47 protein-coding genes (2 of these 47 only partly in view) are annotated in these 57,671 nt (G+C 67.8%); 12 read left to right on the forward strand and 35 right to left on the reverse strand.

The genetic code is table 11. From position 1 onward, the window contains the following. Window positions 1-884, forward strand: the 3' portion of a protein-coding gene (gene argE, locus KW843_RS21920) for an acetylornithine deacetylase (protein WP_218297279.1). It extends 289 nt beyond the left edge of the window; the window shows 884 of its 1,173 coding nt (coding positions 290-1,173); its start codon lies off the left edge, out of view; it ends in the stop codon at window positions 882-884. A 147-nt stretch (window positions 885-1,031) separates the two neighbouring features. Here the strand turns inward: argE and KW843_RS21925 are convergent, their stop codons facing one another. Next, window positions 1,032-2,180 (reverse strand): ABC transporter substrate-binding protein, encoded by a 1,149-nt coding sequence (locus KW843_RS21925; RefSeq protein ID WP_218297280.1) that lies wholly within the window; start codon window positions 2,178-2,180, stop codon window positions 1,032-1,034. A 152-nt stretch (window positions 2,181-2,332) separates the two neighbouring features. On the opposite strand from KW843_RS21925, the gene KW843_RS21930 reads away from it, so the two are divergent. Then, entirely contained in the window at window positions 2,333-4,435 is a 2,103-nt protein-coding gene (locus tag KW843_RS21930; RefSeq protein WP_218297281.1) for a molybdopterin-dependent oxidoreductase, read from the forward strand. Window positions 4,436-4,530: 95 nt separating this feature from the next. On the opposite strand, the gene KW843_RS21935 is transcribed toward KW843_RS21930, so the two are convergent. The 5 genes from KW843_RS21935 to KW843_RS21955 form a co-directional block, all read right to left on the reverse strand. After that, window positions 4,531-6,216: an MFS transporter gene (locus KW843_RS21935; RefSeq protein ID WP_255594869.1), complete on the reverse strand. Its 1,686-nt coding sequence runs from the start codon at window positions 6,214-6,216 to the stop codon at window positions 4,531-4,533. Next, entirely contained in the window at window positions 6,206-6,616 is a 411-nt protein-coding gene (locus KW843_RS21940) for a DoxX family protein (RefSeq protein ID WP_218297396.1), read from the reverse strand. Before KW843_RS21940 ends, KW843_RS21935 begins: the two co-directional genes overlap by 11 nt. A 2-nt stretch (window positions 6,617-6,618) precedes the next feature. Continuing rightward, window positions 6,619-8,520, reverse strand: a complete 1,902-nt coding sequence (locus tag KW843_RS21945) for an amidohydrolase (RefSeq protein ID WP_218297282.1) — start codon at window positions 8,518-8,520, stop codon at window positions 6,619-6,621. Window positions 8,521-8,682: 162 nt separating this feature from the next. Beyond that, entirely contained in the window at window positions 8,683-9,360 is a 678-nt protein-coding gene (locus tag KW843_RS21950; protein WP_218297283.1) for a hydrolase, read from the reverse strand. Between the two features lie 134 nt (window positions 9,361-9,494). Next, window positions 9,495-10,223 (reverse strand): pirin family protein, encoded by a 729-nt coding sequence (locus KW843_RS21955; protein ID WP_218297284.1) that lies wholly within the window; start codon window positions 10,221-10,223, stop codon window positions 9,495-9,497. Between the two features lie 185 nt (window positions 10,224-10,408). On the opposite strand from KW843_RS21955, the gene KW843_RS21960 reads away from it, so the two are divergent. Then, complete coding sequence (locus KW843_RS21960; protein WP_218297285.1) at window positions 10,409-11,311, forward strand: LysR family transcriptional regulator; 903 nt, start codon at window positions 10,409-10,411, stop codon at window positions 11,309-11,311. A 92-nt stretch (window positions 11,312-11,403) separates the two neighbouring features. Here KW843_RS21960 and KW843_RS21965 read toward each other — a convergent pair whose 3' ends face one another. From KW843_RS21965 to KW843_RS21990, 6 genes are all read right to left on the reverse strand, one after another. Then, window positions 11,404-12,468: an alpha/beta hydrolase family protein gene (locus KW843_RS21965; protein ID WP_370628529.1), complete on the reverse strand. Its 1,065-nt coding sequence runs from the start codon at window positions 12,466-12,468 to the stop codon at window positions 11,404-11,406. 185 nt (window positions 12,469-12,653) lie between these two features. Next, window positions 12,654-13,334 carry a type 1 glutamine amidotransferase domain-containing protein gene (locus tag KW843_RS21970; protein WP_218297286.1) on the reverse strand — a complete coding sequence of 227 codons (681 nt, stop codon included), beginning with the start codon at window positions 13,332-13,334 and terminating at the stop codon, window positions 12,654-12,656. Window positions 13,335-13,435: 101 nt separating this feature from the next. Next, window positions 13,436-14,599: an iron-containing alcohol dehydrogenase gene (locus KW843_RS21975; protein ID WP_218297287.1), complete on the reverse strand. Its 1,164-nt coding sequence runs from the start codon at window positions 14,597-14,599 to the stop codon at window positions 13,436-13,438. Between the two features lie 121 nt (window positions 14,600-14,720). Further along, a complete protein-coding gene (locus KW843_RS21980) occupies window positions 14,721-15,068 on the reverse strand; it encodes a hypothetical protein (RefSeq protein WP_218297288.1) in 348 nt (115 codons plus the stop codon). A gap of 3 nt (window positions 15,069-15,071) precedes the next feature. Continuing rightward, window positions 15,072-15,413: a hypothetical protein gene (locus KW843_RS21985; RefSeq protein WP_218297289.1), complete on the reverse strand. Its 342-nt coding sequence runs from the start codon at window positions 15,411-15,413 to the stop codon at window positions 15,072-15,074. A 136-nt stretch (window positions 15,414-15,549) separates the two neighbouring features. Then, entirely contained in the window at window positions 15,550-16,509 is a 960-nt protein-coding gene (locus KW843_RS21990; protein ID WP_255594870.1) for a LysR family transcriptional regulator, read from the reverse strand. A 137-nt stretch (window positions 16,510-16,646) separates the two neighbouring features. On the opposite strand from KW843_RS21990, the gene KW843_RS21995 reads away from it, so the two are divergent. The 3 genes from KW843_RS21995 to KW843_RS22005 all read left to right on the forward strand — a co-directional run bounded on the left by KW843_RS21995 (window position 16,647) and on the right by KW843_RS22005 (window position 19,390). Then, complete coding sequence (locus KW843_RS21995; protein WP_218297290.1) at window positions 16,647-17,762, forward strand: alkene reductase; 1,116 nt, start codon at window positions 16,647-16,649, stop codon at window positions 17,760-17,762. Between the two features lie 64 nt (window positions 17,763-17,826). After that, complete coding sequence (locus KW843_RS22000) at window positions 17,827-18,846, forward strand: zinc-binding alcohol dehydrogenase family protein (RefSeq protein WP_218297291.1); 1,020 nt, start codon at window positions 17,827-17,829, stop codon at window positions 18,844-18,846. A 130-nt stretch (window positions 18,847-18,976) separates the two neighbouring features. Beyond that, on the forward strand, window positions 18,977-19,390 hold the full coding sequence (locus KW843_RS22005) for a VOC family protein (protein ID WP_218297292.1): 414 nt from the start codon (window positions 18,977-18,979) through the stop codon (window positions 19,388-19,390). 120 nt (window positions 19,391-19,510) lie between these two features. Here KW843_RS22005 and KW843_RS22010 read toward each other — a convergent pair whose 3' ends face one another. Then, a complete protein-coding gene (locus KW843_RS22010) occupies window positions 19,511-20,488 on the reverse strand; it encodes a tripartite tricarboxylate transporter substrate binding protein (protein ID WP_218297293.1) in 978 nt (325 codons plus the stop codon). Window positions 20,489-20,694: 206 nt separating this feature from the next. Beyond that, window positions 20,695-21,702 carry a fumarylacetoacetate hydrolase family protein gene (locus KW843_RS22015; protein ID WP_218297294.1) on the reverse strand — a complete coding sequence of 336 codons (1,008 nt, stop codon included), beginning with the start codon at window positions 21,700-21,702 and terminating at the stop codon, window positions 20,695-20,697. A gap of 103 nt (window positions 21,703-21,805) precedes the next feature. Between KW843_RS22015 and KW843_RS22020 the strand changes: the two genes are divergently transcribed. From KW843_RS22020 to KW843_RS22030, 3 genes are all read left to right on the forward strand, one after another. After that, entirely contained in the window at window positions 21,806-22,588 is a 783-nt protein-coding gene (locus tag KW843_RS22020) for an IclR family transcriptional regulator (RefSeq protein ID WP_218297295.1), read from the forward strand. 27 nt (window positions 22,589-22,615) lie between these two features. Continuing rightward, window positions 22,616-23,776 (forward strand): DUF3108 domain-containing protein, encoded by a 1,161-nt coding sequence (locus tag KW843_RS22025; protein ID WP_218297296.1) that lies wholly within the window; start codon window positions 22,616-22,618, stop codon window positions 23,774-23,776. 332 nt (window positions 23,777-24,108) lie between these two features. Beyond that, window positions 24,109-24,408, forward strand: coding sequence for a DUF3567 domain-containing protein (locus KW843_RS22030; RefSeq protein ID WP_010462989.1), 300 nt, complete (start codon window positions 24,109-24,111; stop codon window positions 24,406-24,408). 45 nt (window positions 24,409-24,453) lie between these two features. Here the strand turns inward: KW843_RS22030 and KW843_RS22035 are convergent, their stop codons facing one another. The 20 genes from KW843_RS22035 to KW843_RS22130 all read right to left on the reverse strand — a co-directional run bounded on the left by KW843_RS22035 (window position 24,454) and on the right by KW843_RS22130 (window position 53,072). Continuing rightward, window positions 24,454-26,883 carry a tetratricopeptide repeat protein gene (locus KW843_RS22035; protein WP_218297297.1) on the reverse strand — a complete coding sequence of 810 codons (2,430 nt, stop codon included), beginning with the start codon at window positions 26,881-26,883 and terminating at the stop codon, window positions 24,454-24,456. Window positions 26,884-27,006: 123 nt separating this feature from the next. Next, window positions 27,007-28,068 (reverse strand): AbrB family transcriptional regulator, encoded by a 1,062-nt coding sequence (locus KW843_RS22040; RefSeq protein ID WP_218297298.1) that lies wholly within the window; start codon window positions 28,066-28,068, stop codon window positions 27,007-27,009. Window positions 28,069-28,235: 167 nt separating this feature from the next. After that, window positions 28,236-29,186 carry a UDP-glucuronic acid decarboxylase family protein gene (locus KW843_RS22045; RefSeq protein WP_218297299.1) on the reverse strand — a complete coding sequence of 317 codons (951 nt, stop codon included), beginning with the start codon at window positions 29,184-29,186 and terminating at the stop codon, window positions 28,236-28,238. Then, complete coding sequence (locus KW843_RS22050; protein ID WP_218297300.1) at window positions 29,183-30,583, reverse strand: UDP-glucose/GDP-mannose dehydrogenase family protein; 1,401 nt, start codon at window positions 30,581-30,583, stop codon at window positions 29,183-29,185. Before KW843_RS22050 ends, KW843_RS22045 begins: the two co-directional genes overlap by 4 nt. Before the next feature lie 97 nt (window positions 30,584-30,680). Continuing rightward, window positions 30,681-32,897 carry a tetratricopeptide repeat protein gene (locus KW843_RS22055; protein WP_255594871.1) on the reverse strand — a complete coding sequence of 739 codons (2,217 nt, stop codon included), beginning with the start codon at window positions 32,895-32,897 and terminating at the stop codon, window positions 30,681-30,683. Window positions 32,898-33,121: 224 nt separating this feature from the next. Continuing rightward, a complete protein-coding gene (locus tag KW843_RS22060; protein ID WP_255591685.1) occupies window positions 33,122-33,679 on the reverse strand; it encodes a hemerythrin domain-containing protein in 558 nt (185 codons plus the stop codon). A 7-nt stretch (window positions 33,680-33,686) separates the two neighbouring features. Next, a complete protein-coding gene (locus KW843_RS22065; RefSeq protein WP_218297301.1) occupies window positions 33,687-34,100 on the reverse strand; it encodes a ribonucleotide reductase subunit alpha in 414 nt (137 codons plus the stop codon). 49 nt (window positions 34,101-34,149) lie between these two features. Continuing rightward, the gene (locus tag KW843_RS22070; RefSeq protein WP_218297302.1) at window positions 34,150-34,845 is read right to left on the reverse strand and encodes a nitroreductase; all 696 of its coding nucleotides are present in this window, start codon (window positions 34,843-34,845) and stop codon (window positions 34,150-34,152) included. Between the two features lie 22 nt (window positions 34,846-34,867). Continuing rightward, window positions 34,868-36,199 (reverse strand): NnrS family protein, encoded by a 1,332-nt coding sequence (locus KW843_RS22075; protein WP_370628530.1) that lies wholly within the window; start codon window positions 36,197-36,199, stop codon window positions 34,868-34,870. Continuing rightward, entirely contained in the window at window positions 36,196-38,628 is a 2,433-nt protein-coding gene (locus KW843_RS22080; protein WP_218297304.1) for an adenosylcobalamin-dependent ribonucleoside-diphosphate reductase, read from the reverse strand. Before KW843_RS22080 ends, KW843_RS22075 begins: the two co-directional genes overlap by 4 nt. 96 nt (window positions 38,629-38,724) lie before the next feature. After that, window positions 38,725-39,405 (reverse strand): carbonic anhydrase, encoded by a 681-nt coding sequence (locus KW843_RS22085; protein ID WP_218297305.1) that lies wholly within the window; start codon window positions 39,403-39,405, stop codon window positions 38,725-38,727. A gap of 30 nt (window positions 39,406-39,435) precedes the next feature. Further along, complete coding sequence (locus KW843_RS22090) at window positions 39,436-40,242, reverse strand: peptidylprolyl isomerase (RefSeq protein WP_255594881.1); 807 nt, start codon at window positions 40,240-40,242, stop codon at window positions 39,436-39,438. A gap of 157 nt (window positions 40,243-40,399) precedes the next feature. Next, entirely contained in the window at window positions 40,400-41,134 is a 735-nt protein-coding gene (gene narI, locus KW843_RS22095) for a respiratory nitrate reductase subunit gamma (protein ID WP_218297307.1), read from the reverse strand. Continuing rightward, on the reverse strand, window positions 41,131-41,832 hold the full coding sequence (gene narJ / locus KW843_RS22100; RefSeq protein ID WP_218297308.1) for a nitrate reductase molybdenum cofactor assembly chaperone: 702 nt from the start codon (window positions 41,830-41,832) through the stop codon (window positions 41,131-41,133). The genes narI and narJ overlap by 4 nt, the downstream gene beginning before the upstream one ends. 21 nt (window positions 41,833-41,853) lie before the next feature. After that, a complete protein-coding gene (gene narH, locus KW843_RS22105; RefSeq protein WP_218297309.1) occupies window positions 41,854-43,377 on the reverse strand; it encodes a nitrate reductase subunit beta in 1,524 nt (507 codons plus the stop codon). A 23-nt stretch (window positions 43,378-43,400) separates the two neighbouring features. Continuing rightward, window positions 43,401-47,204: a nitrate reductase subunit alpha gene (locus KW843_RS22110; RefSeq protein ID WP_218297310.1), complete on the reverse strand. Its 3,804-nt coding sequence runs from the start codon at window positions 47,202-47,204 to the stop codon at window positions 43,401-43,403. A gap of 34 nt (window positions 47,205-47,238) precedes the next feature. Then, window positions 47,239-48,657 carry an MFS transporter gene (locus tag KW843_RS22115; RefSeq protein WP_218297311.1) on the reverse strand — a complete coding sequence of 473 codons (1,419 nt, stop codon included), beginning with the start codon at window positions 48,655-48,657 and terminating at the stop codon, window positions 47,239-47,241. 19 nt (window positions 48,658-48,676) lie between these two features. After that, on the reverse strand, window positions 48,677-49,969 hold the full coding sequence (locus tag KW843_RS22120) for a nitrate/nitrite transporter (RefSeq protein ID WP_218297312.1): 1,293 nt from the start codon (window positions 49,967-49,969) through the stop codon (window positions 48,677-48,679). A gap of 341 nt (window positions 49,970-50,310) precedes the next feature. Continuing rightward, entirely contained in the window at window positions 50,311-51,012 is a 702-nt protein-coding gene (locus tag KW843_RS22125) for a response regulator (protein ID WP_218297400.1), read from the reverse strand. A gap of 59 nt (window positions 51,013-51,071) precedes the next feature. Then, window positions 51,072-53,072: a type IV pili methyl-accepting chemotaxis transducer N-terminal domain-containing protein gene (locus tag KW843_RS22130; RefSeq protein ID WP_255594872.1), complete on the reverse strand. Its 2,001-nt coding sequence runs from the start codon at window positions 53,070-53,072 to the stop codon at window positions 51,072-51,074. A gap of 72 nt (window positions 53,073-53,144) precedes the next feature. Here KW843_RS22130 and KW843_RS22135 point away from each other — a divergent pair, with 72 nt between their 5' ends. Further along, on the forward strand, window positions 53,145-54,041 hold the full coding sequence (locus KW843_RS22135) for a ChaN family lipoprotein (RefSeq protein ID WP_218297313.1): 897 nt from the start codon (window positions 53,145-53,147) through the stop codon (window positions 54,039-54,041). Between the two features lie 56 nt (window positions 54,042-54,097). Here the strand turns inward: KW843_RS22135 and KW843_RS22140 are convergent, their stop codons facing one another. Further along, entirely contained in the window at window positions 54,098-56,404 is a 2,307-nt protein-coding gene (locus KW843_RS22140; RefSeq protein ID WP_218297314.1) for a bifunctional diguanylate cyclase/phosphodiesterase, read from the reverse strand. Between the two features lie 53 nt (window positions 56,405-56,457). On the opposite strand from KW843_RS22140, the gene purU reads away from it, so the two are divergent. Together purU and KW843_RS22150 are read left to right on the forward strand one after the other, a co-directional pair. Next, window positions 56,458-57,309, forward strand: a complete 852-nt coding sequence (gene purU, locus KW843_RS22145) for a formyltetrahydrofolate deformylase (RefSeq protein WP_218297315.1) — start codon at window positions 56,458-56,460, stop codon at window positions 57,307-57,309. Between the two features lie 13 nt (window positions 57,310-57,322). Then, on the forward strand, window positions 57,323-57,671 hold the beginning of the coding sequence (locus KW843_RS22150; protein WP_218297316.1) for a LysR substrate-binding domain-containing protein. It continues 557 nt past the right edge of the window; 349 of the gene's 906 nt are visible here — the first part of the coding sequence; its start codon is at window positions 57,323-57,325; its stop codon lies beyond the right edge, outside the window.

A 57,671-nucleotide genomic window follows, 5' to 3' on the forward strand; every position in this document is an offset into this window, starting at 1 on the left:
CCGAGGGTCCGAGCCTGTATGGCCGGGGCAGCGCCGACATGAAGGCCTTCATCGGCATCGCCGTGTCGCAGGCCGAGCAGTTCCTCCACAGCAACGCGCCCTTCGCCGTGCACCTGGCCTTCAGCTATGAGGAAGAGATCGGCTGCTTCGGCGTCAAGGAACTGATCGCCGACCTGCGCGAAGCGAACATCAAGCCGCTGGCCTGCATCGTGGGCGAACCCACCAGCATGGTGCCCGCCATCGCCCACAAGGGCGTGTACCGCTACAAGTGCTGCGTGCGCGGCAAGGAGGCGCACTCGTCGCTCACGCCCCATTCGGTCAACGCCATCGAGATGGCGGCCCGCGTGGTCGGCCGCCTGCGCGACATGGGCGAGGGTTTCGAGCGCGAGGAGCCCCGCTTCGAGGGCTTCGACGTGCCGTTCTCGACCACCAGCGTGGGCCAGTTCCACGGCGGCATCGCCGACAACGTGGTGCCGCGCGATGCCGAGTTCCGCTATGAATTCCGCGACCTGCCCACGGCCAACGCCGCGCAGATGCAGTCCGAGGTGGTGGCGTATGCGAAATCTCTGGAGCCGCGCATGAAGCAGGTGGCGCCGGCGGCCGGCTTCTCGTTCGAAACCATCTGCGAGATCCCGAGCTTCCTGGGCAGCAAGGACGACCCGGTGACGCGCCTGGCGCAGACCCTGTCGGGCGAGAAGAGCACCACCCTCGTCGCCTTCGGCACCGAGGCCGGCCTGTTCAAGAACGCCGGCATCTCCACCGTGGTCTGCGGCCCCGGCAGCATCCGCCAGGCGCACCAGCCGGACGAGTATGTGAGCCTGGAACAGCTGGCGCGCTGCGAGGCGTTCATGCAGGGGCTGGCGCGCACCACCTCGATCGACTAGCCAAGTCCTGCAAAGCCTCTGGCCAACGCAATCCCCACGCGGGCTGCAACTGGCGCCCCCCAGACCAGTGCCACCGTGGAACTGGCTCCGCCAGGCCACGGGTGGCGTCCCCCTCTGGGGGAAGACGCGAAGCGGCTCAGGGGGATATCAAGTCCTCACGCGTCCGTCCCCCGTCAGCATCGACATCTCGACAAACTTCGACGCCGCGTGGCTGGTGGCGCTGAACGACACCGGAAACCCCGAGATCACCTGGTTGCCGATCGCCTCGGTGCCGGCGATGAAGCTCTCGCGCGTGAGCTTGCCACTGCCTTGCGCCTGCCGCAGGCCCTCGGTGAAGATGCGGGCGGCCAGGTAGCCTTCCATGCTGGAATAGTTGGGCTGCACCTTGTCGCCCCCCTTCTTGATGGCCTCCAGGAATTCGCGCGTGATCTGGCGCGAGGGCTGGTAGGGCGAGGGCACGACCTGCGAGACCACCACGCCCGCGCCGTCCTTGCCCAGCTCGTCGGCCAGGGCCTGCGTGCCCACGAACGACACGTTGTAGAACGTGCCGCCGTACCCCGCCTTGCGCGCCGCGCGCACGAAGGCCGCGCTGCCCGCATAGGCGGCGATCTGCACCACGGCGTCGGGCTGGGCGGACACCAGCTTGTCCACGGCGGCCTTCACATCGGTGGAATTGCGCTCCACCGTGGCCGTGGCCACCGCCGCGAGCTTGAGCTCGGCCAGTGCCCGGTTCACGCCGTCGAGCCCGGCCTTGCCGTAGGCGTCGTTCTGGTAGAACACGGCGATCTTCTTGAGCCCGAGGTTGGTGAGCTGGCGCACGATGAGCGCGGTCTCGTCGTAGTAGGACGCGCGCACATGGAAGATGAGCCGGTTGAATGGCTGGCGCAGCGCCTCGGCCCCGGTGAAGGGGCCGAAGAACGGCACCTTCTCCCGGGTGAACAGGGGCAGCGCGGCCAGGCTGGTGGGGGTGCCGATGTAGCCGAACAGGGCGAACACCTCGTCGGCGATGAGTTTCCTGGTGTTTTCGGCGCAGCGGTCGGGCTCATAGCCATCGTCCATGGTGCGGATCTCCACCATGCGCCGGCCCACGCCGCCCTGGGCGTTGAGCTGGTCGAAAAAGAGCTTGGCCCCCAGGTTGAACTGCACGCCCAGCTGCGCCGCCGGGCCGGTGAAGGCAGCCGACTGGCCCAGCACGATGCGGCCTTCGCCCTGGGCACCCGCCCTCTGGAAGCCCCCCAGCGCGGCCGCACCCAGGCCGATGAAAAACTGTCTGCGCCCCAATGCCATTTGCTTCATGGTGAAATCCCTCTTCCTGTCAACACAACGAGGCTGACCCCTCGATGCTGCCGGTGAGCAGCCTGCTGGGGAAGCGATGCGCAATTTGATAGATGTTGGTTAGATATGCACGCCGTTTCCAACCCTCTGGCAGTTTAACGACCACCCCACATATGTCCACGCCTTCCGCCACCATTTCTCCGCCAGCTGTCCCCGTCCAGGTGCGTGGCGCCTGCCCGCACGATTGCCCCGACACCTGCGCCCTGATCACCACCGTGGACGACAACGGCCTGGCCACCCGCGTGCAGGGCAATCCCGACCACCGCCACACCGACGGCGCGCTGTGCGCCAAGGTGAGCAAGTACACCGAGCGCAGCTACCACCCCGAGCGCGTGCTCACTCCGCTCAAGCGCACGGGCCCCAAGGGCAGCGGCCAGTTCGCGCCTGTCAGCTGGGACGAGGCCCTGGACGACATCGCCCATCGCCTGCAGTCCATCGCCGCGCGCGACCCCGAGGCCGTGCTGCCCTACAGCTACGCCGGCACCATGGGCATGGTGCAGGGCGAGAGCATGGACCGCCGCTTCTTCCACAAGCTCGGTGCATCGCTGCTCGACCGCACCATCTGCGCATCCGCCGGGGCCGAAGCGCTGACGCAGACCCTGGGCGGCAAGGTGGGCATGAAAGTGGAGTTCTTCGCCGAATCGCAGCTCATCCTGATCTGGGGCAGCAACTCCATCGGCAGCAACCTGCATTTCTGGCGCTACGCGCAGCAGGCCAAGAGGAATGGCGCCCGGCTGGTGTGCATCGACCCGCGCAAGAGCGAGACAGCCGACAAATGCCACGAGCACATCGCCCTGCGCCCGGGCACCGATGCCGCGCTGGCCCTGGCGCTGATGCACGAGCTGATCGCCCACGACTGGCTGGACCACGACTACATCGCGCGCCACACGCTGGGCTGGGACCCGCTGCGCGAGCGCGCCCTGCAGTGGCCGCCCGAGCGCGCCGCCGAGATCTGCGGCATTCCGGTCGAGCAGATCCGCCAGCTGGCCCGGGACTACGGCACCACAAAGCCCGCCGCCATCCGCCTGAACTACGGCATGCAGCGCGTGCGCGGCGGCGGCAACGCGGTGCGCGCCGTGGCCTGCCTGCCCGCCCTCACCGGCGCCTGGCGCCACCGCGCGGGCGGCATGCTGCTGTCCAGCTCCGGCCAGTTCCCGGCGCAGCGCGCGGTGCTGCAGCGGCCCGACCTGATGCCCCAGGCGGCCTCAGGGCGCGTGCCCCGCACCATCAACATGACGACCATCGGCGACGACCTGCTGCGCGAGGCATCGCCCGCCTTCGGCCCGAAGGTCGAGGCCGTGGTGGTCTACAACAGCAACCCCGTGGCGGTGGCCCCGGACTCGGGCAAGGTGGTGCGCGGCTTTGCGCGCGAAGACCTGTTCACCGTGGTGCTGGAGCACTTCAAGACCGACACCGCCGACTACGCGGACTACATCCTGCCCGCCACCACGCAGCTCGAACACTGGGATGTGCACCTGTCCTACGGCCACACCGACGTGGTGCTCAACCGCCCCGCCATCCAGCCCTTGGGCGAGGCCCGCAGCAACGCGCAGATCTTCCGCGATCTGGCCGCGCGCATGGGCTTTGCCGAGCCCTGCTTTGCCGACACCGACGAGGCGCTGTGCCGCCAGGCCTTTGGCGACGCGGTGGACTACGCGCTGCTCGAATCCCAGGGCTTTGCCACCTTGGCCATTCCCGACGCGCTGTTTGCCGAGGGCAACTTCCCGTCACCGTCGGGCAAGTGCGAGTTCTACAGCGCCCGCCTGGCCGCCCAGGGCCTGGACGGCCTGCCCGACCACCTGCCCAATTACGAGCTGCAGGGCACCGACGCACGCTACCCCCTGGCGATGATCTCGCCGCCCGCGCGCAACTTTTTGAACTCCACCTTCGTGAACGTGACGAGCCTGCGCAACATCGAAGGCCGCCCGATCCTGGAGATCCACCCCGACGACGCCGAAGCCCGCGGCATCGCCAACGACGCCGTGGTGCGCGTGTTCAACGACCGTGGCAGCTACCAGTGCCACGCCACCGTCTCCCGCCGCGCACGGCCCGGCGTGGTCAACGGCCTGGGCATCTGGTGGCGCAAGCTGGGGCTTGACGGCACCAACGTGAACGAGGTCACCAGCCAGGCCCTCACGGACCTGGGCCGCGCGCCGACGTTTTATGACTGCTTGGTGGAGGTGGAGGCTGTGGAGGCAGCGGCAATAGCAGGCTGACCGCGCTCTGCCAGACACGCAGAATGCTCATGTTTTGATAGCTAATGGCGCTTATTGGACAGGCGCCAGTAGCTATTTTCACTAAAAACCACCTCTCACTGTGCCTGCATGGCATGGGTGCGGCCTGCGTCCCCCGCAGTCAACGCCAGAAAGTGATGCACCACGGGCCGCTCCGCTCCCTGGTGAAACCGCAGCGCCTCCGCCTGCAGGTCCGCGTCCGCCTTGGACACGCGGTGGTGCTGGCGCAGGTGCTCGGCCCAGGATTCGACCAGGAACCATTCGATGACCCGGCCCGGCTCGCCGGTGTGTTCGGCCACGCCCCAGGCGTAGGCACCGTCGCGGCGGCGCTCCTGGGACAAGCGCTGCATGGCCTGCAGGAAGGCGGGCAGGTCGGGCTTGGCGATGCGGTATTCGATCTGCACCATCACCGGGCCCCGGTCGTGCGCCACGGGCTCCGCCAGCAGGGGCTCGGGCCAGTGGTTCGAGGGCTGCAGGTCGGCCTCGCCGGTGGGCAGCTTCACGCGGTGAAAGATGAGCGACGCCACGACCAGCCCGGCCGCGCCCACCAACAGCGTGACCGGCAAACCGGCCTGCCCCGCGATGAGACCCCAGCCCAGGCTGCCGGCGGCCATCGCGCCGTTGAAGACCATGAGGTAGATGGCCAGGCCCCGACCGCGCACCCAGTTGGGCAGCACGGCCTGGGCCACGCCGTTGAGCGTGGTCAGCGCGATGATCCAGCCCAGGCCCAGCACCAGCATCAGCGCCACGGCGGCCCACTGGGGCGGGGCCACGGTCAGCACGCCCATGACGGCGGCGGTGAGCAGCGAGGCCAGCAGCACCAGGCCATCAGTGTCCAGCCGCTGGCGCAAGCGGGGCAGCAGCACGGCGCCCAGGATGGCGCCCGCGCCCACGGCGCCCAGCATCACGCCGTAGAAACCGGCCGTGCCACCCAGCATGCGGCGCGCCACCAGCGGAAGCAGCGCCCAGACGGAGCTGGCGAACAGGAAGAACACGGCCGCGCGCAGCAGCACCACGTGCAGCTCGCGGCTGGCGCGGGCGTAGCGCACGCCGGCACGGAAGGCGCCGAAGAACTGCTCGTTCAGGCCTGAGGCCTCGGCCTTCGGGCGCTTCCACCACAGCAGCGCGGCGATCACGAACACATAGCTCAGCACGTCCAGGCCGTAGGCCATGGCCGCGCCGAAGCTGGCCAGCAGCAGGCCGCCCGCCGCAGGGCCGATGGCGCGCGCGATGTTGATGCCCAGTGAGTTGAGCGCCACGGCGCTCTTGAGCTCGCTGCGCGGCACCAGCTCGGGCACGATGGACTGCCACGTGGGGCCCATGAGCGCGGCACCGATGCCGCCCACGAAGGTCAGCGCCACCAGCCACTCCACCGTCAGCGTGTGGGTGTTGGCCAGGATGAGCAGCGTTCCGCTGACGGCCGCCAGCAGCACCTGCACGCCGATGAGGAAGCGGCGGCGGTCCAGGATGTCCGACAGCACGCCCGCAGGGATGGCGAGCAGAAAGACGGGCAGCGTGGCGGCCGTCTGGATCAGCGCGACAGCGGTGGGGCTGGACGAGAGCTCGGTCACCATCCAGGCGCTGGCCACGTCGCGCATGAAGCTGCCGATGTTGCCCAGCACGGTGGCGGCCCAGAGCACCGCGAAGACGGGGATGGCCAGGGGAGCGAAGCTGCCGGAAGCCGCCGGAGCAGCCGATGCCGGCGCGGACGCTGCAGCAGCAGGGGTGTGGTGGTGGTGATGATCGTGTTGGTTATCCGGCATGGCGGCCTCCGAGGTCGTGCCAGGCGACGAGCAGCATGCCGCCCACCAGGCCCCAGTGTTCAAAAAATGCGTTGGCGCTGCGCTGCCGATCGGCGGGCGGTGCAGCCCAGAAGCGGTCCACCAGCAAAGCGGCGAGCACGGTGAAGCCCGCCAGGGCCAGCGCCCCGAGCCAGCGGTACCAGCCCGACAGGATGAGCGCCGAGGCCGAGAGCTGCAGCACCAGCGTGGCGGCGGCGATGGGCGCGGCGGGTGCCAAGCCGAGCGAGCGCACCTCGGCCGCGGAACCGGCAAAGTTGCGGGCCTTGCCGATGCCGCCCTGCAGGTAGGCGGCGCACAGGCACAGCAGCGCCAGCGTCTGCACCCAGGGAGCGGTGGCGGCGGTGTGCAATGCGTGCTGCACCGTCACACCGCCCAGCAGGCGCAGCCGAGCGCACCCCAGAAGCCCTGCAGGTCGGACACCGGCAGCTTGCTGCTCCAGGCCGTGGCGTGGGCGTGGCCGTGCAGGTTGCAGTTGCTGGCGCAACCGCAGTTCGCGGCAGCGTTGCGCAGCACGGCCTGCAGCGGCGCGCCGTCCGGCCCGCCCTGAGCGCCCCAGGCGCCATAGCCGCCGAAGGTGCGCACGGGCGACCAGTTGGGCATGGCGGGCGGCGGGGCCGCGTCGTCGAAGCGCGCGAAATCGCCCGCGCCATAGACCACCTTGCCGCCCACCACGGTGAGCAGGGCGGTGGTGTCGGCGATGTCGGATTCGGGGCAGGCAAAGAAGTCTCGGTCGGGCACGACGAGGTCGGCCAGCTGGCCCGCTTCGATGCGGCCCTTCTTGCCCTGCTCGTTGCTGAACCAGGTGACGTTCTCGGTCCACATGCGCAGGGCCTGGTCGCGGGTAAGGCAGTTGCGCTGCGGCGTGAGCTGCAGGCCGCCCACCGTCTTGCCGGTGACGAGCCAGGACAGCGACACCCAGGGGTTGTAGCTGGCCACGCGGGTGGCGTCGGTGCCGGCGGACACGTTGACGCCCTTCTCCAGCATGCGCTTGACCGGGGGCGTGGCCTCGGCCGCCGCGGCGCCGTAGCGCTCGACGAAGTACTCGCCCTGGTAGGCCATGCGGTGCTGCACGGCCACGCCGCCGCCCAGGGCGGCGATGCGGTCGATGGACTTTTCCGAAATGGTCTCGGCGTGGTCGAAGAACCAGTTCAGGCCGGCCAGCGGTGTGTCCTGGTTGACCTTTTCGAACACGTTGAGCGCGCGCTCGATGGTCTCGTCGTAGGTGGCGTGCATGCGCCAGGGCCAGCGGTTCTGCGCGAGGATGCGCACCACCTCTTCCAGCTCGCCTTCCATGCCGGGCGCGAGCTCGGGCTGGGGCTGGCGGAAGTCCTCGAAGTCGGCGGCGGAGAACACCAGCATCTCGCCCGCGCCGTTGTGGCGAAAGTAGTCCGTGCCCTGCTTGTACTGCGAGGTGGCCGTCCAGTTCAGGAAGTCTTCTTTCTCGTGCTGGGGCTTTTGCGTGAACAGGTTGTAGGCCAGGCGGATGGTGAGCTGGTCGGCATCGGCCAGCTCCTGGATCACGTCGTAGTCATCCGGATAGTTCTGCATGCCGCCGCCCGCGTCGATGGCGCCGGTCACGCCCAGGCGGTTGAGCTCGCGCATGAAGTGGCGCGTGGAGTTGACCTGGTAGTCGTGCGGCAGCTTGGGGCCCTTGGCCAGCGTGGCATACAGGATGGCCGCGTTGGGCTTGGCCAGCAGCAGGCCCGTGGGGTTGCCCGCGCTGTCGCGCACGATCTCGCCACCGGGTGGTGCGGGCGTGTCCTTGCCGTAGCCCACGGCGCGAAGGGCGGCTCCGTTGAGCAGCGCGCGGTCGTACAGGTGCAGGATGAACACCGGGGTGTCGGGCGCCACGGCGTTCAGCTCGGCCAGCGTGGGCAGGCGCCTTTCCACGAACTGGTGTTCGGTGAAGCCGCCCACCACGCGCACCCACTGCGGCGCGGGCGTCACCGCCACCTGGGCTTGGAGCATGGCCATGGCGTCGGCCAGGCTGCGCACCCCGTCCCACCGCAGCTCCATGTTGAAGTTGAGGCCGCCGCGGATGATGTGCAGGTGGTTGTCGATGAGCCCCGGCAGCACGCTGCGCCCGCCCAGGTCGATGACCCGCGTCTGCGGGCCGGCGAGCGCCATCACCTCGCGGTCGTCACCCACCTTGGTGAAGCGCCCTTGCGCAATGGCGACCGCACTGGCCGTGGGGTTGGCGCGGTCCAGCGTGGTGAAGCGGCCGTTGCGCAGGATGAGGTCGGGGGTGATGGCGGGTTGGGTCATGATGTTCAGGCCTTCAAGAATTTCAGCAATGGCAGAGCGCAAAAAGGGTGCAGTGGCCGTAGCGAGCGGCCCTAGCCTGCATCGAGGACCGCAGCCGTACAAGCGTACGGCGAGAACCGCAGGTGCGGGATCGGGTCGCGCAGTAGGCCAATGCACCCTTTTTTAGCCTTCGTGGGCGTTGAACATGGTCTTGGCGTAGGTGATGCCCAGGCCATAGCCCCCGCCGAACTTCTTGGCGATGCCCGTCGTCATGTCGTACGTCTCGCCCCGCGCCCAGTCGCGCTGCAGCTCCAGCAGGTACTGCAGGGCCGTGATGGGCCGCGCGCCGGCCTGCACCATGCGCTCCATGGCGCGGTTGTGGGCTTCGGCCGAGATGTCACCGCTGGCGTCGGCGATCACATACACCTCGAAGCCCTGGTCCAGCGCCGACAGCGCCGGGCCCACGATGCACACGCTGGTCCACAGGCCGGCCAGCACGATGCGCGGCTTGCCGATGGCGTTGACACGGGCGATCACGGCCTCGTCCTCCCAGGTGTTCATGGAGGTGCGGTCCAGCAGCGCCTGGCCGGGGAACGGTGCGGTCACTTCCTCGAACATGGGGCCGCTGAAGCTCTTTTCGGCCACGGTGGTGAGGATGGTGTCCACGCCAAACCCGGCGGCCGCGCTGGCCACCAGGCCGGCGTTGGAGCGCAGCGTGATCGCATCGATGGAGTGCGTGGCAAAGGCCATCTGCGACTGGAAGTCGATCATGACCAGGGTGTGGTCGTCGGCGTTCAGCAGCGTGGCGCCGGGCTTGGCGTAGGCGGTGGTGCTGGCAGTCGTGGTGTTGACGTGGGTCATGGTGAACTCCCTGGAAATTGAAGATGAAGTCGTCGAGAAGAAGAACAAAAACGAGACAAGGCAATGCGGCGGGCCGGGGCGCAAGGGATGGGCGGCATCGCCCACCCACCCGCGCCTCAGGGCGCGCCATCCGCTCAGTGCGGCATCGAGGGCAGCTCGTTGGGCCGCAGGTCGAACACCAGAACCTCGGCGCCTTCGCCGTGGGCAAAGCGCAGGGCCCCGGCGTCGCGGATGCGGGCGCCGTCGCCTTCGGACAGCCGCTCGCCGTTCACCTCCAGGCTGCCGCGGGCCACGTGCACATACACGTTGCGGCCCGGGCCCACGTCCAGATCGGCCGACTCTTCGCTGCCGTCGAACAAGCCGGCATAGACCCGGGCGTCCTGGTGCACGGCCAGCGATCCGTCGGCCCCTTCGGGCGAGATGATCTGGCGCAGACGGCCGCGCTTGTCGGCCTCGCTGAAGTGCACCTGCTGATAGCGGGGTGCGGCGCCGCGGGCACCGGGCACGATCCAGATCTGCAGGAAGTGCACGGGCTCAACGCCCGAGTGGTTGAACTCGCTGTGGCGCACGCCGGTGCCGGCGCTCATCATCTGCACGTCGCCAGGGCGGATGACCGAGCCGGTGCCCATGGAGTCCTTGTGCTCCAGCGCGCCTTCCAGCACGTACGAGAAGATTTCCATGTCGCGGTGCGGATGGGTGCCGAAGCCCTTGCCGGGAGCCACGCGGTCGTCGTTGATGACCAGCAGGTCGGAAAAACCTTGCTGGTTGGCGTCGTGGTAGTGGCCGAACGAGAAGGTGTGGCGCGAATGGAGCCAGCCGTGGTTGGCGTTGCCGCGGTGTTGGGCTTTGCGGATGTCGAGCATGGTGTCTTCCTTTCGATGTCTGTCGATGAATTTCACACTGGGCGCACGGTTTGAAATCTGCTGGATTTCATGGGGCATCAGTGCTGCGATGGATGAAGTATCCGGCGCGTGGCAGGGCATCAGGTTGAAAGGTTTGGCCATCCATCATCGATAATTTCGATGATTGAAATTCCGGGCCTTTTGCCATGCTGAAACTCTCCCTCGAAGCCATCGAACTGGTGGATGCGATTGCCCGCTACGGCTCGTTCGCGGGCGCCTCGGGGCGGCTGCACAAGGTGCCGTCCACCATCTCCTATGCCGTGGGCAAGCTCGAGGAGCAACTGGGCCTGGCCCTGTTCACCCGCAACGGGCCGCGCGTGGCGCTCACGCCCGCGGGGCACGAGCTGCTCAAGGAGGGCCGCTGGCTGCTGGCCTCGGCGCGGCAGCTCGAATCGCGCCTGCGTCAGATCGCCACCGGGTTCGAGTCCGAGCTGCGGCTGGTGCACGACTCGCTGATACCCACCAGTGCGTTCAGCGACGACATCGCGGCCTTTGAGGGGCTGGACTGCGGCACGCGCCTGCGCATCGGCTGCGAGGCCCTGACCGGCACCTGGGAGGCGCTGCGCGACGGGCGCGCCGACATCATCGTGGCGGCGGGCGAAGGCCCCGCCGGCGGCGGCTACAAGGCCGTGGCGGTGGGCAGCCTGGACTTCGTGTTCTGCGTGACCGCGTCGCACCCGCTGGCGCGCCTGGGCCGGCCGCTCACGCGCAGCGACCTGCTGGAGCACACGGCCGTGGTGGTGGGCGACGGGGCGCGCACGCTGTCGGACCGCACGGTGGGCCTGCTGTCGGGCCAGCGGCGCATCACCGTGCCGTCGATGCAGGCCAAGATCGCCTGCCAGGCCGCCGGGCTGGGCCACGGCTTCGTGCCGCGCGCCTGCGTGCGGGTGGAGCTGGAAAACGGCATCCTGGTGGAGGTGCCGGTGGAAGAGCCCCGCGCCGATGAGACCTTCTGGCTGGCCTGGAAGCCCGAGCACCGGGGCGAGGCACTCAAGTGGTGGTGCGAGCGCCTAGCCCGGCCGCTGCTGCCCGGAATCCTGCCGTACTAGCGGGCCCGGCGGAAGCCGGCACTACACTTTTGATAGCTGTTTGCGCTTGCCAGACAAGCGGTAGGCAGCTTTTTTATCTTGATAATTCAGACTCAGCGCCACTGCTGCGCGAAGAACTGCACCACCTGCGCCTCCAGCACCGCGTGGTAGGCCACGCGGTCGAAGCCCGCCGGGTTGGCGGCGGCGTCGCCCGCGTCGGACGGCAGGCTCTGGCTGGGCTGGGCCATGAAGGCGAAGTGGCCGGCACCCGGCACGGTGTCCGCCCGCGCGGTGGCCAGATTCGCGGCCACCAGCCCGCCGTGGTACTTGCCTGTGAGCACGGCGTCCTGCTCGGCCACGCGCAGCAGCACCGGCACGGTCACGGCTTTGAGGCTCTCGGGGGTGAACACCACGGCCATGGGCGCCAGGGCGACGATGGCGCGGATGCGCGGGTCGGGCACGGAGACCAGGGCGCCGTCGGGCACCACGTTGGCGGGCATGGCCGTGTTGGCAGCGGCGACCGGCTGCAGCGCCTTGGGGCCCTGGGCCAGGCCGCAGAAGCCGGGGTCGTCCTGCACGCTGCGGCAGTGCTGCGCGGCGCGGGCGGGCTCGGCCTGGGCGCCGGCCAGGGCCAGCACGGTGTAGCCGCCGGCCGAGTGGCCCAGTGCGCCGATGCGGCCGGCCGAAATGCGAGGCCCCCACTCGGGGCTGGCCAGCAGCGCGTCGAGCACGCGGCTGACCTGCCGGGGGCGCTCGCCGAAGTAGCGGCCCGAGGTGATCATGGAGCGGTCCTGCCAGTTGTCGCCCGGGTGGCGCACGGCGGCCACGAGGTAGCCCTCCGCCGCCAGGCGCGTGGCCAGGTTGTGGTGCGCGAGCTCATTGCCGCCCGTGCCGTGCGACACCAGGATCAGTCCCTTGAGCGGCTCGGCCGACACCGGCGCACCCAGGCTCACCACGGGCCGCCAGGGGCCCAGCTGCACCACGCCCGCGCTGCGCACGGTGGGGTAGAACAGTGCCACGTTCACCGGCTCGTCGCCTGGCACGACGAGGGTGCGCAGGCCGGCGTGCTGGGCCGATGCGGCGCCGGACAGCGTGGCCAGCGCCACGAAGGCGGCGGCCATGAAGGGGCGGATATGCCGCGCGGCAAAGCGCAGGGCCAGGAGGAGGAGGATGGTCACGGTGCGCCTTTCGTCGGGTCTGCCAGAAGCCGCCACCGTGCGGAAGTGTGGTGACGGCATGGCGGCACTGTAGGCGCGGCCCCCCTGCACGGGGAGCGGCATGCGACGAAATGCCCGTGGGCGGCGCGAAACGGTGGGCGAAAGGCGCAGGCCGTGCAGCTGGCGTCCCGGTCAGGGCCGCAGCATCACGCCAGCGCCTGCAGCAGGGCCTGCGCCGCAGGCTCGGACGACGCGGGGTTCTGCCCAGTGATCAGCAGCCCGTCGGTGACCACGTGCGGCTTCCAGTCGGCCTGCTTGGTGTACAGCCCGCCGTGGGCCATGAGCATGTCTTCCACCAGGAAGGGCACCACATGCGTCAGGCCGGCGGCGGCTTCCTCGCTGTTGGTAAAACCCGTGACGTTCTTGCCGCGCACCAGGGGCGTGCCGTCGGGCGCCTTGGCATCGCGCAGCACGCCGGGGGCATGGCACACGGCCGCCAGGGGTTTGCCGGCGGCCAGCGTGGATTCGATGAGGGCGATGGAGCGCGCGTCCTGTGCCAGGTCCCACAGCGGGCCGTGGCCGCCGGGGTAGAACACCGCATCGAACTGGGCGGCATCCAGCTCGGACAGCTTCAAGGTGCTGGCCAGTTGCGCCTGGGCCGCTGCGTCGTCCTTGAAGCGGCGCGTGGCATCGGTCTGCGCATCGGGCGCGCCGCTCTTGGGGTCCAGCGGCGGCTGGCCACCCCGGGGGGACGCGAGGGTGACCGAGGCGCCCGCGTCCTGGAACACGTAGTACGGGGCGGCGAATTCTTCGAGCCAGAAGCCTGTCTTCTTGCCCGTGTCGCCCAGTTGGTCGTGCGACGTGAGAACCATGAGGATGCGGGGCATAGGCGTCTCTTTCCTGGGTGCGGTTGAAAAATGTCCAGCCCCTCACCGTACCCGCAATCCCCTCGGCTGCGCCCTCGCAGGGCGCAGTTCGCGGCGTTGGCTTACAGCGCCGCTTCGAGAATCCGCCGGCTCACGGCGGGCGTGATCTCGCGCTGCTCGCCCAGCGTGACCATGCCGTGCGCCTCCAGCTGCGCCACCACGGCGCCCACGGTGTCGGCGCCCAGGCCGTAGCCCGACAGGCGCGTGGCGATGCCCATGGCCTCGAAGAAAGCGCGCGTGCGCTCGATGGCGGCGGTGATGCGCTCGTCGTCGCTGCCGGTGGTGATGCCCCACACGCGCTCGCCGTACTGCAGCAGCTTGGCGCGCTTCGGCCCCCGGCGCTCGTGCAGCAGCGCGGGCAGCACGATGGCCAGCGTGCGCGCGTGGTCGATGCCGTGCAGCGCCGTAAGCTCGTGGCCGATCATGTGCGTGGCCCAGTCCTGCGGCACACCCGCGCCGATCAGGCCGTTGAGCGCCATGGTGGCCGCCCACATGAGGTTGGCGCGGTCGTCGTACACGGGCTCGGGGGCGGTCAAGAGGCGCGGGCCGATCTCGATCAGCGTCTGCAGGATGCCTTCGGCAAAACGGTCCTGCACGGGCGCGTTGACCGGGTAGGTGAGGTACTGCTCCACCGTGTGCACGAAGGCATCGACCACGCCGTTGGCCAGCTGCAGGGGCGGCAGGGTGTAGGTCTTGGTGGGGTCGAGCACCGAGAACACGGGATAGGTGTGCACGCTGCCAAAGGCCAGCTTCGCGCCCTTGGCGCGGTGGGTGATCACGCCGCCGTTGTTCATCTCGGAGCCCGTGGCGGGCAGCGTGAGCACGGCGCCGAAGGGCAGCGCGGCGGTGACGTTGCGGCCGTGCTTTTCCAGAATGGCCCAGGGATCGCCGCCCTCGAACTTCACGGCCGCTGCGATGAACTTGACCGCATCGATCACCGAGCCGCCGCCCACGGCGAGCAGGAAGTCAAACCCGCCTTCGCGGATCTGCGCCACGGCCTTCATCGAGGTTTCGTAGCTGGGGTTGGGCTCGATGCCGCTGAAGGTGGCGTGCTGGCGGCTGGCGAGCGCCGTGCGCACCTCGGCCAGCGTGCCGGTCTTCTCGGCGCTGGCGCCGCCCACCAGGATCAGCACCTTGGCGGCGGTGGGCACGAGCTTGTCCAGGTCGGCGATGCGGCCCTGGCCGAATGCGATGCGGGTGGGGTTGTGGAAGTCGAAGTTCAGCATGGCAATCCTTGGGTGGGGTGCGGGCATTGTGTCGTGCCCTGGGCCGGGGCGAGCGTCGCCTGCGCAACACGGCGGGCAGGCACACCGGCCCGCCAGTGCGCCATGCCCCTCCCTGCCCCGCCTACCGCAGCACCACCAGCGCCGCAAACCCGAGCAGCAACACCATCGCCAGCGCCACGATGCCAGCGATGCCCACCGTCAGCACCTTGGCCACGGAGAATCCCCCGCTGCGGCGCAGGGTGCCCAGGCCCCGCAGCAGCAGGACCAGCGCGGCACACAGGGTGCACAGCACCGTGCCAAAGGCCGCGGCGATGCAATCGAGCCCGAACGTACCGCATGCCATGGCCTGCCCGAAGCCGGTGAGCAAGGCCAGCGACACGCCAAGGCCCACGGCGAGCACACCAAGCCCCGCCCAGACCGGCACCGGCACGCGCGCCGCCGCCGAAGATGTAGTGGTGGTGGTGGCCATCGATCAGCCCTCGGCCTCTTCTCGTGCCGCCTGCCAGGGCAAGGCCGGGTCGGTGAAGGCGGGTTGCCACAGGTCGGCATAGACCGCAAACGCCTGCCGGCGGGTCTCGTCCGACTCCAGCTCGACCGCGGCATCGTCAAGCCCCCGCACGCTCCAGTCGGCCAGCACGGCGTAGCGCCGCTGCGCCGTGTCGATCAGCACCGAATGCAGGGCGTGGGTCGTGCACGCCACATAGCGCCCACCGGGGCTGACCAGGAAGTAACCCACGTCGCCGGGCCGCAGGGCAGCCAGTGGCAGGGCGCGGCGCAAGGCATCGGCCCATTCGGGCGGGGCGGGTACGGGCATGGAAGAAACAAGCTCCTGGTGGGGCGCGGAACGTGCGCGCCGCGGTGGCGCGTCCTGCGTGGACCGACTGTAGCGGCAACGGCCACGGCCACGCTGGCGCCGCCCCTCAGGTGCTGCGGTCCCCGGGAGGCCCCGATCAATCCGGCGCCCCTGCCGCCCCACCCCTGGTCTCGCCCTGGCGACCGGACTCCGCGCCCGCCAACACCTGCAGCCGCTGCGCCATGAAGTCGCGCAGCGCGCGCACCAGCGGCGTGAGCTGGCGGCGGCTGGGCGCCACGAGGAACAGGGGCACGGCCTCGGTGGTCCAGCCCGGGCACAGCGGCACCAGGCGCCCGGCGGCAAGGTCGTCCGCCACGTCGAAGTACGACTTGTAGGCGATGCCCCGGCCCCGCACGGCCCAGCGGCGCACGGCGTCGCCGTCGTTGGACACATTGCGGCTGCGCACGCGCACCAGCACCTCCTGGCCCGCCGCATCCCAGAAGCGCCAGCGGTCGTGCACGTCCTCGCCGAGCATGAAACACAGGGCGTCATGGCCGGCCAGCGCATGCGGCGTGGCGGGCGCCCCGCGGGCCTGCAGATAGGCGGGCGCGGCGCACAGCACGCGCCGGTGGTCGGCCGCGAGCGGCAGGGCCACCAGGCTCGAATCCTGCGGCTTGCCGTAGCGAAAGGCCGCGTCCACCGGTTCGCTGTAGACATTGGCCATGCGGTCCGACAGCTGCAGGCGGATGTCGATGCCCGGGTGCTCGGCCTGGAAGGCATCCAGCCACGGCAGCAGCACGTTGCGCCCCAGGTCGGAGGGGGCGGCGAGCAGGAGCGTGCCGCGAAATCCGCGGACCTGGCCGCCTTGCAACTGGCCCCGCACCTGCTGCAGCGCGGCCAGCGCGGGGCGGCAGTGCTCCAGGAACAGCTCGCCCTCCTGCGTGAGCCGCAGGCTGCGCGTGGAGCGCACGAAGAGCGCCACGCCCAGCTCGGCCTCCAGCCGCTTGAGGGCCGCGCTGGCCGCCGCCGGCGTGAGGTCCAGCGCCCGCGCGGTGGCCGACAGGCTGCCGCTGTCCACGGTGCGCACGAAGATGTCGAGGTCCTGCAGGCTTTTCATGGGTGGCGTGGGGAGTTTTAGGGCTGGATTTTCAAATTTTCTTTGAATATTGATTCAACCACCAACCTATTTAAAACAAAAGACAACAGGATCACCATCACGGCCATGTTCCACACCGCTTGCCAAGGCACAACGCCATGACCTCCACCGCCACCGCGCCCGCTCTCGCGCGCCCCTTGCAACTCGGCCCGCTCACCTTGCCCAACCGCATGGTGATGGCCCCCATGACCCGCGCCCGCAGCAGCCAGCCGGGCGGCGTGCCCAACGCGCTCATGGCCGACTACTACGCCCAGCGCGCCAGCGCCGGGCTCATCGTGAGCGAGGCGAGCCAGGTCTCGCCCCAGGGCCAGGGCTACAGCTTCACGCCCGGCATCCACAGCGACGCGCAGGTGCAGGGCTGGCGCCGGGTGACCGACGCGGTGCATGCCGCCGGCGGCCGCATGGTGCTGCAGCTGTGGCACGTGGGCCGCATGTCGCACGCCAGTTTCCACGCCGACGGCCTGCCCGTGGCGCCCTCGGCCATTGCCCCCGAGGCCCGGGTGTGGGTGGCGGACGGGGACGGCGTGGGCCACATGCTCGACTGCCCGGTGCCGCGCGCGCTGCAAGCGAGCGAAATCGCCGGCGTGGTGGACGACTTCCGCCGCGCCGCCGCCAACGCCATGCGTGCTGGGTTCGACGGCGTGGAGATCCACGGCGCCAACGGCTACCTCATCGACCAGTTCCTGCGCACCACTTCCAACCACCGCAGCGATGCCTATGGCGGCCCGGTGGCCCACCGCACCCGCTTCGCCCGCGAGGTGGCCGCCGCCGTGGCCAGCGAGGCCGGGGCCGAGCGCACCGGCATGCGCCTGGCGCCGTTCATCACGCAGCGCGGCATGGACTGCCCGGACATCATCCCCACCATCCTGCACCTGGCACGCGAGCTGGACACCCTGGGCCTGGCCTACCTGCACCTGGCCGAAGCCGACTGGGACGATGCCCCCTCCATTCCCGCCGATTTCCGCCAGGCCCTGCGCGCGGCCTATGGCGGCCGCGTGATCGTGGCGGGCAAGTACACGCCCGAACGCGCGCAGCAGATCCTGGATTCGGGCATGGCCGACCTGGTGGCCTTTGGCCGGCCGTTCATCGCCAACCCCGACCTGCCCGCGCGCTATGCGGCCGGGCTGCCCCTGGCCGGCTACGACCCGGGCACGCTGTTCGGCGGCGCGGCCCAGGGGTATTCCGACTACCGCGCGCACGCGGCCGCGGCGTGACGCCTGGCCGCCACTGCATGGACCGCTCTTTTTCCACCTCACTTTTCTGCAAGGACACACCACCATGAAAGCCATTGGCTACCAGGCCCCCCGCGCCATCGACCACCCCGCATCGCTGCTCGACATCACCCAACCCGACCCCGTGGCCACCGGCCGCGATCTGCTCGTGGAAGTGCATGCCGTTTCCGTGAACCCCGTGGACACCAAGGTGCGCAAGGGCAGCGGCCCCGCCGAGGGCCAGGCGTACAAGGTGCTGGGCTGGGACGCCAGCGGCATCGTGCGCGCGGTGGGGCCCGACGTGACGCTCTTCGCGCCCGGCGACCGCGTCTGGTACGCGGGCTCCATCGCACGCGCTGGCACCAACAGCGAACTGCACCTGGTGGACGAGCGCATCGTGGGCCACGCCCCCCAATCGCTGGACTTTGCCGAGGCCGCCGCGCTGCCGCTGACCACCATCACCGCGTGGGAGCTGCTGTTCGACCGCCTGGGCGTGGTGCCCGGCAAGCAGCCGACGAACAGGACCCTGCTCATCATCGGCGCGAGCGGGGGCGTGGGCTCCATCCTCACGCAGCTGGCGGCGCGGCTCACCAGCCTCACGATCATCGGCACCGCATCGCGCCCCGAAACGCAGCAATGGGTGCGCGACCTGGGCGCCCACCACGTGATCGACCACAGCCAGCCCCTGACACAGGAGCTGGCCCGCATCGGCCACCCCTCGGTGGACATCATCGTGAGCCTCACGCAGACCGACGCGCACTTCGACCAGATCGTCGAGGCCATCGCGCCGCAGGGCCAGTTCGCGCTGATCGACGACCCGGTGTCGCTCGACGTGACGAAGTTCAAGCGCAAGTCGGTGTCGGTGCACTGGGAGCTGATGTTCACCCGCGCGCTCTTCGGCACCGCCGACATGATCGGCCAGCACCGGCTGCTGACCGAGGTGGCGCAGCTGGTGGATACGGGGCTGATTCGCACGACGCTGGACCAGCGCTTTGGCACCATCAATGCCGAGAATCTGAAGCGCGCGCATGCGCTCATCGAGAGCGGCAAGGCGCGGGGCAAGCTGGTGCTGGAGGGATGGGCCTGAAGAACTGCGGGCCACGCAGGGGGGCGCAGCACCATCCGCGCGACAGATTGTGTGCCGGGTTGAAAAACACTGTATTTACAAACAGTATTTCAGGTATAAAACAGGGCACCACAACCCGAGGAGACCTCCCATGCTGGACCACATGACCTTCCGCGTCACCGACATCGCCCGCACCAAGGCGTTCTACACCGCAGTCCTCACGCCTTTGGGCTACAGCCTGTGTTTTGAAGGCAACTACGGCTCCAACATGCTGGGCTATGCCTACCCGGCTCCGTCCGAGCCCGACGGCAAGAAGGCGGATGTGTGGTTCATCGACGGCCCCTCGCCCTACGGCGGCCCGCCTGCGACTACGGGCTGCCATCTGGCGTGGCGGGCCGCCACGCGGGCCCAGGTCGATGCCTTCTACCGCGCCGCCGTCGAAGCCGGGGGCCAAGACAACGGCGCCCCGGGCCTGCGGCCCGACTACCACCCCCACTACTACGGCGCGTTTGTCATCGACCCCGAGGGCAACAACATCGAGGCGGTGTGCCACCTGCCGGAGTAAGAAACACCGCTGCACCCTCCGCAGAGGGCGCGTCGCCAAGCGAGTGCACCCGTGGAACTGGCTTTGCCAGGCCACCGGGTGCGTCCCCCTGGGGGGAAGCGGCGCAGCCGCTCAGGGGGGTCAGTCGAGTTTCACGCCCGCCGCCTTGATGATCTCGCCCCAGCGCTTGGACTCCGCCCGCGCCATCGCGCGGAACTGCTCGGGCGTGCCGGGCAGGGCTTCCATGCCGAAGTCGTTCATGCGCTTGACCACGGCGGGGTTGAGCAGGGCCTTGTTCAGGTCGCCGTTCAGGCGCGCCGTGATCGCAGCGGGCAGACCGGCGGGCGCCAGGATGCCCTGGAACGCGAACACCTCGGTGTTGGGCACACCGGCTTCGGCCAGCGTGGGCACGTCGGGCAGCGCGGCCACGCGCTTGGCCGAGCCGATGGCCAGCGCGCGCACCTTGCCCGAGGTGATCACGGGCAGGCCGGCGGCCAGGTCCAGGAACATGCAGGGCACCTGCCCGCCCATCACGTCCTGCAGCGCGGGCGCCGCGCCCCGGTAGGGGATGTGCGTGAGGAAGGTCTTGGTGCGGTTCTTGAACATCTCCATCGCCAGGTGGTGTGGCGAGCCGTTGCCGGGCGATGCGTAGTTGAGCTTGCCGGGGTTGGCCCGCGCGTAGGCCAGGAATTCCTTGACCGTCTTCGCTTCGAACGCCGGGTGCACCACCAGCGCCAGCGGAAAGCGGCTGATGCCGCCCACGTAGGTGAAGTCCTTCTCGGGATTGAACGGCAGCTTGGTGAACAGGTGCTCGTTGTAGGCCAGCACGGCGTTGTCGGCCGACATGAAGGTGTTGCCGTCGGGCTTGGCCGTGGCCACCAGCTGCGCGCCGATGTTGGTGGACGCGCCGGGACGGTTGTCCACGATGATCTGCTGGCCCAGGGTCTGGCGCATGGCCTCGGCCACGGTGCGCGCCAGCACGTCGGTGCCGCCGCCGGCCGGGTACGGCACCACCCAGCGCAAGGGCTGGTCGGGCCACGCGGACTGGGCGGCGGCCCAGGGGGCGGCGGAGGTGGCGCCTGCGGCGGCCAGGGCGGTCAAGAGGGTTCTGCGGTGCATGGGGCTGTCTCCTTTTACTATTCAATTGATAGCTGCTTGCGCTTATATATCAAGCGCTAGAGGCCATTTTGGCTTAAAAATCTCTATGCCACACGTTCAGCGCACGGCGCATGAAACGGGCACATCCTCAGGCCAGTGCCACCGTGGAACTGGCTCCGCCAGGCCACTGGTGGCGTCCCCCTGAGGGGGAAGGCGCCGAAGGCGACTCAGGGGGCTGCAATGGTCTGGTCGATCGCGCCGAAGATGCTGGCGCCGTCCTTGCCCTTGACCTCGATGCGGATGGTGTCGCCGAACTTCATGAACTCGGTGCTGGGTTTGCCGTCCTGGATGGTCTCGATGCAGCGCTTTTCGGCGATGCAACTGTAGCCCTTGGGCCATTCGGTGCGGCCGCTGGCGTCGGTGACGCCCTTGTTGCTCACGGTGCCGCTGCCGATGATGGAGCCGGCGCGCAGGTTGCGCGTCTTGGCCACGTGGGCGATCAGCTGGCCGAAGTGGAAGGTCATCTCGGGGCCCGCATCGCACATGCCAACCTTGCGGCCGTTCCAGGTGGACTGCACCGTGAGGTTCACGCGGCCATGGTCCCAGGCGTCGCCCAGTTCGTCCAGCGTCACGGCCACGGGGCCAAAGGCGGTGGCGGGCTTGCTCTGGAAGAAACCGAAGCCCTTGGCCAGCTCGGCGGGGATCAGGTTGCGCAGGCTCACGTCGTTGGCAATCATCACCAGGCGGATGCCGTCCAGCGCCTGGTCGGCGGTGGCGCCCATCTTCACGTCGCCGGTCACCACGGCGATCTCGGCCTCGAAGTCGATGCCCATGGCCTCGCTGGGCACCACCACCTCATCGCAGGGGCCGATGAAGTCGTCGCTGCCGCCCTGGTACATCAGCGGGTCGGTGTAGAAGCTTTCGGGCACCTCGGAGTTGCGCGCTTTTCGCACCAGTTCGACGTGGTTGATGTAGGCCGAACCGTCCGCCCACTGGTAGGCGCGGGGCAGCGGGGCCATGCATTGGGCGGGGTCGAAGGGAAAGGCGTGGCGCGCGCGGCCGCTGTTGAGCTGGTCGTACAGGTCCTGCAGCTGGGGCGACAGGAAGCCCCAGTCATCCAGCACCTGCTGGAGCTTGCTGGCGATGCCGGTCGCATAATGGGCTGTGCCCAGGTCGCGGGAGACGACAACCAGTTGGCCGTCGCGCGAGCCGTCTTTGTAGGTAGCGAGTTTCATGGTGGCAGGACCTTTGTCTCAAGGGGTTGAAAGTCTTCACCCAGCACGAATTACGCTTGGGTAAATTGATTTAACTAAACAAAACTCGCAAATTTTAGTGCACATGGACAAAGAACGTGCAGGAATTCAATCGGTCGAGGTGGGTTTTGCCCTGCTGGAGGGGCTGACACGCTCGCGCGGACCGCTGATGCTCAAGGATGTGGCGGCCTCGGCCGGCATGAGCGCGGCCAAGGCGCACCGGTATCTGGTGAGCTTTCAGCGCCTGGGCCTGGTCACGCAGGACAGCCGCACCGCGCGCTACGACCTGGGGCCCGCCGCCCTCAAGCTGGGGCTGGCCTCGCTGGCCCGGCTCGATGCCGTGCGCCTGGCGCGCGAGCGCATGCCCGAGCTCATGGAAAGCATCGGCCACACCTTGGCGCTGGCCGTGTGGGGCAACCACGGCCCGACCATCGTGCACTGGGAGGAATCGCCCCAGGCCGTGACCGCCAACCTGCGCCTGGGCGATGTGATGCCGCTGCTCTCGTCCGCCACCGGCCGCTGCTTTGCGGCGCACATGGCGCCCGACGTGGTGGCTCCGCTGCTCAAGGACGAGCTGGCCCGCGCCGTGAAGATGCGGCGCACCGACCTGCCCTCCACCATGGCCGAGGTGAACGCACTGCTGGCGGAGGTGCGCACGCGCGGCGCGGCCCGCGTGGTGGACACCCTTCTGCCCGGCATCGTGGCGTTCTGCGCACCGGTGTTCGACGCGGACGGCCATCTGGAGCTGGGCATCACCACGCTGGGCTCCATCGCCACCTTCGACCCGGAATGGGACGGCGCCATCGACGTTCCGCTGCGCGCGGCCGCCGCCCAGCTGTCGAGCGACCTGGGCGCCGGCAGCGCCTGACGCCCCCTCCTGCACGCATCGCTGTAGATGCCACGGCGCGCCCTGGTTCTCATCACCGCCCTGGTACTGGCCCTGCACTGGCTGGTGCTGACAGGGGTGCCCCTGGCGTGGGACAGCCCCCAGCAGCCAGCGGCGGGCCGCGTCTTCAGCACGCGCAGCGTGGCAGCCCCGCCGCCCGCGCCCGCCTCCACTGCGGCTCCAGTGGCCGCACCCACGCCAACGCCGCCTGCGGCCAAGCCCGTGGTGCGCAGGAAACCTGCGCCGCCCGTCCCCTCCGCGGCCGCGGCAGATCCGCCGGTTGCGGCGCCCGGGGCCTCCGTGCAGGTGGCGGGTGCAGAGGCCAGCGCAAACGCCGCCACCGCCGCGCCAGCCGCCGACGTTGCCACGCCAGACGCGGCCACCCCGGCATCAGCCCCCCAGGCCGAGGCACCGGCACCAGCGGCTTCGGCACCGCCTGCGGAAGAAACCACCACCACCACCGCCGCCGGAATCGACATCGCGCCCCCGGGCTCCGGCACAGCACGCAGCGCGGGTGCCCCGCCGCCGCCCGTGCGCATTCCGGCCCCCACGCGGCTGGCGTTCGACGTGAGCGGGCAGGCCAAGAAGTTCGCGTACAACGCCCGCGCCGAGCTGCTCTGGCAGCACGACGGCAGCCGCTACGAAGCACGCCAGGAGGTCAGCGCCTTCTTGGTGGGCAGCCGCATACAGCGCAGCGTGGGCGCCATCACGGCCCAGGGCCTGCTGCCCGAGAAGTTTTCCGACAAATCCCGCAGCGAGCAGGCCGCGCATTTCGACCATGCCAAGGGCCGGGTGACCTTCAGCGCCAACACACCCGAGGCCGCCGTCGGCCCGGGCGCACAGGACAGGCTGAGCCTGTTCATCCAGCTGGGTGCCATGCTGGCGGCCGACCCGGGCCGCTTCGTGCCCGGCACGCAGGTCACCATCACCACCGTGAGCGCCCGTACCGCAGACCGCTGGACCTTCACCGTCGAAGGCCCGGAAACGCTGGACCTGCCCGCCGGCCCCACCCCCGCCCTGAAGCTGCTGCGCCTGCCCCGCAAGGACTACGACCAGAAGGCCGAGCTCTGGGTGGCCCCCGCCCTCAACTACCTGCCCGTGCGCATCAAGCTGACCCAGGCCAACGGCGACTTCGCCGACCTGCTGCTGCGCAGCACTGGCGCGCCGTGAGGCGTGGTCGCAGCAAGGCCGGTTGAAACTGGTCTGCGCAAGAGGAAAGACGGCACAGCAGGCGGCTGCGGCGCCCACTCCTGCATCAAAGTGTTGCGCCCGAGCGCCACCCGAGCTCCGGACCGGTAAAAAACCCCCGGAAGCCCGGCCGCACCGCTTTTTCATGAAATACTGGAACGCAGCAGAGAGCCAAGCCCAGAGCGGGCTTCCCCTGATCACCGATCCGTAGGACAAGGCGTTACGACCTTGCCAGCGTTTCCCGGAAGCTGCCTTGGGCCTTGAACTCTGCGAACCCGCTGTCATCTGACATCTATATCGACAAGGGGAACACGATGCACATGCTCTACGACTCAGAATCCTTCGTGGTGGTCCACATGCTGCCCGACGCCGTGGAGAAAAAGAGCACCCAGGCGCTCAACGACACCGCCCCCGCCGTTCCCCAGCTCGCACGCCATGGCTTTGAAATCGTGGACAAGCGTTCGGGCAAAGAGGTGTACCTGGACGGCTCCTGGGCCGAGATGTTCCAGGAGCAGATCCTGGCCTGGCAGCGCGACACCCCCACGCAGGAAGAAGTGGAAGACGCGCTGGACCGTTATGCGGGGCTGGCGCAGAACCCGGTGGTCGTGCACTGAGCGGCGCGCGAAGGGCCGCGCAGCCTCTCCCCCCTCGTGGCCGGATCAAATGGGGATCCCGTCTGGCATCAATCCTTGTACATGTCGGCTATGCATCGCGGTATAAGCCGCTTCCAGGTGCCTCGCAAATTGCCGCGCATCAAATAGTGGCGAGACAACTTTCTGCTCCGCCAGTCTGGCGCGCAGCGCCTGCAAGCGCCCCGGGTCCTGCGCCAGCGCAATTGCCAGGGCCTCGTATTCGGCCGCGTCCCGGGTCACTAACTCCTGCATGCCCACGGCATGGAGCAGGCTGGACGCCACGCGGGCAGCAAACGACCTGCCCTGGCAGGTAAGCACCGGGAGCTCCGCCCACAGCGCATCGCTGGCTGTCGTGTGGGCGTTGTAGGGCAACGTGTCCAGGAACAGGTCGGCGCAGCGATGGCGCGCCAAGTGCTCATCCAACGGCATGCGCGGTGCGAACACCAGCCGCTCGGGAGCAACACCTCGCGCCTGCGCTTCACCGCGCAAATTGGTCACTACGCTGGCATTACCTTCAAAAAGCCACAGAACACTGCCTGGTACAGCGCGCAAGATACGCATCCAGCTATCGAAAACGAGTGGGCGAATTTTGTAATTATTGTTGAAGCAACAAAATACGAACCCCGCACTTGGAAGCCCCAGTTCCTCACGAGTGAATACTCTGTCACTGATTCTTCGCTTCGCGTCATTGACTTGGTAGCTGTGCGGCAAGTACACAACCTTCTCAGAAAAAAACTCCCTCTCGGCATCCGGAATGACCACCCTGTCGGCCATCACATAATCCATATATGGTGCCCCTGTCGTTCCTGGATATCCCAGGTAACTAACCTGTACGGGCGCACAACGATGAGAAAAAACTCCAAAACGTTGGTCTGTAGTGAAGCCTTTCAAATCGACAGCAATGTCTATACCCAGCTCCCTTGACATACGGGCAACATCAGCATCCCGGTGCTCACGCACATCGATAAAATGATCGAAGCTGGCAACCAAGCGTTCTCGCATTGAATCATGGATATTTGGCCCGCTTGAAAATGCAAACCATTCAAAATGCTGCCCATCATGCTCCTCAAACAGCTCCGCCATGAGATATGCAGTCGCATGACCATAAAAATCAGCAGAATAGTAGCCAACGCGAATTTTTTCAGATGACGCATGCTGAGGAATTGCACCCAGAGAATGATTCTCTGGGAAATCCGCCTTCACCCGATTAATAGCAGCTCGCATTTGCAGCGAGGGCGAGTCAAACAACGACAACGCAACAAAAGGTGGCACATTATTTTCACCAGCAAGAATGCTTTCTTCGCAGCGTTTCAAATCGGCAGATAGCTCACTCCAGTCGCAAGAATGAACACGGCTATTCACAATCCAGCCGAACAAATACTGGTTATCTGGCTGCATATCCGACGCCGCCAGGAAGTCTGCTAGAGCCTCTGCATGTCTGTTGAATCGTACGTGGAGACCCGCACGGTTAAAGTACAGGCCGGGCCTGTCAGGAGCCAACCGGATTGCCAAGTCGTATATGTCCAGCGCATCTGCAAACAGCCCTGCGTCGGTCAGCACCACCGCCAGAAGTGCAAGGATGTCCAAGTCATGGGGTTGCAGCGCAGAAGCCTTTCGCAGCACAGGCACGGCTTGGTCGTACCGGGCCAGCGCATGTAATGCCTGCCCCAGGTTCTTGTACGCTGGCACCAGCTTTTCGTCTGACTGAATGGCTGCTTGAAAATGCGGTACCGCCAACTCCCATTGTTCCTTCTGGGCCAGGATGGCGCCTTTACCGTTGTGGGCCTGAGCATGTAGCGGTTGCAGTGCGAGCAACCGATCGAAGCCAGCTAGCGCCTCATCGGTGCGGCCTAGTGCTGCATTCAACGTTGCAAGGTTCAACAGGGCATCGACGTAATTGCTGTCCAATGTCCAGGCCTGCTGGTAGCACGCCAACGCCTCGTCCAACCGATCGAGCGCCCGAAGCGCGGTTCCTTTGTTGTTGTGGGCGGTAGCCATTTGGGGTTGGACGGCGATAGCCAGATCGTAGCTTTGGAGGGCCTCTGAAACCCGTCCAAGCTCAACCAATATCTTTCCCCGGTTGACATGGGCCTCGGCAAAATCGGAGCGCAGTGCAATGGCGCGATCAAAATGCGCCAGTGCCTCTTCACGCAGTCCCAATGCACCCAGTGCAAGCCCGCAGTTGACATAGGGCGCGGGATCCCTCGGCTGCTGCTCAATCGCTTGACCAATCAAATCGCATGCAGCCTGGTGATGCCCCGTCTGGTACGCCAAAACGCCCAGCATGTGCAAGGCTCCAAAATGGCGCGAATTGACCTGCAGGATGGCGCTATACATTTGATTCGCTTGTGCCAACTGCCCCTGCTGGTGCAAACGTATGGCCTGCTCAAACAATGCCGTTTGCTGGGTCTGGAGACTCCGTGGAGGGCGGCCACCCAAGTTGTATTTGATGCTCATGATCAGAAAGTGCGGCCATACAAGGGCACGCGCAAGATAGTTGTGTAAGCGAACGCATCGCCATGAACTCTGATTGTGCGGGAGGCCGCGGCCTCGCCCAACGCAGTCGCTCCCTGCCACATATCAGGCCTCGGAGGACGGGTAGATTTTGCGGTACAGCGGGTCCACCAGCATCAGCACCGCGATCAGCCGGCACACCTGGAACGCCGTGACGACCGGCACGCCCAGCTGCAGCACCTTGGCGGTGATGGCCATCTCGGTGATGCCTCCGGGCGAGGTCCCCAGCAGCAGGGTGACCCAGGGCAGACCTGTCGCCCAGGCCAGCGAGGCCGCGAACAACGCGCACACCCCCATGAGCACCAGGGTGCCCACCGCCACCGACACGAGCCAGCGCGGCGCCGTGTGCAGAAAATCCGCACGAAAGCGGACCCCCAGGCTCACGCCGATGACCAGTTGCGCCGCATTCACCATCGCCTGGGGCACGGCGGACAGGGTGACGCCTGCCATGGTGAGCCCCATGGACACCAGCATCGCGCCCATGAACCACGGGTTCGCCCGGCCCAGCCTGTCCATCAGCAGGGCTCCGGCCCCCGTCAGCAGCGCCATCAGCGCCAGACCGGGTGCGCTCACCACCCGGGCCGTGGGCGGCAGGATGTCCAGGCCATGCAGTCCGCTCCATTGCAGCGTGAAAGGGATCGTGACCGTGACGATCAGCAACCGCAGGCTGTGGCTGGCCGCCACGAGGTCGGTGCGGGCGTTCTCGCGTTCGGACAGCAGGGTCATTTCGGATGCCGCACCGATGGCCCCCGAGAAGTAGCTCGTGGCCCGCAGCATCGGCGCAGGCACCCCGTGCATGCGCGGCGCATGCACCCGGTACAGCCAGGCGCCGAACAACCAGCCCAGGAACAGCGCCCACACAATGCCCAGCGCGATGGCCCACCAGAGCCCGCCAATCAGTCCCACGACCTGGGGCGTGAAGTACAGGCCCAAGGCGGCGCCAATGGTCCACTGCCCCGCATTGCGCAAGGGCCCCCAGCTTTCCGTGGGCCCGCCAGCGATGGACACCACCGAAGTGGCCAGCAGCGGGCCGATCATCCAGGGCAGCGGGGTGTGAAGGGCTGCGCAGCCGATCGCGCAAGCCAGAGCGAGCAACAGGGTCAGGAGGATACGGAGAAACAGATTCATGGCAACGGGGGCTCGGTATCGGCATCGGCATCGGAAAGGACCAAACCCCGGCGGGCACCATACCCGCACCTCCTGCCCCTCGACATGTTCCAAATGGAACGGGGGGCATCGCGGAATGGCACAGCGGGGACGGATGCCAGGCACGCGCTGGCTCCGCCTCCCGGGGCTCAGCCGGCGTCCGCCTCCTTGAAATAGGCAATGGTCCGGCGCAAGCCCGCGTCAATGTCGACGCGGGGGGCCCACCCCCCCAGCAGCTGGCGCGCCAGCGAAATGTCGGGCTGCCGCTGCCGGGGATCGTCTCCCGGGAGCGGGTGGTAGGTGATCCGCGCGGACGAGCCCGTCCCTGCGAGGATTTTCTGCGCGAGTTCCAGGACGGTGAACTCCCCTGGATTGCCCAGATTGACCGGTCCCGCCACCTCGTCCGGCGTGGCCATCATGCGCACCAGGGCTTCCACGAGGTCATCCACGTAGCAGAAGCTGCGGGTCTGCGTCCCCGCCCCGTAAACGGTCAGATCCGCCCCACGCAGCGCCTGGACGATGAAGTTGGAGACCACCCGGCCGTCATCCGGACGCATGCGCGGGCCATAGGTATTGAACAACCGCACGACCTTGGTGCGCACGCCATGCTGGCGCCGGTAGTCGAAGAACAGGGTCTCCGCGCAGCGCTTGCCCTCGTCGTAGCAGGCCCGCACCCCGATGGGATTGACGTTGCCCCAATAGGACTCTGGCTGCGGATGCACGCCGGGGTCGCCATACACCTCGCTCGTCGAGGCCTGAAGAATCACGGCATGGCACTTGCGGGCCAGCTCCAGCAGATTCATGGCACCCAGCACGCTGGTGCGCAGGGTCCGCAGCGGATCGGACTGGTAGTGCACGGGCGACGCGGGGCAGGCCAGGTTGTAGATCTCGTCCACTTCGGCATCCAGGGCCTGGACGACGTCGTGGCAAAGCACACGAAACCGCGGCGAGGCCAGGAGGTGGGCGATGTTCTTTTCCAAGCCGGTGGAGAAGTCGTCCACGCACAGCACCGCATGGCCATCCTTCAGCAGGCGCTCGCACAGATGGGAGCCAAGAAAGCCAGCGCCTCCCGTGACCAGGATTTTTTTTTCCGTCGTCATGCTGCCATGGCCCCGAGTGCATCCGCAGCGCTGCGGCCCACGGTCAGATAGTCGAACCCCAGGGCTCGCATGGAGCGCGGCTCGTACAGATTGCGCCCGTCCACGACAAGGGGCTGCCGCAGGGCCGCCCGCAGGGCATCGAAATTGGGACTGCGAAACACCTGCCATTCGGTCACGATCAGCAAGGCGTCTGCACCGCGCGCGGCGTCAATGGGATCCGGGGCATAGCTGATGTGCTCGAGCAGTTCGGGCCGGTCGCGCAGATCCTCCTCCAGGCAACGGCGGGCCTCCTGCATGGCCACCGGATCGAAGACCCGAAGCACCGCCCCACGCTCCAGCAATTCACGGACCAGCACCCGGCTGGAAGCCTCGCGCATGTCATCGGTATTGGGCTTGAAGGCAAGCCCCCACACCGCCAGCCGACGGCCGGAAAGATCCGGTCCGAGCCGCTGGGCGAGCTTGTCCACCAGCAGCCGCTTCTGTCTATCGTTGACCTGTGCCACCGCCGCGAGCAATCGCAGCGGCAGCCCGACCTCCTCGCCCATGCGCTGCAACGCAGTCACATCCTTGGGAAAGCAGCTGCCGCCATAGCCCACGCCCGGGTAAAGAAAGCTCTCACCAATGCGCGGATCCGCGCCGATACCCACGCGCACGGGTTCGATGTCCACACCCAGCCGGTCGGCCAGGTTGGCCATCTCGTTCATGAAACTGATGCGCGTGGCCAGCATGGCGTTCGCCGCATACTTGGTGAACTCGGCACTGCGCCGGTCCATGCAGATGACGCGGTCGTGGCCATGCCCGAACGGGCGGTACAACTCACGCATGAGGTTGCCGGCCCGCAGCTCCTGCGGCGTGTCGCCGCAGCCGAGAATGATGCGGTCGGGCCGCATGAAGTCCTCGATCGCGCTGCCTTCCTTGAGGAATTCTGGATTGGACACCACGGCGTAGCCAGGGGCCGGGTCCGCGCCTTCCCCGCGTCGCGCCAGCGTGGCGGCGACAGCACGGTGCACCGCTTCGCCCGTGCCGACGGGCACCGTCGACTTGTTGACGATGACCTTGAAGCCCGTCATGTGCGTGGCAATGGCACCAGCCACATCGAATACATGGCGCAGATCCGCACTGCCGTCCCCCGCAGAAGGAGTGCCCACGGCGATGAACTGGACATCACCGTGGGCCACTCCGCGCGCCATGTCGGTGGAGAACCCCAGCCGGCCCGCGCGGGAGTTGCTGACGACCAGCTCCTGCAGCCCGGGCTCGTAGATGGGCACTTCTCCGCGCTGAAGGGCTGCAATCTTGTCGGCATCCGTGTCGATGCACAGGACATCATTGCCCAGTTCCGCAAGGCACACCCCGGTGACAAGCCCTACATAACCGGTTCCGAACAGGGTGAGATTCATTTTTGGAGTCAGAGCAAAGTTGTGGAATTGGCACGCGCTGCGTACGCACCCGTGACGGCGCCAGCCACCGCTGCTCGGGGCTGCCAAGGAGGAAGCATCACACCTCGATCACATCGGGAGGCAAACCCTGGCACAAGCGGTCGTACATGGTGGTGTACGCCGATTCCACATGGCGTGCGAAGAGCCTGGCATCGAACAGCGGCGACACAGGGCCCTCCCTGCGCAGTTTGCCGCGAATATGCCCAAGCTGCGAGGGGTCACGGGCCAGCTCAATCGCCCGCGCCTCGAAATCGCCCTGGGTCTGCGCGATGAGTTCCGGCAGTCCGACGGCGCACAAGAGACTGGCAGCCACGCGGCTCGCGAATGACTCCCCCATGCATGTCAACACCGGCAACCCCGCCCACAAAGCATCGCTGGCGGTGGTGTGCGCGTTGTAGGGCAGGGTGTCCAGGAACAGGTCCGCCAGCCGCAAGCGCGCCAGATACTGGTCCATGGGCATGCGCGGCGCAAACACCAGGCGCTCCGCGGAAATCCCCCGGGCCTGCGCCTCGCGCCGCAAGTTCCGCGCGGCTGTCGGGTTGTCTTCCAGCAGCCACAGCACGCTGCCTTCGACAGCGTGGAGGATGCGCATCCAGCCGCCGAAAGTGGGTGGCATGATCTTGAAATTGTTGTTGAAGCAGCAAAAGACAAACCCGCTGGCTGGCAGACCCACCTCCTCGCGAGTAAATTCGCGCTCCGCAATCTTGCGCCGCGAATCGTTGACCTGGTAGCTGTGGGGAAGGTAGACCACTTTTTCAGTGAAATGGGCCTGGGATTGAGGCGGGATCACCACCTTGTCGGCAATCACGTAGTCCATGCAGTCGGCCCCGGTGGTACCCGGATAGCCCATATAGCTGGCCTGGACAGGGGCACACCGGTGGGAAAAGCAACCCAACCGGCTCGCCATGGTAAAACCCATCAGGTCAATGGCGATATCGATACCGAGTTCCCGAGAGAGACGGGCGATCTCGATATCACTGCGCTCACGGACATCCAGAAAATGATCAAACGCCGCCGCCACGCGCTGGCGCATCCTATCCTGTACGTCAGGCCCCACGGAGAAGGCGAACCACTCGAACCGCTCGCGGTCATGCACCTCAAAGAGCTCGGCGATCAGGTGCGCCATGGGGTGATCTCGAAAATCTGCCGAGTAGTACCCCACGCGGATTTTTCCGTGCCTTGCACGTGCAGGAATGGCGCCCAGTGCCGGAGCAGGAAGCTCGCGCTCGGCCTGGAGCCGCGCCGTCTCCTTGTGAAGCGCGGGCACATCGAACAATGACAACGCAATGAACGGCTCCAGCGCGTGCTTCTGGTGTGTGACTGCCTGCTGCAGCTGAAGGATCTCCTCCTCCAGACCCTGCCAAATGCAACCATTCACCTTCGCCGTGGCGATTTCGCACTGCAGCACAGGAATCGGGGCAGACAGGCGCTGAGCCAGGTACAACTGCTGCAATGCTTCGTCATACCGCTTCATCTCCCGCAGAAGCCTGCCCATGAGGAATCTGGACTCCCCTTGCTGGGGCCGAAGCTCGACCGCGCGGCGGACATCCGCCAGCGCGTTTTCCAGGTTTCTCAGTTGCAGTTGCGCCTCGCCCCGGTTGTTGTATGCCTCTGCGTACTGAGGCTGGAGGGCCAGTGCCCGGCTGAAGCTGGCAACTGCTTCGGCATAACGCCCCAACCGAAGCAAGGCCGTGCCCCGATTGTTGTGCGGCTCCGGTATCTCGGGTGCGCGCGCTATCACTTCGTCCATGCATTCCAGGGCTTCTCCAAACTGCTTCATCTGCAGGTGCACGCAGCCCAGGTTGAAACGCGCCTGCGCATTCCCGGGCTCCATCGCCAGCACGCGGCGGTAGCTTTCCATGGCCTCCGGCAACCGGCCCAGCGTTTGCAGGACGGTTCCGCGGTTGTAGTGCGCCAGCACCAACCCCGGCGAAAGCGCGATGGCCTGGTCGAATGAGGCCAAGGCCTCTTCGTTGCGCTGCAGGCGCAGCAGGGCGTTGCCGCGGTTGAAGTACGGGTCGACGTAATCGGGCTTGAGTGCGATGGCCCGGTCGTAGGCACGAATGGCGTCGGCAGTCCGGTTGGACAGCAGCCAGTCATTTCCCCGCGTGTTGCAGGCTGTCGCGTCATCGGGGAGGGCTGGCTCAGCGGCGACTCTATTGCCCGACACCAGGCCCGTGCCGTAGTTGATCCCGAACTTGAAACCAGGCGGTGTGGAAGATAGGGAGCCCACCTTGAAGGGCTGGCCAAAATGGGGTTTCTTTGCGTCGGTCAAGGTGCGTCCCGGTGCAGATGAGAGAGTGACATCCCGTGATGGTAAACACCTGCACGGCTCCAGTCCCGGTCCGCCCTCCACCCGGGTGCCATCGGCCTCTGGACCTGAGAGGCTCCGGGGACAAGGCTCCGCGCGCTCCGTCTAGTCAACCGCTCCGGAACACGGGTACTGCGGCACCCGGTTCAATCACGGCACACGGGGGCGCTGCAGAGGGCACCACCGTGTCAGGCAGCGCCGCGGCGGCGCGCCATCTCCCGCCCCATCCCGTCCAGCGCAGCGGGCTCCAGCAGGTGCAGCGCCGCCGGGTAGGCTTCCTGCTCCTCGCGGCGGATATGGCCTGCATAGCGGTCCGCAAATCGATCAAGGAGCGCCTCCTCCGATTCCGCGAATCCCTGGATGGCTCCTTGTTCCAGCGCCTGCAGCGCAACCCGTGCTGCAGCCCAGTCCGCCACCATGCGGACATGGTCGTCCTGCAGGCTGCGCACCAGCGCCTGGACCCCAGGCGCGGCCTGGGCGAGCAGCAGCGGGAAGACGTGGAGTTCCTCGTCTTCATGGTGCAGCGGTGCGGCGATGTCGAAATACCGCAGCACGTCGCGCGCCGCCTGGCGGGCGCTCTCGTCGGCACCCTGCAGGCGCACATGGGCGCGCAGGCGGCCCAGCAAGGCCAGCGAACGCTGCACGCGCTCATGGCAGGCCTCCAGCATGGCGAAGGGTTGCTCGAACCCGACGGCCGGCGCGCTGAAACCGGGGATATGGCGGGCGGATGGGGCGGGCGAGGCCATCTGCGCCTCAACCGAACCGGACGGGCTGTCCCTGCCGGTCGAAGGGTATATACGCCCCATGGGCCCCGCCCTTGATCGCATCGACCATGCGTTGCAGGGGCGCCTGGGCATCCGCACTGGTGGGTGCCTTGTCCAGCGTGCCCGACAGGGCTGCTGCGAACACCATGGCCCAGTCATGGCCCGGGGCGCTGAACTGGCTGGCCTCTTCCACCAGCGCACTGAACGAAGGCAGCTCCTGCGGCGCCTTGTCCACGCACATCAGCGGCACCAGGGCTCCGCCCTGCCCCGCTTCGAAGCGGGCACGCTGGGCCGGGCTGGCGTCGTCCGGCAGCTCCACCGCGGCAAACACGAACAGGAGGCGCTGGGGCTCGGGCTGCAGGCGCGCAGCCTGCAGCAGGTCGTCAAAACTGGAAATGTCCATGAAGGTTTCTATGAAATGAAAGGAAAGGAATCGCCGGGCGCGCCCCGCTTCAGAAGCCGGGCAGCACCACGCCCTGCTGCGCGTCGAGCGTGCTCACATAGCTGTCCGCCGCGGGCCGGGCACGCGCGGCCTTGCGCGACTGCACGGTCCCGATGCTGACAAAACACAGCGCCTGCTCCCAGGGGGCCAGCTGGAACAGCCCCCGCAGCCCGCCCGACGTGAGGGCCTTGCCGCTCGTGAGCGCCGACCCATACCCCTGCGCGGTGGCCATGAGCAGCATGTTCTGCACCGCGCATCCCGCGGAAACCAGGCGCTCGGACAGGTCGATGCCGGGGTCGCCGCATTGCCCGTTCACCACCACCAGCATCAGCACCGGTGACCGGTAGGCCTTCTCGCGCGCCTGCTCGGCCTGCGCCAGCGTGGCTGCGGGATCGCGCTCGCGCAGGGCCTGGGCAAACACATCGGCCAGCGCCGGGCGCGCTGCCTCGGGCACCAGCACGAAGCGCCACGGCACCAGCTGGCCGTGGTCCGGTGCGTGGGACGCGGCGTTGAGGATCTGCGCCAGTTCCAGGGCACTCGGCCCCGGGGCGGCCAGCCGCTTGGGCAGGATGGTCTGGCGCGACTGGATCAGCGCCGCGGCCATGGCGGCGACATCCTCCGGCGCGGCGGCCGCGCGTGCAGCGCCATGCGCCGCAGGGGGCGCGGGCCGGGGCGTGTGGTTCAAAGGCCAGGGAATGACAGCCATGGAATATCCTTGAAAAGGTGCTTCAGCCCGGACGGCCATCGGCCCGCACCCGGCCATACCACCGGCCCAGCCGGACGCCCCACACGCCCATGGTGACGGCCCACAGGCACGCTGCCAGCGGCAGCAGCCAGGCCCACGCGATACCGAAAACACCCGGCACCGCCGACGCGATGCGCAGCACCGTGGCCGCCTGCAGCAGCCAGAACAGCGACCACGCGATGCGGTCGGCGACCAGAGCCCGGCCACTGTGCCCGCACGACACCCGCGTCACCATGGCCAGCATCAGCGACGCCAGGCAGCCCATGGTCAGCGCGTGCAGCGCGCCCAGGCCCAGCGTTCCCAGGCCAAAGCCCCAGGCCAGCCACTGCGACAGGCCTCCGAGCACGAAAGCCAGCCCCAGCCACAGAAATCCGATGTGCAGCATCGCCAGCAGCCGGTTCCTGAGGCTTTGCACCAGCCCCCACACGCAGGCCAGCCAGACCAGCACGCCCCCCACCACCAGCTGCAGCGTGCCGTGCACCAGCGTCCAGGCGGGCCCCGCCCGGGTGGCGGGCAGCCCGGCCCACTCCAGCCAGGCGGCGAGCACCTGCAGCAGCGCGGCGGCGAGCATGAGCCACAGCACCCAGAAGGGCCGCCACGCCTGCACCATGGGCATGGCGCTGGAGGTGAAGAAGGGGATCATGCGGTGCGCCACCGTGACGTAGACCACGACGACAAACCCCCACAGGCCGGTGAACACCCAGGCGCGGGCGAGCGCATGTGTTCCCACGGCAAGGCTCAGCCACAGGCCCGCGAGGCTGAGGCAGCCCAGCACGCAGGCGCCCGCGACGACACGCGCATGCCATTGGTCCTGCGCCTGGCTCTGGCGCACACGGCCCCAGAACAGCGCCGACATCCACACCAGGCCAACGGCCGCCAGCGCCAGCCCCGCGAGGGCCGCGCCAATCCGCCAATGCGCGCCCGCCAGCCACAGCAGCCAGCCCGCGGCCTGTGCCACCAGGGGTGCGCGCAACGCCTGCGCCGGCAGGGGCGCCACCCCGAGCCATTTGGGGCCGGCCGTGAACAGGAAACCCGCAAAGAACAGCGGGATGAAGCCGAATGCCGTCACAACCGAATGCACGAGCGTGGGGGACAGCGCATAGTAAAGGCCCCACCAGCCGGTGGACCTGGCCACCTGCACCAGCGCCCACCATCCCCCCGACGCCACCAGCACCACCATGGCCAGGAAGAAACCCAGCCGGTGCGGTGCCAGCATGAGGTAGCGCCAGCGCCACCGCGTGTCCAGCGCGGCCAGCACCTCAGGCGACGGTTTTCCCGCCGCGGGGCGCACGGGAATGACCGGCCGGGAGGTCACCCACAGGTCCCCAGGTGTCCACACTGCGTGCAGTAGTCGCAGCCGTCCTTGCGGATCACGGCGTGGGCGCCGCATTCGCTGCACTTCTTGCCCGCCATGGCCTGCGGCACGGCCACCGGCGGCGGCGCGGGTTCGTCCAGGGGCAGCTGCTGCTGCACGGGGTCGGCCACGCGGCGCGCCAGGATGTTCTGGATGGCATAGGCCATGGCCGCCACTTCGGAGTCGTGCCACATGGGCACCAGGGTGCCATCGTCCTTGCGGTGCTGCCCCAGGCGCACCGGGCCCCGGTCCCAGGCCACCTTGCGCATGTCGGACAGCGCCCGCTCCAGGAAGCCGCCGCGCGCCGCCAGCGACAGCATGCGCATGCTAGAGGTGATCCACTGCTGCGATTCACCGCTCTGGCCCACGGGCATGAAGAACTCGATGGCGCGGTCCACCGTACCGTTGCCAACCCCCGTGGGCACGGGCAGGAACGACACGATGAGGTACAGCGTCTTGTGGCCTTCCTGCGTCCAGTATTCGAGCTTTTCGGCCACGGCCGAAAGGCCGCCTTGGGGGCGGCTTTCGATCACGGTACGCATGGGGTCCACCGCAGGTGCGGGGGGGGCTACAGATGCTGGTTCAGGCGCGGCATGGGTTTCCAGCACCGATCCCAGGATGGCATTGGGCCGGTAGGTGGCCAGGCCCTTGAGCCTGGCGCGCCAGGCCTGCAGGTACAGGTCCTTGAAACCTTCATAGGGATAGTCGGCCGGGATGTTCACCGTCTTCGAAATAGCCGTGTCCACAAAGGGCTGCACGGCCTCCATCATCGCAATGTGGCCTTCAGCGGGCATGGCCAGCGCCGAGACGAAGTAGTCCGGCAAGGCCTCCACATCGCCGCCCAGCTCGCGGTACAGCCGCCAGGCGTGGTCCTCGACAGCGTACTCCGAGGTGCTGCCGTCGGACTCGCGCTTCTTGCGCTTGTACATCCACGAGAAAGGAGGCTCGATGCCGTTGGAGGCGTTGTCGGCAAAGGCCAGGCTCACGGTGCCCGTGGGGGCGATGGACAGCAGGTGGCTGTTGCGGATGCCGTGCTGGCGGATGGCGGCCTTGAGCGAATCGGGCAGGCGGCTGGCGAACGTGCCCTCCGACAGGTAGGGCTCGGCCTGGAACTTGGGGAACACCCCTTTCTCGCGCGCCAGGTCCACCGAGGCGGCATAGGCGGCATCGCGCATGCACTCGGCGATGCGCGCGGCCATGGTGCGGCCCTCGGGCAGGTCGTAGCGCAGGCACAGCATGGCCAGCGTGTTGCCCATGCCGGTGAAGCCCACGCCGATGCGCCGCTTGTCCATGGCCTCGTCGCGCTGCTGCGGAAGCGGCCAGTAGGTCACATCGAGCACGTTGTCCAGCGCGCGCACCTGCAGCGCCACGGCCTTCGTGAACGCATCGAAATCAAACGCGGCCACGCCCCCGAAACCGAAAGGATGGCGCACAAAGCGGGTCAGGATGATGGGGCCGAGGTCGCAGCACCCGTACGACGGCAGCGGCTGCTCGCCACAGGGGTTGGTGGCCGCGATGTCTTCGCAATAGTGCAGGTTGTTGTCTTCGTTGATGCGGCCCAGGAACAGGATGCCGGGCTCGGCGAAGTCATAGGCCGACTTCATGATCGTGTCCCACAGCTCGCGCGCGGGCACCGTGGCGTAGACCCACTGGCCATCGGCGCGCTGGCGGGCTCCCTGGGCCAGCAGGGCAGTGCCGGGGCGTGCCTTGTGCACCAGCTCCCACGGCGCGCTGTTCTGCACGGCATGGATGAACTCGTCGGACACCCCCACCGACACATTGAAGTTGTTCCAGCGCCCCGGCGTGCGCTTGGCCGTGATGAATTCGTGCACATCCGGGTGGTCGATGCGCAGCACACCCATCTGCGCGCCCCGGCGCGCGCCCGCGCTCTCCACGGTGGAGCACGACTGGTCGAACACGTTCATGTAGCTGCACGGCCCCGAGGCCATGGACGCGGTGCCCTTGACCTGCGCGCCCTTGGGCCGGATGCGCGAGAAGTCGTAGCCCACGCCGCCGCCCCGGCGCATGGTTTCCGCTGCCTCGCGCAGCGCCTCGTAGATGCCCGGGAAACCCTCGTCGTCCACACCCTGGATGCAATCGCCCACGGGCTGCACGAAGCAGTTGATGAGCGTCGCCTGGATGTCGGTGCCCGCCGCGCTCATGATGCGGCCCGCCCCGATGGCGCCCGCCTTCAGGTTGGCCAGGAACAGGGTTTCGTACTTTTCGCGGAGTTCTGGTTTTTCGACCGAGGCCAGGGCCCGCGCCACGCGCTGGTACAGCTCGTCGGCGGTGGTTTCCCCGGGTTTGAGGTATTTCTCGCGCAGCACATCCAGGCTGATGGGCTGCAGGGACGAGGTGGGCTTGAGGGGGGGCTGGGGTTCGCGTTTCATGGGGGCCGATGATTTGGGTTTCACGCCAGTGAGGTCTTGCGTTCCATCAAGAGGGACTCATTCCTCGCGGATCTGCCACGAGCATGCCCGACAAGGTCAAAGCTCGTCCAGAAGAACCTGCCCATCATGCTCCACGTACGGATGGTAAGGACCGGTTCCGCTGTTGTCCGCCCGCGAGGCCGGCACAAAGCCACCCGTCTTGACATCAAACACATGGACTTCTCCTTCCTCGATCACATAGTGCCAGCCGTGCAGGCTGATCTGGCCCGACTGCACGCGGCTGCGCACCATGGGGTACTCCATGAGGCGTTCGAGCTGCAGCACCACCGCGCGCTGCTCGGTGCGGCGCAGCACCTCGGGGCCAGCCTGCATCGGCAGCAGGGCCTCGCGCCCCAGGTCCAGCCAGCGGTTCAGGTTGGGCGCTTCGGGCGAAACCTCACCATACATCGCCTTGATAGCCCCACAGTGACTGTGGCCGCACACCACGATGCGGCGCACCTGCAGGTTGAGCACCGCGAACTCGATGGCCGCCGTGGTGCCATGGTGACCGTGAGATCCGTCATACGGCGGGATGAAGGCACCCACGTTGCGCACCAGGAACAGCTCCCCCGGGCCCGCGCCCGTGAGCAGGTAGGGCACCAGGCGCGAGTCGGAGCAGCCGATGAACAGGGTGGTCGGGTGCTGCCCTTCGTCCACCAGCGCCTGGAACTGCTCGCGGTACTGGGGAAAGGCGTCGTTGTGGAAGCGGCGCAGGCGATCAAGCAGCTCGTCGGGCATGGGCAGGCAATCGGGTGGCGTGCGGTGCAACTACTGTACAAGCGGCGAGTCGGCCGCGTCCAGCGACACGCCGTCCACCACGGCCGCGCCCGCCAGCACCTGCAGGTACTGGCGCAGGGCGTTCACCCAGGCCTGCTGGCGCAACGTGAGGGCGATGGCCCGGCGCACTTCCTCGAACGACGGCTGCTGCCCCGGGTCGCGGGCCACCACCTCCACCACATGCAGGCCAAACCGGCTGTGCACAAGGCGTGCGAGCACGCCGATCTCGGCGCTGCCAAACACCTCGCGGGCGAACTCGGGGGCGCAGTCGGCGCGGGTCAGCCAGCCCAGGTCGCCGCCTTGCTGGCCGCTGGGGCAGTTGGACCACTGCGCAGCCGCCTCGGCAAACTTCGCGCCCCCATCGTCCGCGCAGCGCAGGTCGATCAACATGGCCTCGGCACGCAGCCGCAGCTGCTTCACGTCCACACCCGGCGTCACGGCGAACAGCACGTGGCGCAGCTGGGCCCGCTCGCCATGGGCGTGTGCCGCAGGGTGGGCGTCGTGGTAGCGGCGGCAGGCCTCTTCCGACGGGTCGGGGATGGGCAGCTCGCGCTCCAGCAGCTGCTCGATGGCATTCGAGGCCTCGGTGCTGATGGCGCCTTCGACACCCGGCACGTCGTCCTGCGCCAGCAGGCCGCCTTGCTGGGCCGCCTGTCGCAGCAGCTCGGTGCAGGCACGCTGGCGCAGGGCCTCCTCATCCAGCCACTCGGCCGTTGAATTCAATGCCACGCCGTTGATGCGCGCCACCGGGGCCTGCCCCATGGACTGAGGGGTTGCCATGGCGGGCGAGTCTGCCATGGCAGTCGCTCCTACCGTGGCGGAGAGCGCCTCGTAGGCGGCCGTCTGCTCCGGGGAGAGCATGCTTTGGGGGGCGCTCTGGCTGGTTGCGCTGGTGCCGCAACCGCAGCTACCGGTTCCACATCCGCTCATGGTGTGCTCCTTTTGTGATGCGAAATCAAGCGCCACGGCGGTCTTGCGACTGCATGTGGCCGGGCGGCAGGTTCAGGCGGCGCGCACGCACCACCTGGTAGGGGCGCAGCACATAGGCCAGCGTGCCAAAGCCGCTCCACACATGCACAAGGCGGGTGAAGGGGAAGATCAGGAAGATGCTCATGCCCAGGAACATGTGCGTCTTGAAGATCCATCCCGCACCGGCCAGCAGGTCGACCGCGCCACTGCGGAAGGTGACGATGCGTTGGCCCCACTCAGCCAGGCGCATCATCATGGAGCCGTCCAAATGTTGTGCCGACAGTGGAATGGTGGCCAGGCCCAGCGCCAGTTGCACCCACAGCAGCACCAGGATCAGGATGTCGCTGGTCTTGGAGGTGGCGCGGATGCGCGCATCCGACAGGCGGCGGTGCAGCAGGAGGGACAGGCCCACGAAGCCCATCAGGCCTGCAATGCCCCCCGACACCATGGCCATGAGCTGCTTGGCGCCTGCGCCGATGAAGTGCTCATACAAGAAGTGCGGCGTGAGCATGCCCACGGTATGGCCAAAGAACAGGAACAACACACCCACATGGAACAGGTTGCTGCCCCAGCGCAGGCTGCCGGTGCGCAGCAGCTGGGAGGAATCGCTTTTCCAGGTGTACTGGTCGCGGTCGAACCGCGCCCAGCTGCCGATGAAAAAGACAGCGAGGCAAATATAGGGATAGATGCCAAACAACAGGGTGTCAAGCCAGGCGGTCATACGGAGACTCCTTCTGGTGCCCGCTCGGCGCGGGGGGTACGAACAAAATGCAGAGGCTGCGGCTGGTCGGGCTTGGACTGGCCCTGGGTGCTGCAACCGCCAAACGCTTCGGGCTCGGCCCAGGCCTCGTCCATGGACGGCTCGGGCGTGAGCGCCACCGACTGCACGCGCTGGCCCGACACTTCGAGCACCGCAGCAATCACGCTGGCATAGGGGCTGTTGCGCGCCACCAGCGCGCTGAACAGCGCGTTCAGGATGTGGGCCATTTCGCCCAGGAACTCCCTGGCCACCTCCACCGGCTGGGTGGAGGCGAACTCCAGCACCACGGGCAGGTGGTCGGGCAGCTCTTCGGCTTCGAACTTCAGGCCCGCCTTGTCGTAGGTCTGCAGCAGGTCGATGAGCGCCGGCCCCCGGTCGCGCGAATCGCCGTGCACATGCTCGAACAGGTGCAGCGAGGTCTGGCGGCCCCGGTCGAAGTTGTCCACGTAGCGGGCCTCGGCTTCCAGCGGGTCGATTGCCGCAAGGTGCTGGCACACGGCTTCGAGCTCGGCCATGCGCTCGGGGGTCAGCGCCTGCTCCACCTGCAGCGCGTCGATGAGCTGCGGCATCACGCTGCGCAGTTGCGCATCGGGGTAGCTCAGCAGGTAGCCCAGGGCGCGCAGGGTCAGGCGCACGGAGGTCGGGTTCTTCTTGAACATGGTGATTCCTTTGCCTGTGCTTCAGACCGTGGCTTTGATCGGGATCGTGCGGGGCTTCTTTCCGCCGAACATGCTGGTCTCGGTGGCGCCATCGGAACAGCCGTTGCCAAACGAGAAGCCGCAACCGCCCCGGATGTCGAACGCGTTCTCGGCGTACTCGCGGTGGGCCGACGGGATGACGAAGCGGTCCTCGTAGTTGGCAATCGCCATCACGTGGTACATCTCCTCCACCTCGGCCATCGACAGGCCCGCCTGCTTGAGCACGGCCAGGTTCTGGCGCTGCTCCACATGCTTGTCGCGCTGGTAGGTGCGCATGGCCAGCATGCGCTCGAGCGCCCGCACCACGGGCCCCGTGTCGCCTGCGGTCAGCAGGTTGGCCAGGTACTGCACGGGAATGCGCAGCTGCGACACATCGGGAATGTCGCCATTCACGCCCACATGGCCCGCGTTGGCGGCGGCCGTGATGGGCGAGAGCGGCGGCACATACCAGACCATGGGCAGCGTGCGGTACTCGGGGTGCAGCGGCAGGGCCACCTTCCATTGCACGGCCATCTTGTAGACGGGGCTGTTGCGCGCGGCGTCCATCCAGCTGTCCGGGATCCCGTCGATGCGTGCCTGCTTGATCACGTCCGGGTCGTTCGGGTCCAGGAAGATGTCAAGCTGGGCCTGGTACAGGTCGCGGTCGCGCTCCACGCTCGCAGCTTCCTGGATACGGTCTGCGTCATACAGCAGCACGCCCAGGTAACGGATGCGGCCCACGCATGTCTCGGAGCACACGGTGGGCTGGCCCGCCTCGATGCGCGGGTAGCAGAAGATGCACTTCTCGGCCTTGCCCGACTGCCAGTTGTAATAAATCTTCTTGTAGGGGCAGCCGCTAACGCACATGCGCCAGCCACGGCACTTGTCCTGGTCGATCAGCACGATGCCATCCTCCTCGCGCTTGTAGATCGAGCCGCTGGGGCACGATGCCACGCACGCCGGGTTCAGGCAGTGCTCGCACAGGCGCGGCAGGTACATCATGAAAGTGTTCTCGAACTGGCCGTAGATGTCCTTTTGCACATCGTCGAAGTTCTTGTCCTTGCTGCGTTTGCTGAACTCGCCGCCCAGGATTTCTTCCCAGTTCGGGCCCCACTCGATCTTCTCCATGCGCTTGCCGGTGATCAGGCTGCGCGGGCGGGCCGTGGGCGCGGCCTTGCTCTCGGGCGCGGACTGCAGGTGGTCGTAGTCGAACGTGAAAGGTTCGTAGTAGTCGTCGATCTGCGGCAGGTTGGGGTTGGCGAAGATGCGCATGAGCAGCTTCCACTTGCCGCCCTGGCGGGGCGCGATGGAGCCGTCGGGGCTGCGCACCCAGCCACCATTCCACTTGTCCTGGTTTTCCCATTCCTTGGGGTAGCCGATGCCGGGCTTGGTTTCGACGTTGTTGAACCAGGCATATTCCACCCCGGGGCGGCTGGTCCAGACGTTCTTGCAGGTGACGGAACAGGTGTGGCAACCGATGCACTTGTCCAGGTTCAGCACCATGCCGATTTGTGCGCGAATTTTCATCGTGTTTCTCCTTGTCTTCGGCTTCAGGCGTGGGCTGCCGTGCTGGACACAGGCTCATCGTCGAGCCAGTCCACGCGGTCCATCTTGCGCACCAGCACGAACTCGTCGCGGTTGGTGCCGATGGTTCCGTAGTAGTTGAAGCCGTAGCTGTACTGCGCGTAGCCACCAATCATGTGGGTGGGCTTGAGCACGATGCGGGTGACCGAGTTGTGGATGCCGCCGCGCGTGCCGGTGATCTCGGAGCCGGGGGTGTTGATGATCTTCTCTTGCGAGTGGTACATCATCACCATGCCGGGGTTCACGCGCTGGCTCACCACCGCGCGGGCCGCGATGGCGCCGTTGGCGTTGAAGAGTTCGACCCAGTCGTTGTCCACGATGCCGGCGACCTTGGCGTCGTCTTCGCTCAGCCACACCACCGAGCCACCCCGGTTCAGCGTGAGCATCATCAGGTTGTCGCTGTACGTGCTGTGGATGCCCCACTTCTGGTGCGGCGTGATGAAGTTCAGCTGGATTTCCTTGTTGCCGTTGGGCTTCTTGCCTTCGACCTCGTGCAGCGTCTTCAGGTGCACCGGTGGGCGGTAGCTCACAAAGCCTTCACCGAAGTCACGCATCCACGGGTGGTCCTGGTAGAACTGCTGGCGGCCCGTGAGGGTGCGCCATGGGATGTACTCGTGCACGTTGGTGTAGCCGGCGTTGTAGCTGACCTTTTCGCTCTCCAGCCCCGACCAGGTGGGCGAGCTGATGATCTTGCGCGGCTGCGCCTGGATGTCGCGGAAGCGGATCTTTTCGTCCTCGCGGTGCAGCGCCAGGTGCACGTGGTCGCGCCCGGTCTGCTTGCCCAGGGCCTCCCAGGCCTTGCAGGCCACGTGGCCGTTGGTTTCGGGGGCCAGCATCATCACCACTTCGGTGGCGTCGATGTCGGTCACGATGCGGGGCATGCCCTGCGTCACGCCTTCTTCCTTCACGCGGCCGTTCAGGTCACCCAACTGGCCCACCTCGGTCTGCGTGTTCCAGCCGATGCCCTTGCCGCCATTGCCGGCCTTGTCCATCAAGGGGCCCAGGGCGGTGAAGCGCTTGTAGAGGTTGGGGTAGTCGCGCTCGACCACCGTGACCTGCGGCGCGGTCTTGCCGGGAATGAGTTCGCACTCGCCGTTCTTCCAGTCGCGCACGCCATAGGGCTGCGCCATTTCACCGGGGGTGTCGTGCATGATGGGCGTGAGCACCACGTCCTTTTCGACGCCGAGGTGGCCCACGCTGACCTCGCTCACGGCCTTGGCGAAACCTTTGTAGATCTCCCAGTCGCTCTTGGCCTGCCATGCAGGGTCCACTGCGGTGGACAGCGGATGGATGAAGGGGTGCATGTCGCTGGTGTTGAGGTCGTTCTTCTCATACCAGGTGGCCGTGGGCAGCACGATGTCGGAGTACAGGCAGGTGGTGCTCATGCGGAAGTCGAGCGTGACCAGCAGGTCCAGCTTGCCTTCGGGCGCGTGGGTGTGCCACTGCACTTCCTCGGGCTTGGCTTCGTCCTTGCCCAGGTCCTTGCCCTGCACGCCGTGGGTGGTGCCCAGCAGGTGCTTGAGGAAGTATTCATGCCCCTTGCCCGACGAGCCCAGGATGTTGGAGCGCCACACGAACATGTTGCGCGGCCAGTTGGACGGATGGTCCGGGTCCTCGCAGCTCATCGTGAGCGTGCCGTCCTTCAGAGACTTGACGACGTAATCCTTCGCGTCCATACCCGCGGCAGCGGCATCCTTGGCCACCTGCATGGGATTGGTCTTGAGCTGGGGAGCCGATGGCAGCCAGCCCATGCGCTCGGCGCGCACGTTGTAGTCGATCTGCGCACCGTGGTAGGCCTTCTTGTCGGCCAGGGGCGAGAGGATTTCCTCCATGCCCAGCTTCTCGTAGCGCCACTGGTCGGTGTGGGCGTAGAAGAAGCTCGTGCTGTTCATCTGGCGGGGTGGGCGGATCCAGTCCAGCGCAAACGCCAGCGCCGTCCAGCCGGTCTGGGGCCGCAGCTTTTCCTGGCCCACGTAGTGCGCCCAGCCGCCACCGCTCTGGCCGATGCAGCCGCACAGCATCAGCATGTTGATGATGCCGCGGTAGTTCATGTCGCAGTGGTACCAGTGGTTCATCGCCGCGCCGATGATCACCATGGACTTGCCATGCGTCTTGTCGGCGTTGTCGGCGAACTGGCGCGCCACGGTGATGATCTGCTCGCGCGGCACGCCGGTGATGGCCTCTTGCCAGGCAGGGGTGTAGGGGCGGTCGGCGTCGTAACCGCCACCGGGCTCTTCGCCGGGCAGGCCCCGGTCAATGCCGTAGTTGCCTGCCAGCAGGTCGAACACCGTGGCCACCATCACGCGGCCCTGGGCTTCGTGCCCGGCCAGCTCCAGGTGGCTCACCGGCACGCGGCGCACCATCACGTCGCCACCTTGTTCGTTGGCCGTGAAGTTGGGCGTTGCCACACCGCCAAAGTACGGGAAGGCCACATCAGCCACGTCATGGGCCTGCGCGCCGTCCTCGATCACCGACAGCTTGAGCTTGACGGTGTTGCCGGTGCGTGCCTCTTTGTTCTCCAGGTTCCACAGACCCTGGTCGGAGCGGCCGTCGGCCCCCCAGCGAAAGCCGATGGAGCCATTGGGCAGCGTGACCTGGCCCAGCTCGTCGTAACCCACCGTCTTCCAGTCGGGATTGTTGGACTGGTCGAGCTGGCCGGGGAAGTCGCTGGCGCGCACATAGCGGTCGGGCACCATCACCGTGCGGCCATCGGGCAGCGTCTTTTCCTTCAGCACCACCAACAGCGGCAGGTCGGTGTAGCGGCGTGCGTAGTCGTCAAAGTACGCCGAGCGGCCCTTGCCGCCGTCCTTGAAGTAGAACTCGTTCAGGATCACATGGCCCATGGCCATGGCCACAGCAGCGTCGGTGCCCTGCTTGGGGTGCATCCACAGATCACCCAGCTTGGCCACTTCGGAATAGTCGGGCGTGATGGACACGACCTTGGTGCCCTTGTAGCGCACCTCGGTCAAGAAGTGCGCATCGGGTGTGCGCGTCTGGGGCACGTTGGAGCCCCAGGCAATGATGTACGAGCTGTTGTACCAGTCGGCCGACTCGGGCACGTCGGTCTGCTCGCCCCAGGTCTGCGGGCTGCTGGGTGGCAGGTCGCAGTACCAGTCGTAAAAACTCATGCACACACCGCCAATCAGGCTCAGGTAGCGTGAGCCAGCGGCGTACGAAATCATCGACATGGCCGGGATGGGCGAGAAGCCGATGATGCGGTCCGGCCCGTGCTTCTTGATCGTGTACACGTTGGCCGCGGCGATCATCTGGTTGACTTCGTCCCAGGTGCTGCGCACGAAGCCGCCCAGGCCCCGCTGCTTTTGCCATTCGCGCTTGGAGGCGTCGTTCTCGACGATGCTGGCCCAGGCGTCCACCGGGCTCTTGGCCAGGGCGATGGCGGCGCGCCAGTGCTTGAGCAGGCGGCCACGCACCATGGGGTATTTCACGCGGTTGGCGCTGTACAGGTACCAGCTGTAGCTGGCGCCGCGCGCGCAGCCACGGGGCTCGTGGTTGGGCAGGTCGGGCCGGGTGCGGGGGTAGTCGGTCTGCTGGGTTTCCCAGGTGACGATGCCGCCCTTGACATAGATCTTCCAGCTGCAGCTGCCCGTGCAGTTCACGCCGTGCGTGCTGCGCACGATCTTGTCGTGCGCCCAGCGGTCGCGGTAGGCGTCTTCCCAGGTGCGGTCTTCACCGTTGGTTTCGCCGTGGCCCTGGGCAAAGGTCTCGCGGGGCTGCGAGAAGTACGAAAGGCGATCGAGGAAATGGCTCATCGGGGGCTCCTTGTTCTGTCTTGTTCAGGTGTGCTCAGCAAGGCATGGCGGCGTTCTTGCGCGCGTAGTGCCACCAGGTGATGACGATGCAGACGATGTAGAACGCGAAGAACGTCCACAGCGCGGCATGGGGGCTGCCGGTCAGGGCAATCGAGCTGCCATAGCTCTTGGGAATGAAGAACCCGCCGTAGGCGGCCATGGCGGCGGTGAAGCCCAGCGTGGCCGCGCCCAGGGTGTTGCCTTCCTTGTTGGCATGCGCGATGGCGGCCGGGTCGTTGCGGTCCACGCCGCGCATGGCTTCGGTCAGGAAGATCACGGGGATCATGCGGAAGGTGGAGCCGTTGCCGATGCCGGTGGTGAGGAACAGCACCAGGAAACACACGAAGAAACCCGCGAACTGGCCTTCGTTGCCGCCGGGGCCGCCGGAGGGCAGGAAGAACGTGACGCCCACCACCGCGATGGCCATGACGATGAAGTTCCACAGCGTGACGCGTGCGCCGCCGAGCTTGTCGGCCAGCCAGCCGCCAAAGGGGCGGATCACGGCGCCCACCAGCGGGCCCAGCCAGGCATAGGCCAGGGGGTTCACGCCGGGGAACTGGCTCTTGATGAGCAGCGGAAAGCCCGCCGCATAGCCGATGAACGAGCCGAAGGTGCCGAGGTACAGCACGCACATCAGCCAGTTGTGCTTGCGCCTGAAGATCGCGGCCTGCGCGGCGAACGAGGCGCGCGCGTCGGCGATGTCGTTCATGCCGAACCAGGCGGCCAGCGCCGTCAGCGCGATCCATGGCACCCAGATGAAGGCGGCGTTCTGCGTCCACACCTGCACGGTCTGGCCGTTCTTCACGATGGTCTGGCCTTCGCCGCCAAAGATGCCGAAGATGCCGGCCGTGACCACGAGCGGGCTCAGGAACTGCACCACCGACACGCCCAGGTTACCGAGGCCCGCGTTCACCCCCAGCGCCGAGCCCTTGCGCTCCTTCGGAAAGAAGAAGCTGATGTTGGCCATGCTGGAGCTGAAGTTGCCGCCGCCCAGGCCACACAGCAGCGCCAGGATGAGCATGGTGGGGTAGGCCGTGGTGTTGTCCTGCACCGCAAAGCCGATGCCGATGGCGGGGATCAGCAGCGAGGCGGTGGAGATCGCCGTCCAGCGGCGTCCGCCCACGAGCGGCACCATGAATGAATAGAAGATGCGCAGCGTGGCACCCGAGAGCGCGGGCGCCGCCGCCAGCCAGAACAGCTGGTTGGTCGAATACTTGAACCCGAGGCCCGGCAGGCTCACGGCGACCACGCTCCAGACCTGCCAGATGGCGAAGGCCAGGAACAGCGCGGGCACCGAGATCCACAGGTTGAGCTTGGCGACGGCCTCGCCTTCGCGCTCCCAGAACGACTTGTCCTCCGGAGCCCAGAGGGTGAGCAGGCGCCCCTGGCGCCCGCTGGTGGTGGTGGCAGACATGGTGAGGTTCCTTGAAAAATCAGCGGGCGCCAGCCGGTGCGGCGGCGTTCGGCGAGCCCATGAGACGGGTGTTGCGCACTTCGGTGAAGTACATCCAGATCAGCGAGACCCACACCACGCCGTACATCAGCATGAAAGCGCTGGAGCGGATGCCGGTGATGTCCATCAGCGCGCCGAACAGGATGGGCAGGATGAAGCCGCCCAGGCCGCCGGCCAGGCCCACGATGCCGCTGATGGCGCCGATGTTGTGGGGGTAGTCGTCGCTGATGTACTTGAAGACACTGGCCTTGCCGAAGGCCCAGGCAATGCCCAGCAGGAACATCAGGCCGGTGAACAGGTAGACGTTCAGGCCGATGTGGAAGGTCTTCGGGCCGTTGACGGTGGCGATGGTGAAGTCGGTCTGCGGGTAGCTCAGCAGGAACAGGCAGATCCAGCTCACCCACATCACCCACCAGGTCACGCTGTGGGCGCCGTACTTGTCGGACAGCATGCCGCCGATGGCGCGCAGCACGCCGCCGGGCAGCGAGAAGCAGGCGGCCAGCAACGCCGCCACGCGGATGTCCAGGCCGAACTCGCCCACGTAGTACTGCACCATCCACAGCGACAGCGCCACGTAGCCGCCGAACACGATGCTGTAGTACTGGCAGTACTTGAGCACCTTGGGGTCCTTGAGCGCCTTGAGCTGGTCGGTGAACTTGACGTTGCTTCCCACCAGGTGGGCCGGGTCGCTGTAGCTGAACAGCCAGAACAGCACCAGCGTGCCCAGCATGATGGCCGCGTACACCTGCGGCACCATGGTCCAGCCGAAGGCCACCAGCAGCACCGGGGCCACGAACTTGTTCACGGCTGCGCCCGAGTTGCCCGCGCCATACACGCCCATGGCCGTGCCCTGGCGGTGCTTGGGGAACCAGCGCGCCACGTAGGGCGTGCCCACCGAGAACGAGCCCCCCGCCAGCCCCACGAACAGGCCGATCGTCAGGAAGTGCCAGTACTCCGTGGCGTAGCCCATCATCCAGATGGCGGGCACGGTGGTCGCCATCACGGCGGCCATCACGATGCGGCCGCCGAAGCGGTCGGTCCAGATGCCCAGCGGCACGCGCACCAGCGAGCCCGTGAGCACGGGCATGGACATGAGCAGCCCGAACTGCGTGGAGTTCAGGTTGAGCATCTTCTTGATGGGGATGCCGATGACGCCGAACATCATCCAGACCATGAAGCAGACGGTGAATGCGAAGGTGCTGACGATCAGCACCGACCAAGCCTGGCGGGTGCGCTGTGGGCTTTCGCCCGGGGGCAAGGTGGTGTGTGCCATTGCGCGGTTCCTCTTCCTTCTTCTCTTTGGGGTATGGCTGTATGGTCCGTTTTCAGGGCCGCCCTGAACATCCTTCGCAAGCACACCCGCGCCACGGCAGAAGGACTAGGCCGGAGGGCGCCGCGAGGCCCGCGCATCGTCCGAAGGAACTATGGACACCGGGGCCGTCTGGGTGCAGCAAAGTCCCCGGCGCGCGCGCACGGGCCGCCAATGCCGGGCCCACCGGGGTTGGATATCGAAAGAAAACAGGCTTTCGCGCTGGATGGACAAGCGCCAGAAGCTACCAATTCAGTAGCAAATCACCGCATGCGGCCACCGGGGATGGCGGCCGTGGGCACCCTCTACTCCGTGCGCTGGCGGTCCGAGGCGTAGACCGCCGCCTGCACGCGCGAGGTGAGGCCCAGCTTGCGCAGGATGTGCTGCACGTGGATCTTCACCGTGGTCTCGGCGATGTCCAGGGTGCGCGCGATTTCCTTGTTGCTCGCGCCGCGCGCGATCTCGCGCAGCACGTCCTCCTCGCGCGGCGAGAGCGGCGCCACACCGCCCGCGGGATCGGCCTGCAGCGGCGCGGGCGCGGACGCCAGGGCGTGGGCTGGCGGCGCCTCGGGCGCGCCTTGCGACTGGAACGCCGCCACCAGCTTGCCCATGAGCTCGGGGCTCACCACCGGCTCGCCGCGTGCCGCGCGGCGGATGGCCTGGGCGAGCAGGTCGCCGTCGATGGTCTTGAGCAGGTAGCCCTGCGCGCCATTGCGCAGCGCGGCGGCCAAGTCTTGCGAATCCTCGCTCACGGTGAGCATGAGCACGCGCGATGCGGGCGCCACTTCGCGCAGCCCCCGGATGGCGTCCACGCCCATCACGCCGGGCAGGTGGTTGTCCAGCAGGATCACCTGGGGCCGCAGTTGCGGCGCCAGGCGCAGCGCCTCGGCGGCGTCGCCCGCCTCGCCCAGCACCAGGAGGCCCGCGTCCTGCCCCAGCAGGGCGATCAGCCCCCGGCGGAACAGCGTGTGGTCGTCCACCACGAGCAGGGTCACCGGCGGCTGCATCGGGGCGTCCGGGTGCGCAGGGACAGCTGCCGGAAAAGGGGCGGTGGTGGTGTTGTTGTTCATGGTGCGTGCGCCGCCACCGGGCTGGTGGCGGCGGCAGAGGGGGTGTCCGCGCCAGGCGGCGTGCCGCGCGAGGCGCGGGCCACGGATGGCGGGGTGGCGGGCGGGTGCGCCGGCGGCGCAGGCATGGGGGCGGCGGCCGTCACCGTGGGCAGCTCGATGCACACGCGCGTGCCCTGGCCCGGCGCGGATTCGACCTGCAGGGCCGCCCCCACGCGCTGGGCCCGCTCGCGCATGATGCCCAGGCCCACGTGCAGCGAGTCGGGCGGCACGCTGGCCACGTCGAAGCCCTTACCGTTGTCCTGCACCTCGAAGCGCCAGCGCGGGTGCCGGTGCACCAGCAGTTCCACGCGCGTGGCGCCCGAATGCTTGCGCACGTTCGACAGCGCTTCCTGCACCATGTGCAGCACCTGGATCTGCAGGTCCGGCGGCAGCGGCAGCCCATGGCCCACCATGCTGAGCACGGTGGCCATGCCGGTCTGGTGCTCGAACTTGGACAGCGTGGCGCGCAGGGCGGACTCGATGTCCTCCTCGCTGGTGCGCGTGCGAAAGTGCACCAGCAGCTCGCGCACGTCGGCATAACACTCGCGCACGCCCACGTCCAGCTCGCCGATGCTGCGGTCGCGCTTGGCCTCGTCGCCGCGCGCCACCGCGTCGCGCAGCAGCTGGGTCTGGATCTTGAGGAAGGCCAGCGACTGCGCGATGGAGTCGTGCAGTTCGCGCGCCAGCAGGCTGCGCTCCTCGGCCACCGCCGCCTCGCGCTCGAGCGCCGTCGCGCGCAGGCCCTCCATGGCGCTGGCCAGGTGGCGCGTCATGGCTTCGAGCAGGTCGCGCAGCTCGTCGGTCAGCTCGACCTGGGAGCGGAAGAACAGGTCCACCTCGCCCAGCAGGCGCTGCTGCATCTGCACGGGGATGGTCACCATGGTTTCAAAGCCCGCTTCGCGGCAGTGGGGCAGCGCGACGTGGGTGGACGGCGTGATGGGAATGACCCGCGTGCGCGCCTGGGCCTGGGGCTGGCCGCACAGGCAGCTGCCCGTGTGCAGGCAGTGCTCACCGTCGGCCATGGAGCGCGGCAGGCCGTCACCGGCCAGCAGCACATAGCGTTCGTTGGCCTCGTTGGACCAGCGCACGGCCGCCGCGTCGGCCCCGGCCACGCGGCGGATCTGCTGCACGAAGCCCTGGGCCAGCAGCTCCAGGCTGCCCGCGGTGGACGCCAGCGCGCTCACCTCGTACAGCGCGGCCAGGCGCTGGTTCTTCACGGCGATGCTGGCGGTCTTGTCGCGCACCTTGTGCTCCAGCTCGTCGTGCGAGGCCTGCAGCGCGTGCGCCATGAGGTTGAAGCCCGCCGAGAGCTGGCCGAACTCGTCATCGGTATCGACCGGCAGGCGCGTGCCCAGCTCGCCCTGGCGCAGCCGGGCCTGGGCCTGCTGCAGGCGCGCCACGGGGTTGATGACGAGCAGGTAGCTCACGGCCATGAAGGTCACGGCCGCCACGATGGCCAGCGCCATCATGAACAGCTGGAACAGGTGCAGCGCGGCCGTCCAGCCCGCGATCTGCAGCTCGATCGCGTCGACGAAGCCGTCCACCTGCTGCACGAACGCGTCGGCCTGCGCCAGCGTGCGCGCGCGGTCGAGTGGCTGCGTGGCCACCCAGCCGCTGCGCGCCTGCGCCCACTGCGCGCGGATCGCGTCGAAGCGCGTGCGCGTCTCGGCGCTCCAGGGCACGAACAGCGGCCGCGAAGGATCGCCCGTGCGCAGCAGCTCGAGGCTCGCATCGAACAGGCGGGCGCGCTCCTGCACCGCCTCGGGCGGCTCGGTCTGCAGCACCAGCACCATGCGCAGCATGTTCATGCGCAGCCGGCCCGCCTCATTGACGGCGGCCGCGCCGCCCTCCAGCTTCCAGGTCACCCACAGCGTGAGGCTGATGGAGGCCAGGGCCACGAGCAGAAAGCCTCCACCCATCGCCAGGAGCTTGGTGGTCAGGGTGGGCTTGGAGCGCATCGGCCCAGTGTAGGCAGGGGGTTCGCCCGAAGTCTTGACCTGCGTCAAGTCGCGGCCGCGTAGCATCGCCCCATGCACACACAGCACCCGAGCACCTTTGCACCGTCTTCGGCCCCGGCCCGTGGCCGCTGGCGGGCTTGTACGCTGGCGTGGGCCGCCGCCACGGCGGCGGCGCTGAGCGCCTGCGCCAGCCCTGAATCCAGCGCCCCTGTGTCGCCCGCCGCCTGGCCCGCGCGCCTTGAGGCCCTGCTGCCCGCCGACGTGCTGCTGCTGGGCGAAAAACACGATGCCCCCGAGCACCAGCGCCTGCAGCGCGAGGCCGTGCAGTGGCTGGCGGCGCGCGGACAGCTGGCGGCCCTGGTGCTGGAGATGGCCGAGCGCGGGAACGGCACCACCGGCCTGCCCCGTGACGCCACCCCGGACCAGGTGCAGGCCGCCCTGCAATGGAAGGACGCCGCCTGGCCCTGGCAGGCCTATGGCCCCGTGGTGATGGCCGCCGTGGCCGCCGGCGTGCCGGTGCTGGGCGGCAACCTGCCGCGCGCGGATATGCGCGCGGCGATGGGCGAATCCGCGTGGGACCGGCACCTGCCCGCCGCCGCGCTGCAGCGCCAGCACGAGGCGCTGCGCGAGGGCCACTGCGGCCTGCTGCCCGAGGCGCAGATCGCCCCCATGGCCCGCATCCAGATCGCGCGCGACGCCAGCATGGCCCGCACCGCGCGGGAGGCCCTGCGGCCCGGCCAGACCGTGCTGCTGGTGGCCGGCGGCGGCCATGTGCTGCGCAGCCTGGGCGTGCCCACGCACTGGCCCTCGGATCTCAGGTCAAAGGTGGCCCTGGCGCAAGCAGGCAAAGCGCAGGAAGCTATCAAAAACGAAGCAGATGCGGTGATCGAGACCCCCGCCCCGCCGCCCCGAGACCATTGCGCGGAACTGCGCCAGCAATGGGGCCAGGGCGCGCGCACGGGCGGCTGACGGCGGCCGGCCCGCGCGGCGCGCGCCGGGTGCGCGGGCGGCGGCGGGGCGAGCGTTCAGCGCGGCTCGCCACGCTCCCGCAGCAACGCGGCGAACCCGTCGGCGGGCAGCGGGCGGCTGCACAGGTAGCCCTGGTAGGCGTCGCATCCGCGCGCCTTCAGGAAGGCCAGCTGGCCCTCGTCCTCCACCCCCTCGGCCAGCACCGACAGCCCCATGCTGTGCCCCATGGCGATGATGGCCGCGCTGATGGCCATGTCGTCCGCGCTTTGGGGGATGTCGCGGATGAAACCCTGGTCGATCTTGAGCACGTCGATGGGAAAGCGCTTGAGCTGCGCGAGCGATGAGTACCCCGTGCCGAAGTCGTCCACCGCGATCCGCACGCCCACGCTGCGCAGCCGCATCAGCACCTGGCGCGCCTCCTCGGTGCGCTCGGCCAGCGCGGACTCGGTGATCTCCAGCTCCAGCAATTCGCTGGGAAAGCCCGAGTCGGCCAGCGCCGCCGAGGTGCACCCCGCCAGGTCGGTCAGGTGGAACTGGCGGGGCGATACGTTGACGGCCAGCGTCAGGTCGGGCAGGCCCTCGGCGCGCCACTGCTGGCCCTGGCGGCAGACCTCGCGCAGCACCCATTCGCCCAGCGGGCCGATCACGCCCGAGGTCTCGGCCACGGGGATGAAGCGCGCGGGCGAGATCAGCCCCTCCTCGGGGTCGTTCCAGCGCACCAGCGCCTCGGCCCCCAGGATGCGCCCGCTGGCGATGTCCACCTGCGGCTGGTAGTGCATCTGCAGATGGCCCTGGGCCAGCGCCAGGCGCAGGCGCGATTCGAGCGCGAGCCGCTCGCGCGCGGCCTGGGTCATGGCTTCGTGGAAGAAGCACCACGCGCCCCGGCCCCGGGCCTTGGCGCCGTACACCGCAGCGTGCGCGCCCTGCAGCAGCAGTTCGGTGGTGGCGGCGTGTTCGGGGAACATGCAGATGCCCACGCTCACGCCGGCCACCACCTCGAAGCCGTCGGGCGAGCGCCAGGGCTCGGCCACGGCGGTGATGAGGTGGCGCGCCACGGCCGCAGCGCCATCCGCATGGCGCAGGTGGCGCGCCACCACGGCCAGCTCGTCGCCGGCCAGCCGCCCCAGCACGTCGCCGGGCCGCAGGGCCGACTGCACCTGCCGCGCGATGTGCTTGAGCACCTCGTCGCCCGTGGTGTGGCCGTAGCTGTCGTTCACGTCCTTGAAACGGTCCAGGTTGAGCAGCAGCACGGCGATGTGCTCGCCGCTGGCGCGCGCCTCCTGCACCACCTGCTCCAGCTGGTGGCCGAACCAGGCGCGGTTGGACAGCCCCGTGAGCGCGTCGTTGTGCGCCAGGAATTCCAGCTGCCGCTGGTGCGCCTTCTCCTCGGAGATGTCGGTGAACATGCACACGTAGTGCGTGACCTCGCCCGCCGGGTCGCGCACGGCCGACAGCGACATGTGCTCGGGGAAGACCTCGCCGCTCTTGCGCCGGTTCCAGATCTCGCCCTGCCAGTGGCCCGTGCGCCGCAGCGTGCTCCACAGGGCCTCGTAGAACGCCTTGTCGTGCCGGCCGGACTTGAACACGCGCGGCGTCTTGCCCAGCAGTTCCTCCTCGGTATAGCCCAGGAGCCGTGTCACGGCCGCGTTGGCGGACAGGATGCGGCTGTGCGCATCGGTGACCACCACGCCCTCGATGGTGTTGTCCACCACCGTGGCGGCCAGCCGCTGGCGGGCCTCGCTGGTCTGCAGCGCGGCGCGCGCGGCCTTGATCTCGTCCAGGTCCTGCACCACGCAGACCAGGTGGGCGGGCTCGTCGCCCGCTTCGGGGATCTGCGTCACGGTGCACAGCACCGGCACCCCGCGCGTCCCGCCGGGCCGCCGGCACTCGCGCTCGTCCACGCAGTGGTCGATCTCTCCCGCCAGCAGGCGCACCAGCTGGGCGGTGGCCCCCTCGGGGTCGGGGGACTGCATCACATCGTGGAAATTGAGGTGGCGCACCTGCGCCAGGGACACGCCCAGCAGCTCGCACAGCCGCTCATTGGCCCAGAGGAAGCGGCCGTCCGGCGCCACGCGCGCGAAGCCCGCGGGTGCATGGCGCACCACCTGGGCCAGCTCCCGGGCCATGGCCCAGCGCACCTTCTCGGCGTAGCGCATGCGCCGCAGCATGCACCAGGCGAGCACGCTGGTGGCCAGCACATAGCCCCAGCCTTTCCAGGTCTGCCAGTGCGTGAGCTGGGCCGGGTCGGTCACCCAGCGGGCCAGCAGCGCGTCGCCCGCGAACACCCAGGCCACCCCGAGCACCAGGTACAGCAGCATCCCCCGCCAGGGGGCAAGACGCGGGGCATCGCCCGGATTGACCATCGATTCCCTCGTTCCTTGGGCGCCTGTAGCCATGCTGCGACAATTGGGCAGCTATGACGACCAACGCCTACATCCTTACTCTGTCCTGCCCCGACCGCCTCGGGCTGGTGCACGCAGTCTCCGGCTTTCTGCTGGAGCACGGCGGCAACATCGAAGAAGCCGCCCAGTACAACGACCACGCCACCGGCCTGTTCTTCATGCGGGTGCAGTTCGCCTGCGACCAGCATGACCACGCCACGCTCAAGACCCGCCTGGCCAGCTTCGCGGAGCCCCACACCATGCGCTGGAGCCTGCACGCCACGGCCGCCCCCATGAAGACGGTGCTCATGGTCAGCAAGGAAGGCCATTGCCTCAATGACCTGCTGTTCCGCTGGAAAAGCGGCCTGCTGCCCATCGACATCCGCGCCATTGTCAGCAACCACCGCGACTTCTACCAGCTCGCGGCCAGCTACAACGTGCCGTTCCACCACATCCCGGTGACTGCCGCCAGCAAGCCGCAGGCCGAAGCGAAACAGTTGGAGATTATCGAGGCCGAAGGGGCCGAGCTGGTGGTGCTGGCGCGCTACATGCAGGTTCTTTCTCTTGATCTGTGTCAAGCTTTGGCCGGACGGGCGATCAACATCCACCACAGCTTCCTGCCCAGCTTCAAGGGCGCCAAGCCCTATTACCAGGCGCACGACCGGGGCGTGAAGCTCATCGGCGCCACCGCGCACTACGTGACGGCCGACCTGGACGAAGGCCCGATCATCGAGCAGGACGTGGCCCGCGCCGACCACACCGACACGGTGGAAGACCTCACGGCCCGGGGCCGCGACACCGAAAGCCAGGTGCTGGCCCGCGCCGTGAAGTGGCACAGCGAGCACCGCGTGCTGCTCAACGGCCACAAGACCGTGGTTTTCCGCTAGCCCGTTCTGCCCCATGGCCACGGCAGCTCCGTCCTCCTTCCTCAGCAGCGCGGCACGGCGCATCCCGCCGATACAGTGCCTGCTGACGTTTGAAGCCCTGGCCCGCCTGCGCAGCGTGACGCAGACGGCGGACGAGCTGTGCGTGACGCCCAGCGCGGTGAGCCACCGGGTCAAGCAGCTCGAACAGATCCTGGGCGTGCGGCTGTTCGGGCGGGCCGATTTTTCGCTGACCACCGAGGGCAGCGCCTACCTGGCCCACGTGCGCGAGGGCCTGGGCGCGCTGCAGCGGTTTCCGGGGGCCGCTGCGGCGCCCGGGCGCCGGCGGCTCAAGCTGGCCGTGACACCCACGTTCGCGCGCACCA

Source organism: Acidovorax sp. sif1233, from assembly GCF_019218755.1.
Lineage (GTDB): Bacteria > Pseudomonadota > Gammaproteobacteria > Burkholderiales > Burkholderiaceae_C > Acidovorax.

Excerpts from the sequence above, each read along its gene's own strand:
- KW843_RS22130 (WP_255594872.1), bottom strand. The coding sequence starts at position 53,072 with ATGCGCTCCAAGCCCACCCTGACCACCAAGCTCCTGGCGATGGGTGGA.
- KW843_RS21925 (WP_218297280.1), bottom strand. The coding sequence starts at position 2,180 with ATGAAGCAAATGGCATTGGGGCGCAGACAGTTTTTCATCGGCCTGGGT.
- KW843_RS22030 (WP_010462989.1), top strand. The coding sequence starts at position 24,109 with ATGCACATGCTCTACGACTCAGAATCCTTCGTGGTGGTCCACATGCTG.
- KW843_RS22025 (WP_218297296.1), top strand. The coding sequence starts at position 22,616 with ATGCCACGGCGCGCCCTGGTTCTCATCACCGCCCTGGTACTGGCCCTG.
- KW843_RS22005 (WP_218297292.1), top strand. The coding sequence starts at position 18,977 with ATGCTGGACCACATGACCTTCCGCGTCACCGACATCGCCCGCACCAAG.
- KW843_RS22000 (WP_218297291.1), top strand. The coding sequence starts at position 17,827 with ATGAAAGCCATTGGCTACCAGGCCCCCCGCGCCATCGACCACCCCGCA.
- KW843_RS21945 (WP_218297282.1), bottom strand. The coding sequence starts at position 8,520 with ATGACCCAACCCGCCATCACCCCCGACCTCATCCTGCGCAACGGCCGC.
- KW843_RS21935 (WP_255594869.1), bottom strand. The coding sequence starts at position 6,216 with ATGCCGGATAACCAACACGATCATCACCACCACCACACCCCTGCTGCT.
- KW843_RS22065 (WP_218297301.1), bottom strand. The coding sequence starts at position 34,100 with ATGGACATTTCCAGTTTTGACGACCTGCTGCAGGCTGCGCGCCTGCAG.
- narI (WP_218297307.1), bottom strand. The coding sequence starts at position 41,134 with ATGACCGCCTGGCTTGACACCCTGTTGTTTGGCATCTATCCCTATATT.
- KW843_RS22010 (WP_218297293.1), bottom strand. The coding sequence starts at position 20,488 with ATGCACCGCAGAACCCTCTTGACCGCCCTGGCCGCCGCAGGCGCCACC.
- KW843_RS21955 (WP_218297284.1), bottom strand. The coding sequence starts at position 10,223 with ATGCTCGACATCCGCAAAGCCCAACACCGCGGCAACGCCAACCACGGC.
- KW843_RS22045 (WP_218297299.1), bottom strand. The coding sequence starts at position 29,186 with ATGACGACGGAAAAAAAAATCCTGGTCACGGGAGGCGCTGGCTTTCTT.
- KW843_RS21985 (WP_218297289.1), bottom strand. The coding sequence starts at position 15,413 with ATGCCCGTACCCGCCCCGCCCGAATGGGCCGATGCCTTGCGCCGCGCC.
- KW843_RS22070 (WP_218297302.1), bottom strand. The coding sequence starts at position 34,845 with ATGGCTGTCATTCCCTGGCCTTTGAACCACACGCCCCGGCCCGCGCCC.
- KW843_RS22060 (WP_255591685.1), bottom strand. The coding sequence starts at position 33,679 with ATGGCCTCGCCCGCCCCATCCGCCCGCCATATCCCCGGTTTCAGCGCG.
- narH (WP_218297309.1), bottom strand. The coding sequence starts at position 43,377 with ATGAAAATTCGCGCACAAATCGGCATGGTGCTGAACCTGGACAAGTGC.
- KW843_RS22110 (WP_218297310.1), bottom strand. The coding sequence starts at position 47,204 with ATGAGCCATTTCCTCGATCGCCTTTCGTACTTCTCGCAGCCCCGCGAG.
- KW843_RS22140 (WP_218297314.1), bottom strand. The coding sequence starts at position 56,404 with ATGGTCAATCCGGGCGATGCCCCGCGTCTTGCCCCCTGGCGGGGGATG.
- KW843_RS22015 (WP_218297294.1), bottom strand. The coding sequence starts at position 21,702 with ATGAAACTCGCTACCTACAAAGACGGCTCGCGCGACGGCCAACTGGTT.
- KW843_RS22080 (WP_218297304.1), bottom strand. The coding sequence starts at position 38,628 with ATGAAACGCGAACCCCAGCCCCCCCTCAAGCCCACCTCGTCCCTGCAG.
- KW843_RS22085 (WP_218297305.1), bottom strand. The coding sequence starts at position 39,405 with ATGCCCGACGAGCTGCTTGATCGCCTGCGCCGCTTCCACAACGACGCC.
- KW843_RS22135 (WP_218297313.1), top strand. The coding sequence starts at position 53,145 with ATGCACACACAGCACCCGAGCACCTTTGCACCGTCTTCGGCCCCGGCC.
- KW843_RS22090 (WP_255594881.1), bottom strand. The coding sequence starts at position 40,242 with ATGGCAGACTCGCCCGCCATGGCAACCCCTCAGTCCATGGGGCAGGCC.
- KW843_RS21960 (WP_218297285.1), top strand. The coding sequence starts at position 10,409 with ATGCTGAAACTCTCCCTCGAAGCCATCGAACTGGTGGATGCGATTGCC.
- KW843_RS21995 (WP_218297290.1), top strand. The coding sequence starts at position 16,647 with ATGACCTCCACCGCCACCGCGCCCGCTCTCGCGCGCCCCTTGCAACTC.
- purU (WP_218297315.1), top strand. The coding sequence starts at position 56,458 with ATGACGACCAACGCCTACATCCTTACTCTGTCCTGCCCCGACCGCCTC.
- KW843_RS22035 (WP_218297297.1), bottom strand. The coding sequence starts at position 26,883 with ATGAGCATCAAATACAACTTGGGTGGCCGCCCTCCACGGAGTCTCCAG.
- KW843_RS21975 (WP_218297287.1), bottom strand. The coding sequence starts at position 14,599 with ATGCTGAACTTCGACTTCCACAACCCCACCCGCATCGCATTCGGCCAG.
- KW843_RS22125 (WP_218297400.1), bottom strand. The coding sequence starts at position 51,012 with ATGCAGCCGCCGGTGACCCTGCTCGTGGTGGACGACCACACGCTGTTC.
- KW843_RS21970 (WP_218297286.1), bottom strand. The coding sequence starts at position 13,334 with ATGCCCCGCATCCTCATGGTTCTCACGTCGCACGACCAACTGGGCGAC.
- narJ (WP_218297308.1), bottom strand. The coding sequence starts at position 41,832 with ATGTTCAAGAAGAACCCGACCTCCGTGCGCCTGACCCTGCGCGCCCTG.
- KW843_RS22115 (WP_218297311.1), bottom strand. The coding sequence starts at position 48,657 with ATGTCTGCCACCACCACCAGCGGGCGCCAGGGGCGCCTGCTCACCCTC.
- KW843_RS21950 (WP_218297283.1), bottom strand. The coding sequence starts at position 9,360 with ATGACCCACGTCAACACCACGACTGCCAGCACCACCGCCTACGCCAAG.
- KW843_RS22120 (WP_218297312.1), bottom strand. The coding sequence starts at position 49,969 with ATGGCACACACCACCTTGCCCCCGGGCGAAAGCCCACAGCGCACCCGC.
- KW843_RS21990 (WP_255594870.1), bottom strand. The coding sequence starts at position 16,509 with ATGAAAAGCCTGCAGGACCTCGACATCTTCGTGCGCACCGTGGACAGC.
- KW843_RS22020 (WP_218297295.1), top strand. The coding sequence starts at position 21,806 with ATGGACAAAGAACGTGCAGGAATTCAATCGGTCGAGGTGGGTTTTGCC.
- KW843_RS21980 (WP_218297288.1), bottom strand. The coding sequence starts at position 15,068 with ATGGCCACCACCACCACTACATCTTCGGCGGCGGCGCGCGTGCCGGTG.
- KW843_RS22050 (WP_218297300.1), bottom strand. The coding sequence starts at position 30,583 with ATGAATCTCACCCTGTTCGGAACCGGTTATGTAGGGCTTGTCACCGGG.
- KW843_RS21930 (WP_218297281.1), top strand. The coding sequence starts at position 2,333 with ATGTCCACGCCTTCCGCCACCATTTCTCCGCCAGCTGTCCCCGTCCAG.
- KW843_RS22040 (WP_218297298.1), bottom strand. The coding sequence starts at position 28,068 with ATGAATCTGTTTCTCCGTATCCTCCTGACCCTGTTGCTCGCTCTGGCT.